At 50.2% G+C, this 57,671-nt stretch carries 44 protein-coding genes, 1 tRNA gene and 1 pseudogene; 11 read left to right on the plus strand and 35 right to left on the minus strand.

Features of this window, described 5'->3' with window-relative positions; translation table 11 throughout:
- Positions 1–77: 77 nt before the first annotated feature.
- The 9 genes and pseudogenes from EKM99_RS10480 to yycF all read right to left on the minus strand — a co-directional run.
- Positions 78–236, minus strand: a pseudogene (locus EKM99_RS10480) (prolyl-tRNA synthetase associated domain-containing protein); the annotation flags it as partial.
- A 51-nt stretch (positions 237–287) separates the two neighbouring features.
- A complete protein-coding gene (locus EKM99_RS10485; RefSeq protein ID WP_125583373.1) occupies positions 288–3,092 on the minus strand; it encodes a DNA methyltransferase in 2,805 nt (934 codons plus the stop codon).
- A 465-nt stretch (positions 3,093–3,557) separates the two neighbouring features.
- Positions 3,558–4,037 carry a 23S rRNA (pseudouridine(1915)-N(3))-methyltransferase RlmH gene (gene rlmH / locus EKM99_RS10490; RefSeq protein ID WP_125583374.1) on the minus strand — a complete coding sequence of 160 codons (480 nt, stop codon included), beginning with the start codon at positions 4,035–4,037 and terminating at the stop codon, positions 3,558–3,560.
- Between the two features lie 543 nt (positions 4,038–4,580).
- Positions 4,581–5,930, minus strand: a complete 1,350-nt coding sequence (locus EKM99_RS10495; RefSeq protein WP_164511588.1) for a S1C family serine protease — start codon at positions 5,928–5,930, stop codon at positions 4,581–4,583.
- 532 nt (positions 5,931–6,462) lie between these two features.
- On the minus strand, positions 6,463–7,290 hold the full coding sequence (locus EKM99_RS10500) for an MBL fold metallo-hydrolase (protein ID WP_125583376.1): 828 nt from the start codon (positions 7,288–7,290) through the stop codon (positions 6,463–6,465).
- Positions 7,291–7,978: 688 nt separating this feature from the next.
- Complete coding sequence (locus tag EKM99_RS10505; RefSeq protein ID WP_125583377.1) at positions 7,979–8,836, minus strand: two-component system regulatory protein YycI; 858 nt, start codon at positions 8,834–8,836, stop codon at positions 7,979–7,981.
- A 28-nt stretch (positions 8,837–8,864) separates the two neighbouring features.
- Positions 8,865–10,163 carry a YycH family regulatory protein gene (locus tag EKM99_RS10510; protein ID WP_125583378.1) on the minus strand — a complete coding sequence of 433 codons (1,299 nt, stop codon included), beginning with the start codon at positions 10,161–10,163 and terminating at the stop codon, positions 8,865–8,867.
- On the minus strand, positions 10,150–12,006 hold the full coding sequence (walK, locus tag EKM99_RS10515; protein ID WP_125583379.1) for a cell wall metabolism sensor histidine kinase WalK: 1,857 nt from the start codon (positions 12,004–12,006) through the stop codon (positions 10,150–10,152). Before walK ends, EKM99_RS10510 begins: the two co-directional genes overlap by 14 nt.
- Positions 12,007–12,050: 44 nt before the next feature.
- Positions 12,051–12,767, minus strand: coding sequence for a response regulator YycF (gene yycF / locus EKM99_RS10520; RefSeq protein WP_125583380.1), 717 nt, complete (start codon positions 12,765–12,767; stop codon positions 12,051–12,053).
- 854 nt (positions 12,768–13,621) lie between these two features.
- Between yycF and EKM99_RS10525 the strand changes: the two genes are divergently transcribed.
- The 4 genes from EKM99_RS10525 to EKM99_RS10540 all read left to right on the plus strand — a co-directional run bounded on the left by EKM99_RS10525 (position 13,622) and on the right by EKM99_RS10540 (position 16,160).
- Positions 13,622–13,694: transfer RNA gene (locus tag EKM99_RS10525), tRNA-Lys, on the plus strand.
- A gap of 169 nt (positions 13,695–13,863) precedes the next feature.
- Positions 13,864–14,535 carry a hypothetical protein gene (locus EKM99_RS10530; RefSeq protein ID WP_225419835.1) on the plus strand — a complete coding sequence of 224 codons (672 nt, stop codon included), beginning with the start codon at positions 13,864–13,866 and terminating at the stop codon, positions 14,533–14,535.
- Between the two features lie 194 nt (positions 14,536–14,729).
- Positions 14,730–15,041 carry a hypothetical protein gene (locus EKM99_RS10535; RefSeq protein ID WP_125583381.1) on the plus strand — a complete coding sequence of 104 codons (312 nt, stop codon included), beginning with the start codon at positions 14,730–14,732 and terminating at the stop codon, positions 15,039–15,041.
- A 117-nt stretch (positions 15,042–15,158) separates the two neighbouring features.
- Positions 15,159–16,160 (plus strand): matrixin family metalloprotease, encoded by a 1,002-nt coding sequence (locus EKM99_RS10540; RefSeq protein WP_125583382.1) that lies wholly within the window; start codon positions 15,159–15,161, stop codon positions 16,158–16,160.
- 81 nt (positions 16,161–16,241) lie between these two features.
- Here EKM99_RS10540 and EKM99_RS10545 read toward each other — a convergent pair whose 3' ends face one another.
- The 4 genes from EKM99_RS10545 to EKM99_RS10560 form a co-directional block, all read right to left on the minus strand.
- A complete protein-coding gene (locus EKM99_RS10545) occupies positions 16,242–16,481 on the minus strand; it encodes a hypothetical protein (RefSeq protein ID WP_125583383.1) in 240 nt (79 codons plus the stop codon).
- A 318-nt stretch (positions 16,482–16,799) separates the two neighbouring features.
- Positions 16,800–18,413 carry a peptide ABC transporter substrate-binding protein gene (locus tag EKM99_RS10550; RefSeq protein WP_125583384.1) on the minus strand — a complete coding sequence of 538 codons (1,614 nt, stop codon included), beginning with the start codon at positions 18,411–18,413 and terminating at the stop codon, positions 16,800–16,802.
- 447 nt (positions 18,414–18,860) lie between these two features.
- Complete coding sequence (locus EKM99_RS10555; RefSeq protein WP_125583385.1) at positions 18,861–19,130, minus strand: hypothetical protein; 270 nt, start codon at positions 19,128–19,130, stop codon at positions 18,861–18,863.
- A gap of 73 nt (positions 19,131–19,203) precedes the next feature.
- Complete coding sequence (locus tag EKM99_RS10560; protein WP_125583386.1) at positions 19,204–20,379, minus strand: MDR family MFS transporter; 1,176 nt, start codon at positions 20,377–20,379, stop codon at positions 19,204–19,206.
- 455 nt (positions 20,380–20,834) lie between these two features.
- Here EKM99_RS10560 and EKM99_RS10565 point away from each other — a divergent pair, with 455 nt between their 5' ends.
- Positions 20,835–21,368 (plus strand): flavodoxin family protein, encoded by a 534-nt coding sequence (locus EKM99_RS10565; protein ID WP_125583387.1) that lies wholly within the window; start codon positions 20,835–20,837, stop codon positions 21,366–21,368.
- A 176-nt stretch (positions 21,369–21,544) separates the two neighbouring features.
- Here EKM99_RS10565 and EKM99_RS10570 read toward each other — a convergent pair whose 3' ends face one another.
- The 5 genes from EKM99_RS10570 to EKM99_RS10590 all read right to left on the minus strand — a co-directional run bounded on the left by EKM99_RS10570 (position 21,545) and on the right by EKM99_RS10590 (position 27,963).
- The gene (locus tag EKM99_RS10570) at positions 21,545–22,672 is read right to left on the minus strand and encodes an NAD(P)-dependent alcohol dehydrogenase (RefSeq protein WP_125583388.1); all 1,128 of its coding nucleotides are present in this window, start codon (positions 22,670–22,672) and stop codon (positions 21,545–21,547) included.
- A gap of 626 nt (positions 22,673–23,298) precedes the next feature.
- Positions 23,299–24,690, minus strand: a complete 1,392-nt coding sequence (gene dnaB / locus EKM99_RS10575; RefSeq protein WP_125583389.1) for a replicative DNA helicase — start codon at positions 24,688–24,690, stop codon at positions 23,299–23,301.
- A 210-nt stretch (positions 24,691–24,900) separates the two neighbouring features.
- Positions 24,901–25,116 (minus strand): hypothetical protein, encoded by a 216-nt coding sequence (locus EKM99_RS10580; protein ID WP_125583390.1) that lies wholly within the window; start codon positions 25,114–25,116, stop codon positions 24,901–24,903.
- A gap of 303 nt (positions 25,117–25,419) precedes the next feature.
- Positions 25,420–25,878, minus strand: coding sequence for a 50S ribosomal protein L9 (gene rplI / locus EKM99_RS10585; RefSeq protein WP_125583391.1), 459 nt, complete (start codon positions 25,876–25,878; stop codon positions 25,420–25,422).
- Positions 25,879–25,947: 69 nt separating this feature from the next.
- Complete coding sequence (locus EKM99_RS10590; protein ID WP_125583392.1) at positions 25,948–27,963, minus strand: DHH family phosphoesterase; 2,016 nt, start codon at positions 27,961–27,963, stop codon at positions 25,948–25,950.
- Positions 27,964–28,292: 329 nt separating this feature from the next.
- Here EKM99_RS10590 and EKM99_RS10595 point away from each other — a divergent pair, with 329 nt between their 5' ends.
- Entirely contained in the window at positions 28,293–29,054 is a 762-nt protein-coding gene (locus EKM99_RS10595) for a MerR family transcriptional regulator (RefSeq protein WP_164511589.1), read from the plus strand.
- A 93-nt stretch (positions 29,055–29,147) separates the two neighbouring features.
- On the opposite strand, the gene tnpA is transcribed toward EKM99_RS10595, so the two are convergent.
- A complete protein-coding gene (tnpA, locus tag EKM99_RS10600; RefSeq protein WP_125583394.1) occupies positions 29,148–29,567 on the minus strand; it encodes an IS200/IS605 family transposase in 420 nt (139 codons plus the stop codon).
- 151 nt (positions 29,568–29,718) lie between these two features.
- Here tnpA and EKM99_RS10605 point away from each other — a divergent pair, with 151 nt between their 5' ends.
- A complete protein-coding gene (locus tag EKM99_RS10605; protein ID WP_125583395.1) occupies positions 29,719–31,611 on the plus strand; it encodes a DUF5776 domain-containing protein in 1,893 nt (630 codons plus the stop codon).
- Positions 31,612–31,791: 180 nt separating this feature from the next.
- Here EKM99_RS10605 and EKM99_RS10610 read toward each other — a convergent pair whose 3' ends face one another.
- The gene (locus EKM99_RS10610) at positions 31,792–32,256 is read right to left on the minus strand and encodes a VOC family protein (protein WP_125583396.1); all 465 of its coding nucleotides are present in this window, start codon (positions 32,254–32,256) and stop codon (positions 31,792–31,794) included.
- A gap of 647 nt (positions 32,257–32,903) precedes the next feature.
- Between EKM99_RS10610 and EKM99_RS10615 the strand changes: the two genes are divergently transcribed.
- The 4 genes from EKM99_RS10615 (at position 32,904) to EKM99_RS10630 (ending at position 39,395) form a co-directional block, all read left to right on the plus strand.
- Positions 32,904–34,505: a peptide ABC transporter substrate-binding protein gene (locus EKM99_RS10615; protein WP_125583397.1), complete on the plus strand. Its 1,602-nt coding sequence runs from the start codon at positions 32,904–32,906 to the stop codon at positions 34,503–34,505.
- Between the two features lie 183 nt (positions 34,506–34,688).
- Positions 34,689–35,873, plus strand: coding sequence for a metal-dependent hydrolase family protein (locus EKM99_RS10620; protein WP_125583398.1), 1,185 nt, complete (start codon positions 34,689–34,691; stop codon positions 35,871–35,873).
- Positions 35,874–36,462: 589 nt separating this feature from the next.
- On the plus strand, positions 36,463–38,070 hold the full coding sequence (locus EKM99_RS10625) for a peptide ABC transporter substrate-binding protein (RefSeq protein WP_125583399.1): 1,608 nt from the start codon (positions 36,463–36,465) through the stop codon (positions 38,068–38,070).
- A 137-nt stretch (positions 38,071–38,207) separates the two neighbouring features.
- Positions 38,208–39,395 (plus strand): metal-dependent hydrolase family protein, encoded by a 1,188-nt coding sequence (locus tag EKM99_RS10630; protein WP_125583400.1) that lies wholly within the window; start codon positions 38,208–38,210, stop codon positions 39,393–39,395.
- A gap of 155 nt (positions 39,396–39,550) precedes the next feature.
- On the opposite strand, the gene rpsR is transcribed toward EKM99_RS10630, so the two are convergent.
- The 15 genes from rpsR to dnaA all read right to left on the minus strand — a co-directional run bounded on the left by rpsR (position 39,551) and on the right by dnaA (position 57,173).
- Positions 39,551–39,790, minus strand: coding sequence for a 30S ribosomal protein S18 (rpsR, locus tag EKM99_RS10635; protein ID WP_048733694.1), 240 nt, complete (start codon positions 39,788–39,790; stop codon positions 39,551–39,553).
- Between the two features lie 28 nt (positions 39,791–39,818).
- Positions 39,819–40,388, minus strand: a complete 570-nt coding sequence (ssb, locus tag EKM99_RS10640) for a single-stranded DNA-binding protein (protein WP_125583401.1) — start codon at positions 40,386–40,388, stop codon at positions 39,819–39,821.
- A gap of 33 nt (positions 40,389–40,421) precedes the next feature.
- Complete coding sequence (gene rpsF / locus EKM99_RS10645; protein ID WP_125583402.1) at positions 40,422–40,718, minus strand: 30S ribosomal protein S6; 297 nt, start codon at positions 40,716–40,718, stop codon at positions 40,422–40,424.
- A 304-nt stretch (positions 40,719–41,022) separates the two neighbouring features.
- A complete protein-coding gene (locus tag EKM99_RS10650; RefSeq protein WP_125583403.1) occupies positions 41,023–42,312 on the minus strand; it encodes an FAD-binding oxidoreductase in 1,290 nt (429 codons plus the stop codon).
- On the minus strand, positions 42,290–43,090 hold the full coding sequence (locus EKM99_RS10655) for an FAD:protein FMN transferase (RefSeq protein ID WP_125583404.1): 801 nt from the start codon (positions 43,088–43,090) through the stop codon (positions 42,290–42,292). The genes EKM99_RS10650 and EKM99_RS10655 overlap by 23 nt, the downstream gene beginning before the upstream one ends.
- 12 nt (positions 43,091–43,102) lie before the next feature.
- Positions 43,103–43,576 carry an FMN-binding protein gene (locus EKM99_RS10660; RefSeq protein ID WP_125583405.1) on the minus strand — a complete coding sequence of 158 codons (474 nt, stop codon included), beginning with the start codon at positions 43,574–43,576 and terminating at the stop codon, positions 43,103–43,105.
- Between the two features lie 215 nt (positions 43,577–43,791).
- Positions 43,792–44,571 carry a helix-turn-helix domain-containing protein gene (locus EKM99_RS10665; RefSeq protein WP_125583406.1) on the minus strand — a complete coding sequence of 260 codons (780 nt, stop codon included), beginning with the start codon at positions 44,569–44,571 and terminating at the stop codon, positions 43,792–43,794.
- The gene (locus EKM99_RS10670) at positions 44,561–44,848 is read right to left on the minus strand and encodes a hypothetical protein (RefSeq protein WP_125583407.1); all 288 of its coding nucleotides are present in this window, start codon (positions 44,846–44,848) and stop codon (positions 44,561–44,563) included. Before EKM99_RS10670 ends, EKM99_RS10665 begins: the two co-directional genes overlap by 11 nt.
- A gap of 260 nt (positions 44,849–45,108) precedes the next feature.
- Complete coding sequence (locus EKM99_RS15920) at positions 45,109–47,538, minus strand: BspA family leucine-rich repeat surface protein (protein ID WP_191983315.1); 2,430 nt, start codon at positions 47,536–47,538, stop codon at positions 45,109–45,111.
- 189 nt (positions 47,539–47,727) lie between these two features.
- A complete protein-coding gene (gene gyrA, locus EKM99_RS10680; RefSeq protein WP_404819780.1) occupies positions 47,728–50,256 on the minus strand; it encodes a DNA gyrase subunit A in 2,529 nt (842 codons plus the stop codon).
- An 88-nt stretch (positions 50,257–50,344) separates the two neighbouring features.
- Positions 50,345–52,291: a DNA topoisomerase (ATP-hydrolyzing) subunit B gene (gene gyrB / locus EKM99_RS10685; RefSeq protein ID WP_125583410.1), complete on the minus strand. Its 1,947-nt coding sequence runs from the start codon at positions 52,289–52,291 to the stop codon at positions 50,345–50,347.
- 3 nt (positions 52,292–52,294) lie between these two features.
- A complete protein-coding gene (recF, locus tag EKM99_RS10690) occupies positions 52,295–53,446 on the minus strand; it encodes a DNA replication/repair protein RecF (protein WP_125583411.1) in 1,152 nt (383 codons plus the stop codon).
- Entirely contained in the window at positions 53,446–53,673 is a 228-nt protein-coding gene (gene yaaA / locus EKM99_RS10695) for a S4 domain-containing protein YaaA (RefSeq protein ID WP_125583412.1), read from the minus strand. The genes recF and yaaA overlap by 1 nt, the downstream gene beginning before the upstream one ends.
- Before the next feature lie 729 nt (positions 53,674–54,402).
- Positions 54,403–55,542: a DNA polymerase III subunit beta gene (gene dnaN, locus EKM99_RS10700; RefSeq protein ID WP_125583413.1), complete on the minus strand. Its 1,140-nt coding sequence runs from the start codon at positions 55,540–55,542 to the stop codon at positions 54,403–54,405.
- Between the two features lie 272 nt (positions 55,543–55,814).
- Positions 55,815–57,173 (minus strand): chromosomal replication initiator protein DnaA, encoded by a 1,359-nt coding sequence (gene dnaA, locus EKM99_RS10705; RefSeq protein ID WP_125583414.1) that lies wholly within the window; start codon positions 57,171–57,173, stop codon positions 55,815–55,817.
- Between the last annotated feature and the right edge of the window lie 498 nt (positions 57,174–57,671).

The following is a 57,671-nucleotide window of genomic DNA, read 5'->3' on the forward strand; positions in this document are numbered from 1 at the left end:
CTCAAAAAAAATTGCCTAATCTCAAAGGATTAGACAATTTTATAAATGGAATTACCAACAACAGTTGACATAGAACCCTTCTTGTTCGTTAGGAACATCGTCTTGGTGCGCACGCCTTCGATGCCTTCAATGTAGTGATCGGCTTCCGCTGTGGTTTCCGCAACTGGGTGGTGTACCAGTTGGTAGGGGATTGCCATATTATCCAGTGCTTGGGTGACCTGTTCTGTTGGATTCATTGTCCGGGCTCCTTCCATATCTTCTTAAAAGTATGCTCTGTTTTTAACCTTCTACCTTTCTAACCTTGTATGATACATCTCTATCAGCTTCAGAGTTCGTTCCTTCTCTGTCGGTTGCTTTAGTCCATACAAAGTATCGACAAATCTATCATTTTTCATATGTGCATCCCGCAAATCAGTTGCCATGATAAGCGAGCCATATAAATCTGCAAGTGACTCCGAGGAATGCCTCAAACGGGCAGAAACGATGCGTTCCGCACACTCTTCAAGACAACTCAAATCTTTTTTACTGAGGTTAGGAATACAAAAGGTATTATACACTAAAGTATTAGAGTAACGATAATCTCCCTTCATTCCCCCACCAACTGTATCCATCCATGCTGTGTGCATTTTAGACTCAAGTAATGCAAATAGTGATAATGTTGCATTACCTACCTGGAACACCTGATCACTGCCGATTGTTGGATATACACCAAATGTCATTGGAATATACTCACGGCCTCCAGAAGAGACACGCGGTACCAATAATACATCTGAATCCACAGCTTGATCTTGCACAAGTTCCGTTGGGCGATTAGCCCATTTCTTTGTGGAGGGTGACGGGCTGGCTAAACGAGTATCATGAACCGCCTGCAATCGTTTGCTGATAGGCAATAGCTTCAAAATATTCATAGGAGCATTTTTTAAATATAAAATATACCTCATTTCATTATGAAGGAGTTCACGTGACCCAATAAACGGACGGATGTACTCTGCAATCTGAGGATACTTGTTCACAAGATCTTTTCGTTCTTCCACAGACACGATAAGGTTTTTTCCATCTCGAGGCATTGTACCATATGCCATTTTAGGTAGATTTTCAATACTTTTATTAGTGGGATGTAATAAAACTCTAGGCATATCTAGTAAATATTCATTAATTTCATCAGCATATTTTGCAACTGGATCATCTGAAATATTAGCATAACTAAATATAGTTGCTGCCGACTTATTTAATGAGAACCCAATTATAACTGCAAATACTTTTGCCCCATTATTATCCCACTTGAAAGTTTGATGAACAAAATTATAATAAAATCCTCGCCTAAAAAGCTCCTGACCAACAATTACTGCCTGTTCACCCTGTGCAATCGAATTAGTCGAAACAAGAGCTGTCCTCACATTAGGATTTTTTGACATTATATCAGCAGACTTTAGATACCATCCTGCAACATAATCAACCTTCCCCATCTTCTTTACATTAGCGTCCACTGCCTTCAACTCTTCTTTTTGATATGAAGTCATCACAGTTTGACCAATAAAGGGAGGATTACCAAAAATGTAATTTATATCATCTACCTTCAAGTTCGATAAATTAGGCGATTCTGTAAAAACCCTAGTCCAGCTTACCTTTAATGCATCAGCCTGAATAATATTCGCCCCCGCATGCAATGGAATTCGTCGGATAAGCTCGCCAAACAAATTACTAGCTTCAATATTCATTAAATGATCCATCAACCACATTCCTACCCGAGCAATGGATACTGCATATGGTAAGATTTCAATTCCATAAAATTGGCTCACCTCTACACGAATACTCTTTGAAGCAAAATCAAACGGCAGCTGAACTCCACCTCCATTCATTCTAGCAACCTTAGCATTATCTTCTATAAAGGTATCAATTATGTCATGTTCTAGTCGTCGAAGTTCTCTATAAGCGATAATCAAAAAGTTCCCAGAACCACAAGCTGGATCCATAAATTTAAGATGTGTAATCTTCTCATGGAGATCATTCAGAGCCTTGGTTCGAGCACCACCAGCATTGGACTTATGACGAGCATCATCAAATTCCTTGTGCAAGTCATCCATAAACAGGGAATCAACTACCTTTAGTATATTCTTTTCCGAAGTAAAATGTGCTCCAAGTTGATGACGTTTTTGGGGGTCAAGAGCTCCCTCAAACATAGAACCAAAAATCACTGGACTAATGCCAGACCAATCTAGCATTGATGCCTCAATTAAAGATTTACGAATTTCAGCATTGAATTCTAATCCCAGATTTATCGTGTATTTCGCAATGTCGAGAGCGAATAACCCGCCATTAATATAGCCAAACCGACGATCCTTACCAATCCAATCTTTAGGGCTGGTATTCAGTTGTCTAAACAGAAGAGAAAGTTTACTTAAAAGATCAGTCCCATCTTCAGAAGTTTCCTCTAAAAACTTTTGAAACACCCCGTTATATTCAAATATATGTGTATCATCAGCAAATAAACAAAAAACTATCCGCGTCATTAGTAAACTAGCAGCATTGGGTTGAACACCAGCCTCTAAAACACTACGATATATTTTTGAAATAGACTCTGCAGCCCTCTTATCCACTTTAGCCTGCCGTTCCTGTTCTAACTGCTCGTATCCTGAAAGAAAATTAAAGATATCAATATCTTTAACAAAATCAGTAATTGTCGTATTCCAAATTTCACCTGTTGATGGTTTTTTTAAATAAAAGTTCTCAAAATTACAGGCAAGAATGTATTCAGGTGAACTTCCATCTTCTATTTCATTTAAAGTATAGGCATACTTTAACGCTTGTTCATACCCCGCTTTAGGATTATCTACAATTTCTACATTCTGTGATTCCATTTCTATTATTAACGTATGCTGAAGAAGAGAATCAATACGCTTATTATGGCCCTCCATTTTAACCTTATACTCAAATCCAGAACGATATACAGACTTAGAAATACCAAAAACGTCATAAAAGTCTGCCATAAATTCCCGGGCATGTTGCTGCTCACCCAATGATCCTTTTTTCACTTGATGGGCCCACTCTTCTACAAAATTCAGGGCTCGTTGTACGATCAATTTATCTGCCATTCTAATCCTCCTAAAATAGCGTACAAATACACTAAGTATTTCTATCTGCCTAATTTTTTCAATTTATTATACTGCTATTAAGTAAAACTCAACAAATATGTCCTGTCAATACCAGCCACATCAAGCCGGCTGACCCAAGCTTATGATACTCCGCCTGATTTGCTACCTTCTTTCAATTTACACACAGCTACATACACATATTCACAGCTCGTAATTTTATTACAGAAAGATCGACACATTTTATTCCTGGGTTGCGTCCGAATTGCATCTGATCACATAAGAATCAAGCATTTTAAACACCTACCACACCCCTCGCTACCGAATACCTTTATATGTTGCACTAACAGATACACCAAAGGTCTCAACTTTTGGGTTCAATCAACTTCAGTCCACTAAAAATCTTACTACGTAATCGATAGCCATTCGCGTTTTTTTGCTTCCTTGTCCTTTATCCCAAATTCGCTATCACTTATGATACGGCGACCCCTCATTAATCATAAACGCCCGGTAAACCTGCTCCGTCAACACCAGCCGCATCAACTGATGGGGCAACGTGAAGCGCCCAAACGAAATCTGGGTGTCCGCCCGCTTCAAAACCGCCGGCGTGAGTCCCAGTGAACCTCCAATGACGAATGTGATGTCTGAGTGGCCGTAGGTGGTCAAGTCCTTCAGTTCCTTGGCAAACTCCTCAGACGAGCGTTCCTTGCCTAAGATGGCCAATGCGTAGACGTATTCGCGGTCCTTGATTTTACTCAAGATGCGTTCGCCTTCCGCTTCCATCACCTGGTCCATTTCCGCCTGTGACAGATTCTCTGGTGCCTTTTCATCGGGCACCTCGACGATTGAAAATTTACAGAAGCGCGACAACCGCTTCGCGTATTCCGCAATGCCTTGCTTGAAGTATTTTTCCTTCAGTTTGCCCACAACGACAAATTTGATGTTCATAATTACGCTCCTATACACAGGTTGTCCACAAAGTTATCCACAGGTGCACAAGCTGTTTTCCTAGATATTGGGGTGGCCATGACCCAGACCCCCTATATTTATTTTTTGCTAAAATGTCAATATAAAAATAGTTATCCACCGGTTTTACCCAAAACGTCCGTTCGGGCTATCCGCTTACAAACCTTACTGTTTCAGGGATTGTCGACCATAAAAGAACTAAAAAGTTTTTCTATCCACAGCTTTCAACTCAACCTGTGGATAACTTTTGCACCGGTTCCATCCCCCGTCTAGCCTTGTTCATAACTTTTCCACTGTTCCATTATGCCATTTATCCCCCAAGTTATCCACAGTTATCCACAAGCGAAATTTCGCCCCTGAATTACTTCCTGGCGTTGCCCCGATTTCGTTCGGTCCCAACACCACCGGTCGCGTTTTCATTTACCTTAAGCCGACCTTAAACTTCGGTTTTTCATTAATTTGGTTATCATCGCAAAAAAACGGCCGCTGGAAAATTCCAACGGTCGCTTTCATTTCAACTTCTATTTAACTTTCTGAGCTTGCTGAGGTGGATGACGAACTGCTACTCAACTGGGAAGACGTTTCGGTCAATTTAACCTTAGTGGTCTTCTTCTTACCGTTGTGGTAGTAAGTCATCGACACGGTATCATTCAGCTTATATTTGTACAGAATGTCCCGCAGCGTGGATTGATCGGAAATGTCGTGACCACCCATCGAGGTGATGACGTCGTACTTGGTCAAACCGGCCTTCTTCGCTGGCGAACCGGCGCTGGCACTCATGACCACGACCCCACTCTGCACACTCGTTGGCAGCTTCAGAATCGACTTTTGTTGCGAGCTGGAAACGTTGGCAAGGTCCACGTAGGTAATCCCTAACGCTGGTCGCACAACTTTCCCCTTCTTAACCAATTGATTAATGATGTTGACAACTTCGTTCGACGGAATGGCAAATCCCATCCCCTCAACGCTCGTCCCTTCAGCATCACTGGCAATCTTGGAAGAGGTAATCCCGACGACTTGACCGCCGACATTAATCAGCGCCCCACCGGAGTTCCCGGGGTTAATCGCGGCATCCGTTTGAATAACCGTGGCGTTCCCGGTCTGGGTCCCAGAAGAATTTGTCGTTTCAATCGTCCGTTTTTTGGCGGAAATGATTCCTTCCGTCAGCGACGTCGCGTACTGGCTACCCAGCGGCGACCCAATTGCCAAGGCGGTTTCACCGACCTTGATCTTATCGGAATCCCCAAATGAAGCGACGGTCTTCAAATCAGCGCCGTTCACCTTCAGGACAGCTAAGTCGGTCACGGAATCTTTCCCAACTAATTTAGCCTGCAGCTGCTTACCCGAGCTGGTCACCACGCGCAAGGCGGATGAGCCGGACACCACGTGATTGTTGGTCACAATGTAGGCCGAGTTGCCGCTCTTCTTGTAGACGACCCCCGACCCTTCGGAAGCCTCTTGTAACGCCGAGTTGGATTTCGAACTCGAACTGGAAGACTCGCCGAATAACTGGCCAAGTGTACTGCTACTGCTGCTTTCCTTTTGCAAATTAATCACGGAGACCATCGCCCCCTTGACCTTGTTGAAGGCCTTGGTGGACTGGCTGGAAACGTTGACCGTCACGTTGGACGTCGATGCGTTGCCGCTCTTATTGCTCCCAGCAGGCACCGCCGTATCGTTAACCCCACTGTTATTCATGTAAGTAATGCCACCATAAGCGGCACCCCCACCTAACAGCCCGGCTACCAGGGCCGTTATGGCAACCTTGGTCAAGGTCAGGCCGCCCCGTTGCCGCTTTTGCGGTTCCGGAGTGGGCGTTGGAGTTGCTTGGTTTTGATCAGTATTATCATTATTTTGATTATTGTTGTTATCCATCACATTGCGCTAACGCGCGAACCCTCCTCATTTATTGGTCAGCAGTCTTAGCCGCTGGCCATCGTTTTTAATAGTTATAGTTTAACGATTGAGTATGAATTTTTTTTGATGATTCGGTGCCGAAGTCCTAAAGTTTACCAAAACTTACGCTGAACGGGTCAACCGGATGGTTACAGCGCCTTGCCGGGCAGTCAAAATGGACCGGAACGCTGTGGGCGGACGCCGGAAGCCAAAGGACGGTCTTCCGCCTTACTTTGAACCGCTACGGACCGCGTTTCAAAGATACCAATCCTCTAAATGGCCCAAAATCAGCCATTAAGAGGATTCCCACGGCTAAGTCCATTTTTGACTGCCCTATCGGCTAACACACGTTCAACCAATTCAGCATAATTTCGTCAACTGACTTAGCCTATTCCAGAACGGATCATCCAAATTGTGTACGAACAGCCGATACGCTAACCACTCACAGCGCACCAACTGACAATCAGCCACAAGCTTGTATCGACATCACCCACAGCACCAAATTCACCCGCTACAAAGCCACGAGCGGCGTTGCTTCTTCTGGATTGGTATCGATCAGCTGGAAGTCGTTGCCGACCCCGAAATCACGATTTTCCATCATTGAGGCCACGGTGAGGTGACACAGCGACTGCATGTTGTTGTGCAGACTCCGGTGACCAAGGTAAATCTTCTTGGTCCGGTTGCCCAGCACGTCCATCAAGGCGTCGGCGCCCTCTTCATTTGACAGATGGCCCTTATCGCCCAGGATCCGCTGTTTCAGTGGCCACGAGTACTCGCCCATCCGCAGCATTTCCACATCATGGTTACACTCCAACAGGTAGGCATCGGCGTCCGCAATCACGCCTTCCACGTGCTCGGAAACGTAGCCGGTATCCGTCAAAATAACAAACGTCTTCCCGTGATAGTGAATCGCATAAAATTGGGGTTCAGCGGCATCGTGTGACACGGAAAAACTCTCCACGTCAATGTCACCAAATGTTTGAACCGTATCCGGCGCAAACAGGTGCTTTTGGGCCAAATCGACCTTACCAATTTTGCTATCCATCGCGTCCCAAGTGCCCTTGTTCGCATACACGTTTAGCTGCTCGTACCGCCGCGCCAGAATGCCGACTGCCTGCCGGTGGTCCGAGTGCTCGTGCGTGACCAACAAGGCGTTGACGTCCGTCATGTCGCGGTTGATGTCGCCCATTAATTTTTCAATTTTCTTGCCGCTCAACCCGGCATCAATCATGATGCGTTCGTTGGGGCTCTCCACGTAGGCCACGTTACCCGTGCTGCCACTAGATAAAATGCTGATGCGCAGGTCATCTGCTACTGCTGTATCCGTTCGCAAATTCAATTCGACCTCTCCTTAAATTTCAATACCGTAATCATACCGCATTTCAGCCCCCTTGTAACTAATATTAATTGGGTTATAACGGATTGCCATCGCCTTACCGGGCGGAAAAAATAGGCTGGAACGCTGGGGGAAGGACGGCCGAAGCCTAAGGATCGGTCTTCAGCCTTGCTTTGAACCGCTCAACCCGCGTTTCAAAGTCACCATTCTCTAAGAAAATCACTTAGAGAATCCCCCGGCTGAGCCTATTTTTTCCGCCCTCACGGCTGACATGCCGTTAATCCAATTAATGGTCCGGCTCTATTCATTTCCTATACTATACAAATGATTGTCTCTCCCAATTCATGGATAAATGATACCAAAAAACGGTCTCTAGACTTATTTTGAGCCGCCAAGTTCGCGTCTCAAAAGTATCAATTGCCTAAGCGGCTATCGCCACTAAGGCAATTCCCACGGCTTGGTTCATTTGCACCCGCCCTCCGGCTTACGTTTACGAATCCCGCAAATAATTTCTTCCTGCCACGGACTTAGTTCACCAATCTATCACAAGAGTAATAATTTCCAGTAGAGTACAAGCTCAGCAAAGGAATTTCACCTTGCTTTGAACCACCCAACGTCCACCCCACAAAAAAAGACGGCTCGCGGCCGCCTTCCTCACTATCTTCACTCACAGGTATTCCGTGATATTGCGTTAATTACTAGTCGTCGACGTCCCGCTGACCGTCTTCACGTTGCTGTCGTTGGTCAGGATGGCCCCGGTGAACGCGTTGACGTGCTTCAGCTGGAGGACGCCCGCGTTGTTGCCACTATTGGCCTTAACCGCGATGACCCAGGTTGGAATATACACGCTGCTATTCTTCAACGTGAAGTAGCGCGTGTAAGCCAACTTGGTCCAGATAATTTTGGTGTTGTTGGCGATCTGGTTATATTGGTACAGCCAAATCAACGCCTTACGCTCCGAAATGGTCTCGGTTTTTTCCCGCAACGTCGCGACGCTTGCCAGGTACCCCTGGGTATAGCCGGTGACCTGGCCGTCATTGGTCAGGCTGAACCGAATTTCGCCATACCGGGAGTAAATCTGGCCGTCCGTGACGTGTTGGGTATACACGACGGTATTGCGGCTCGACAATTGACTGTTATAAAAGTAGTTGGTCCCATTTAAAATCAGGGCACCGTTATTAACGACGGTATCCAGCGTCTTATCCGGATGCTTGGTATCGACGCCAGTGATGGCCGTTTTAAACGTGGACGCAATCGTCCCATCCGTTTGGTAGCGCACGGTCTGATCACTCAGGCTCGTCAAGCTACTCTTGATGCTAGCGTCGTTGGTCGTGGAAATGTAGTAGCCTTCGCCGCTCTTCTTGGACGGCGCGCTAAAGGTAATCTCGTCCGCCCGCATTTCCTTGATAATCGTGGTGTCACTGTCCGCAGAACGACTCGATGTGGTGTCGGTCTCACCGGACGTGTCCCGTTGAAAGGCGGCGAACAAGAAGATATCAATGACAATGAACGCGACTAAGAATAACCACTCGATGCGGCGAAAGTCCATGCCGAACCGCCCTCCTTTTTTGACCGGCTTACTGCTGCTTCAACATCTGGTTGTAGGTTTTCCAGCTACCGTTGTAGTACACGTACCAGGTAGGCGTCAGGTTGACGACCTTATCCGATGAGGACGAGGCCAGCCACTGATACCCCAGCTGCAGGGTGCCGATTTTCTTCTTACTATACCCGGCAGCCGTCAACTGGTCAATGACGCTCTGCGTGCTAGGTAGCGATTCGGCTTTTTTATCCGTGGGTACGGGGACCTGGAGGCTGTACAGCGAGAAATTATACCGCCGCACACCCTGGGCCAACATTTGAATCCGCGCCGCACCATAGTTACTCTGATTGAAAATGGGGAACCCTTCCACGAAACTACGGTAAGTCACGGTCGACTTGCCTTTACTGTAGCCGTAATAGCGCAGGTTTTCCATCGGGATCCCAATGGACTTGACCGCGGTATAACTGGCACTGAGCGCTTGGCTGAAGGTAAATGACGATTGCAAGGCGCTGTAGTCCTCATACAACGCGGTTCCCCGCTTATTATAAACGGTTAACTGCCGCGAAGCCCCATCACTGTAAATCGTGTTGTCCTTGTTCTTCTTGGCCGAAACGTTGGTCGATTCCCCCTTGTTCAGCAAGCGGGTGGTGAAATAATCCGTCGACTGTTGGTTGACCAAGTAACTGTAGGATTGCACGGTCACACTACTATTGACGTAAGGGATGGCCGATTGGTTCAGCCACTTCATCTGGACGTTGATCCGGAACAGGTTTTCCTTAAGGATTTTCTGCAAGGCCGCCAAGTCACTCTTCCGCACACTGATTCGGTAGACTTCTTGATTCTGATCGTCCAACAAATACAGGTGTTTGGCGTCGTTCAACGGGATCATAATCCGGGAAAATTCCGCGGAGTGCCGCGCCAATTGACTGCCAAAGACGGTATTAAACATTTTAATATTCACGGGTGCCGAATACGAGAGCAGCAAACTACTCTTCGTCGTTAAATATTTCATGTACTCGGCACGGGACCCCGGTTGAATCCGCCGAATGCCACCCAGTTCCCATTTAGACAGGGCCTCACGGATTTCCGTGGTCAGGTTAACTTTTCGGTTGTTCAGGAGTTCCTGCTTGCCGGCAGCGTTGCTGTAAACGACTTCCGTGGGCAGGTACACATCCTTTTGCGGACGGGTGTTCAGCTCGGTCGTCGGGGTATTGGAACTCCGCTGACGACTGCGCTCATACTGCGCGGGATTCGTCCAAATCATGGCCGATAACGTCACACTGACTGCCACGGCTATGGTCAATCCCAGTGGTAGAAGTGCTTTAGTTATCTTCATCCCAGAGATCCTCCTCATCGTACGGCTTGTAAGGCAGGGAAATGTAGAACGTGGACCCGCGGCCTTCACGACTGTCGACCCAGATTCGGCCGCCCAGCATTTGCACGACTTCCTTGGAAATCGCTAAGCCCAGACCGGTACCACCTTGCGCCCGAGAACGGGCCTTATCTACCCGGTAGAAGCGGTCAAAGATGCGGGGAATATCGGCCCGCAGAATCCCCAACCCTTGGTCAGACACGCTCAAAATGACGTTATTGTGCGTTTCCAGCAGGCGGGCGGTGACGACCCCACCATCTGGTGAATACTTGATGGCGTTGTTCATCAGGTTGTCGAGCACCTGCGTGAACCGGTCCGTGTCGATTTCGACCCAGAGATCCCGCTTGGTGAAGTCCCGCTTGATGGTATACGTCTTCTCCGGCTTGTCGTCTTGCTTCAACATCATGTCAAACCGGTCTAAAACGTAATTGAACAACTCGTTTAGATTGACCATTTCCAGGTCGACCTTCTGCGTCCCGGAATCCATCCGTGACAACGTTAACAGGTCATTGATCATCCGAATCATCCGGTCAGTTTCTTCCTGGGTGACCTTCAAGAAACGTGGAGCCACCTCAGGATCCTTCCAAGCCCCTTCGGAGAGGGACTCGATGTAGGCGCGCACGCTGGTTAACGGCGTCCGCAACTCATGGGACACGTTGGAAACGAACTCTTTCCGGTCTTGATCGATCTTTTGTTGCTCGGTGACATCATGGAGCACACAGACCAACCCGGAAATAAAGCCAGACTCCCGTTGAATCAAGGAGAAGTAGGCTTGGAGGATTAAGTCATGTTCTTTCGTTGAAAAATCCAACACTAACTCATCGGGATCTTCCAGCAATTCGCGCAACGTATAGTCGTCACGAATGTCCAGTAAGTCCAAAATGGATTTACCCACGGCGTCATCGGGGTCGTGGTCAAGGAAACTGCTGGCAGTCTCGTTAATAATCGTGACGTTCCCGCGCCGATCGGTGGCAATAACGCCGTCGGTCATGTGGGCCATGACGGAATCCAGCCGGCGTCGTTCGGACTCGGTCGACTCTTGGGCCTCTTCCACCCGCACGGACAGGTTATTGACGGCACTGGCAAGTTGTCCCAGCTCATCATTCCCGTACACGTGCACGTGGCCAGAGTAGTCTCCCCGGGCGATCCGCAACGTCTGCTTCTTCATTTCATCGATTGGTCGGGTTATAGCCCGGGAAATAATTATCGCCATGACCAGTCCTAAAATAATCGCCACAAACGTTGCCGATACATAGATCAGCGTGATTTGATTGATATTTTGATAGACCGAGTCCAGGCTCGACCGCATGTAAATAACCCCGACTAATTCGCTGTTATTTCCCTGAGTACGAATCAGCCGTGTAATGGTGGTGTAGTAGCGACTATTATTCTGAGAATTATAAGTCGTCCGCACCACATCGCGGTTATTATAGATGGCGTTCTTAATGTTGTTATCAGTGGTTTTTTGCCCAACGATCCCTTGGTTATCAACTTCATTGGTCCCCCGAATGGTCCCCTTGTTGTCGATGACCCGAATCTGAGCGTTATTGGTATTGTTGATTTCTGACAGGGTTGACTTGATCTGCTTATCACTTTTGGTGGTATTAGTCGTGGTCAGCTCATCGGACAGTCGATTGACAATGTACGTTTGAACCACCTGTTGGGCCTTGAATGTATTTAAATTCTGGCGTTCCAACTGGCGAACGAACACAGCGCCAACAATCTCCAGCGTTAAAAGTAGGAGTAGCGCGAAGACCAGCGCGATCTTAAAATGAATCGACTGGAAAAATTTTATTTTACTATTCACGAAGTCACATACTCCTCAATGCGAGATTTAGCGTTTCCGCTAGCTTAGGCCTGGTCGGAATCTGGGTTGCGCAGGTAGTAGCCAACCCCCCGCCGCGTCACCAGCCAAGTTGGGTGGCTAGGGGCGTCCTCGATTTTTTCACGCAGGCGCCGAACCGTCACGTCAACCGTCCGGACATCACCGAAGTAGTCGTAGCCCCAGACCGTTTGCAGTAAATGTTCGCGGGTCATGACTTGGCCAATGTGTTGGGCTAAGTAATGGAGGAGTTCAAACTCACGGTGCGTTAAATCAATGTTGGCGCCGCGCTTAGAAACGGAATAGGCTTCGGGATGGATGGTTAAATCACCAATCTCGATGTCTTGGTTTTCTGGCTCTTCCGGTTGAGCGTGTGCCGCGGTATTCTGCCGCCGCAGGTTCGCTTTGACCCGGGCAACCAGTTCCCGGTTAGAGAATGGCTTGGTGACGTAATCATCGGCGCCGACTTCGAGGCCGACGACCTTATCCAATTCAGAATCCTTAGCCGTGACCATGATGATTGGCATATCATACTTCTTGCGAATCTCACGGGCAACTTCCAGCCCATCAACCTTAGGCAACATCAAATCAAGAATAACCAGGTCCGGATGTCCCTCTTCAACCTGTTGAATAGCCGCTTCGCCATCGTAGGCAACATCGACTTCGTATCCTTCTTTTTCCAAATTAAACTTCATAATATCAGTAATTGGTTTTTCATCATCGACAACGAGAATTTTCTTAGGCATAGTAAAAAGTTCCTCCTTAAGGAAGTGCGCGCGATCCGGTAATTACAGGATTACCGGCAGACCGGCCGTTGGGTGTCACATTACCACCGACAACGGGGCCACTACAGGTTCTTTTCAGTTTCTTTCATCGTTTAAAGTCAAGGAATAGTGAGTCATCTTTTGTTGATGACTCGATGTTTTTAAGAGTGCGTTGCGTGACCCGAGAAAGATCCGGTATCAGTGAAAACAACGCTAACTGAATTATAACACATCATGAAGTTTCTTTCAGTCCTAGTCTATCAAGGATTTAAGGTAGTTTTAACCCGTTATTTCCCGGGAAATAAAATGATTTGACGGACAAAATACATTATTATGTCTATTAAGCCATGAAAATTCGGTGAAAATGGCGGCCCACACCGACCAAATAGGAGGTGGCGGCTCTTTTTCCAAAGCATTTTTCAATCGGTACTCTTACAATTGGCTAACTCTTAATCGTTTGTTAAGGTCTTCGGCTTTGTCTCTGGGTTCAATCGTCGTGGCTTATTTCCCAAAAGTGACGCTGAATTCTCTGAAAGAACGGTAATTTTAAGCCAGTTTAAAATAATTTGGGTTTTGACCAGCATGTAAAACGGCTTACCTCCCACCAATTACCTTGAAAAGCTGGTTCAGATTGCCAAAAAAACAAAAAAATTTTCTAACTGCTGAAATCCGTGTCAATCCGCATGAAACCGGGGATAGTTTTTCCTTCAGTATGGTAGAATACCCAGTATTTTTGAATAAAAATAAACTTTTTTTTGAAAAAGGGTTGCGCCCCCCTCGCCTGCATGATATGATAGTTCTCGTTGATATGGAAGACATACGACAAGCAATCACATGGGCAGTTAGCTCAGCTGGCAGAGCAACGGACTCTTAATCCGTGGGTCCAGGGTTCGATCCCCTGACTGCCCATCACTTACTAATCAGCTTTCACGAAGTTCGCTTCGTGGTTGCTGATTTTTTTGTATCAATAGGTAATAAATATCCGGTACATTTAATATCTATGCATAACGCCCCGCTCGTTCGCGCCCCGCTATTTATAGGAGAGAACGTCACGGAAATCTAGTCGAGGTGATGCGTTTTGCAACAGGAACAGAAGAAGAATCACATGTCTTACCGGGTCGTCGCCCTAGTCATTGGGTTAATTTTAAACGCTTTTGGAAACGCTTTAAGTGTGGCAGCTAATGCCGGGAGCGGGATTTGGACCGCAGCGGCCGTCAATATTGCTTACTGGATTCACGGCAATGTCGGGGTCATCCTGTTGATTGTCGGCATTTGCAGCGCCCTATTAAACCAAATCCTCATTCGCCAAGTAGATATTCCCCGTTTTATTGGCGAGGTCGTCTTCATCACCTGTTTCAGTTACTTTATTGATTTATTTGTGGCGATGTTTACCAAATGGGGAATTCCTAATCTCGGGTTAGGCTGGCGCATGTTACTCAGCGTGTTGGGGGTCACCATCTTTGCTTGCTCAATTTCCATTTACCAGCGAGCCAACCTAATCATGCATCCCAACGACGACACGTCTAACATCCTCCGCTTCATGTACCTAGGCGGTCGGGCAACTGCCTCACAATTCGTGGACTTCATCCCCCCAATCATCATGATTGCCGTCTGCTATGCGTTCACCCGGCAGATTTACTCCGTGAACGTCGGTACGCTCTACTCGATTCTCTTCAATGGCGTGATCATTGCGGCGTCTGACAAGCACATCATGCCGCATCTCTACCATAATTTCCGCGTCTCCCATTAAAATATAAATACTTAACCAGCGCCATGACGACACACCAACGTCATGACGCTTTTTTGGTCCCCAACCTTGACCACTGGCAACCGCCGAAACCCTTTACACCCAACGCTTTCACGGTTATAAATTAATTTGTAAGGGATTTCACTAGCTTTCGCTCGCACTTTCCCGTATTCTAACAGAACAAGGGGGAGTTAAAAATGAATGATGTCTTGTTGACCCGCGACGCACTACTGTTAGAAGCCTTGAATCTGGTTTGCCAAAAGGCGCGACTCAAGCCGAGTGCACTCCTGCTCCTAAATTTTCCGTTCACCGATTCCGAACTACAGACACTGGACCACTTCCTCAATCGCTGTATCTTTGATCATCAAGCCCTTTCCGCCCACGATGTCGCCCAAAAGCTACACGAAATTCGCCCGATCATGGCGGCAGTCGATTACCATTTTTTGGCGGCCGATTTAATCAAGGCCTGGCAGCGCGAAGACCGCTATCACGGCTTGGTCTTCGAATAGTCTGGACAACGACTAACCGCAGGCTTAAGCTTAAGTGATACGCGGGTTGGACTATTCAGTCACACAGTATTTGGATCACCGGTTCATCCCCAGCTTATTTGGAGAGGATTGGTTTCCATGCAAAAATCCGTCATGTTCGTCACCACCTGTCTCGCCCTGCTTATGGGCGTTTCGGCGCGTGCTGCCACCAAGAACCCCACGCCGGCCAACAAGTACCGCTACGCCGCTAAGAAGGCCGCCTATTACAACAAATCGACCAGCGCCTACTACCGGTCAATTTGGACCAGTGCCCGCAATGCCTGGAATAAATCCAAGTCTTTCAAATGGTCGCCCACGAAGAATCGGAAGTCGCGGACGTTTACCACCTCCGTTTCCAGGACGACGGGCATCTGGACCAACGCCACCGGCATGGCATACAACGGGATGTCGTTTGATCAAAATGGTCGTCAGACTGGTGCCGCCATGTATCTGAATCGCGCCATTCTGAAAAAGTACAAATACAATAAGAAGCAACGCACCAACGTGGCGATTCACGAAATGGGCCACGCCCTCGGTCTCGGCCATAACAGTGCCGGTTCCGTCAGCGTCATGAACCCGGCTAACCGTGATTACGCGCTACGCAACGTGGACATCAAAGGCGCGCAGAAAATCTACCGGACCACGACCAACACCAAGAGCACGCTGGCAGCAGCTGCCCAACCAACCCTGACCGTTGACCACCTGAAGGACTATTCCAATGGAATCTACGGCGTGGAAGCGCTGCGAAAAGACGCCGGAACCATCGTTGAAGGTACCATTACCAAGAGTGTCGGCCATCACAAGGCACCCAAGAATTACTACACCACGCAAACGTTACGGGTGATCGAACACTTTAAGGGGCTGTCCGGCAAAACCGTGACCTTCACGCAGGGTGGAACGACCGCAATGGCCGTCACCGACAGCAAAGTCCTGCATCACGGTGAAGACGTGGTGGTCATGCTAGCCAAGAACGCCCAGGGAAATGATTACATCATCAATGACGGTCAGGGCATGTTCATCGACACGCATACTAGTAACGGACACGAACTGTTCGAGCACGTTTCTGATCACAAAATTTATACAGAAGATATGTTGCATTAGAAAGCAAAGCAGCCGCTCCGGAATTTTCTCCGCAACGACTGCTTTTTTACACCAATTTCACCCGGCAATCAGGCCAGGTACTCACTCCCGGTGGAAGTACCGCCGGCCGGCCTCAATCAGATCAATAATGGCAAATAACGCAATGAATCCCCCGACTGATTCCAAGAAAAAACGCCCGTAGTCGACCCAAAACAGCTCACCCAACGTGAACAGGTCAACGACGCCCTTAACCAGAAAAACGGGTACCAGTAAAAAAATAAAAATCTCAAACAAATCGACCGTTTGACCCACTTGATCCATGAATAGCTTGTGAAAATGCATCCCCGTTCCTCCTCCGCTTGCGTGATCACCACTTCCCCAACTTTAACGCCACTGGCGTCTCCCCAAAGTTAAGTAGCAAAATAGTTCTCATCAGTCATCATACGATAGTTCAAATAGTGAACGCCACCTTTTTCCAAAAGAAAAACAGTTACCCACATTTCTGCGGCATAACTGCTCTCTTTAGAGGTCAAAATTTGAGGTTGGCGGTGAGTCCTGTCTCACGGGGCAGGCACTCACTGAATGTCAATTTCAGCTCAGTAACTATCTGGGGTACTGGCGTGGCGGCACGTCATCGCCGTAACCGCCTAATCCATGTTGCTATTTCCAATAAGCATACTTATATTGGGCATCGCTCATCATGCTGTATTTCAAGCCGCCGACGGACTTGGAAACCAGGTGCGCCTTGGCTTGTTGGTACAGTGGCACTAGGCCGGCTTGCTTGGTGACGTAGGTGTCCGCTTGCTTCAACAGGTTCCACCGTTGTTGCGTGGTGTACTTGGCGGTATTGTCGACCTGGGTCATCAGCTTGGTGAAGTGCGCGTTGTTCCACTTGGTAAAGTTGACCGAGCTGGTCCCGTCAGCCATTTGTAAGAAGTCAGCTGGGTCCCGCCAATCCGTGGTCCACCCGTCCAGGTCAATGTCGAAGTTTCCGGCCGCACCCTTGGCAATTTGTTGGGCCAGTGGCATTGATTTGATCGTGATGCTCAGACCTGGCATGTACTTCTGGGCCTGTTGTTGCAGGTATTGGGCTACGTGCTTTTGTTCATCCGTATCGGCCGTTAAGAGTTCCAAACTGGCCTTCTTGATACCGAGTTCTTTCTTGGCTTGATTCCAAAGTTGGGTCGCCTTCTTGGGGTTGTAGCTCAGAAGATTGCCGACGTCTTGGGAGAAGTCCTTGCCGGTAGTGGGGTCATTCCCGTCACCGTAAGGAATCAAACTCTTGGCAGCGGAAGACCCATCCTGCAACACGCTCTTGGTCAGCGCGGTCCGGTTCACCACGTAGGAGAAGGCTTGACGTACCTTGGTGTTATGAGTCACCGTCTTCTTGTCGTTAAATTCCAGGAACCGCATCGAACTGTTCAGCGTCGTCTTCAACTCAGGATTATTAGCATTTTGCTTGATGTACTGACCGGATAACGTGGTCTCTTGGACCTTGCCGGATTTGAACAAACTAGCTGAGGTCCCGGGATCCTTGACGACTTGTACGTTAACCTTACTGATTTTCACGTTCTTGGCGTTCCAGTAGTTGGTGTTCTTGACGTAGGACCAGCTGTCAGCCGCGCCGCTCCACCCGGTTAATTTGTAGGGACCTTCGGACATAGTCTTGGCTGCGCTAGTGCCGTACTGACTGCCGCCAACCTTGTTAAAGAGGCTGGTCTTGACTGGATAGGCCGCCGTGGCTAAGATATCTGGCAACCAGGGTTGGGGCTTAGACAGCGTCAACTGGAGCGTGCTCTTGTTCAGCGCCTTCACACCTAACGCCGAAGCATCCTTCTTACTGGCTTGAATTGCCGCATAATTCTTTAAATATTTGAGTTTGTTGGCTACCTGCGACTTCGACTTAGGATTGACCTGCCAATCAAAGGAAGTCACAAAGTCTTGGGCTGTCACCGCATCCCCGTTAGCCCACTTAGCGTTCTTTTTGATCTTAAACGTATAAACGGTGCCATTTTTCGTGGGCTTAACCACTTTCTCGGCCACCCCAGCAATGACCTTGCCGTTCTCGTTCAACGTATACAGGCCTTCTTCGGTTTGTGAAATCAAACTCGAACTGTTACTGTCCCCGGAAATCGCCGGATTGGCGGTGGCGGGATTTCCCACCATCGTGACGTTTAATTCTTTGTTGGCGCTCGTCTTGGCCTCTGAAGACCCACAACCGGCCAGCGCTGTCACTGCTAATAACCCAATACCTAATCCCATTAATTTTTTCATATATAGACCCCTCAATTTTCTGTCCCAACGAAAAAATCGCCCGTCCTCGTCAGCCATTTCTGGCTAACAAGGGCGAACGATTCGCGGTACCACCTTGTTTTATCTCTCATGGTGCTTTTCACACCCGTGCGTTAATGGGCACGACCCAGGCGCGGCTACTAATTTCACCCCGCCAACTTCCAGATGCGCTTCACCCTAACCGTTTCATCCGGCTTCCATCGCCCCGGACTCGCTAAACAAACGGTGAAGGGCTACTCTTCTGGGCAACGTCTTCTTGATTGGTATATAATCTATCATCATTCATTTTTAATGTCAATCGTTTTATAAACATTCACTTTAATGTATATTTTCTGCCGTTTCACGAAAAAAAGAGCTAACCCGCGTCGCCGTAGGTTAACTCTGCTGTATATTCTTGAATAAAAACCGTTAAAAATTGCTTAAAACTTTTTATTTATTCGCGTTTTGTTGTCGTTGCCCTTGCGACACGGTCGTCGTTTGCCGGCTGACCGTCTTCCCCGCTTGACTAGTCGTCGTCTGCGTCTTCACCGCAACGTGCCCCTTACCCGTTGTGTCGAGCTGCACGGCAGTCTGGCCAGACGCTGGCTGGACTACTGAATCCGTCACAGTGGATTGATTCTGCGGCACCTGACTGAATAGCAAACCTCCAGCAACTAGGCCCAGCAGAATCCCACCGATTCCCCTGAATTTTTTTTTCATGTGCTTTCCCCTGATTTCCCTTTAGTGCGTAATACTTCCTCTTCCTTGATTATACACCAAAAAGTCAAATTCCCTACTTATAAATTTCCACATTGTGTTGGTTGCTGGAAATCACGACCGCATTCAGGCCTAAAATCAGGAGAATGGCACCGGCTGCGATAATAAATAACAACGTATAGGACGCATGATCAATGACCAGGCCACCAAACAGCGGTCCGAACGCCCGCCCGACACTGGTCCAAGCGTTGGCCATCCCCTGGTACTTGCCCTTCACCACGTGGGGTGTCAGACTGCTGACAATTGCCGGAATGGCGGGGAACGCCGTGGCTTCACCCATCGTCAGGATCACCATGGCAATCACAAAGTGCAGGTAATCCTTGGCAAAAATCAAGGTGACAAACGACAACGCCACAAAGAAAATCCCGACGTACACCTGCAAGTAGAGATTGCTGAAGAAGTTGGCGAGCCAATTTAACAGCGTCTGGAACACCACAATCAGGCCAGCATTAATCGTCCACAACAGGCTGTAATCCCGCATCGGAATGCCCATCCCGGTCATGTACACGGACAGGTTGGAGGCCCACTGCTCGTACATGATCCAAATGACAATCAGCGACACGAAAAACGTGGCCATGATTCGCCGGTTGGGCAGCGCAATGTGGACGTTTTGCATCTGCTTGCTCACCACTTGACGTTGCATCACGGCCGGCGCGTGGTAACAGCTGACCGCCACGACGAAGAAGCAGACAAATAGGCTAAACGCAATCACGAATAGCAGCGTCACACTGGTACTGTAGACGAAGCCCACCATTGCGGTCCCCAGGACAACACCTAAATTTTGCGCAAAGTAGAGCATGTTAAAAACATAACGACCGTCGCGGCTGTGAATCGTGGTCCCCAGGGAGTTGACCATCGTCAGGGTCCAGCCAGAGGCCAGGCCCAGGAAGATTAGCGCAATTGGAAACGCTGGCCAGCCGTGGCTGAAAATCAAGGTACCCAAGGTGAGCAACGAGACGCTAACCCCGCCAATAATTAAAAAATACGGGTTCAACCGGTCAAATAGTCGGCCGCCAATCACACTCCCGACCACATTTGCCGAAGAATACATCAGCAGAATAATCCCGACCTCAGTCAGTGAGGCCCCCAGCCGGTTGTGCATGTAAATCGTGGTCAGCGGCCAGATGAAGCTCATGCCGATACTGCTGAACAACGCGCCCAGCAACAACCAGCGCAAACGAATCTCTTGCATAAGACGCCTTCTCTCAAAGATTAAAATTCAATTAGATTAATTCTAGCATACGTCCCGCCGAAATTGAAGCTTGGTTAAACGGATCGTTGCCAGGGCCTCTGGGCTGGTGAAAATGAGACCGGACCGCGGTGGGCGCCCGCCCGGAGCTAAAGACCGGTCTCCGAGCTTACTTTGAGCCTCACACCCCGAGTCTCAAAAATAGCAATTGCCTAACCGGCCTTCGCCGCTAAGGCAATTCCCACGGCTTGGCTCATTTTCACCAGCCCTGCGGCCAACATTAGTTTAACCTACAATATCAGGCTTCTATTTCTACGCGCCACGTCTAACCACATGGTGCTAGACACCTCATGGTCCCTGATTTACAATTCTGATTCATTCGATTTCAGCTAATCAGCACGCGCTCATTGTATTTCCCCGCCATCTCCCGTACACTACAAGCAAAGGAGGCATCACTGATGACCGTTTTATTTATCAATGGCAGTCCCCGTCAACACGGGAACACCGCCGCGCTCGGGGAACGCTTCTTGCATGACATTCCCCATGACACGTTAAATCTAGGCGACTATCATCTCAATTTCGTCCAGGATTTTCGCGATACCGATCACCCGCAAATGGACGCGACCGACGATTATGAACAACTCATGAAGACCTTCGCCGCGGCCGATGAGATTATTTTGGGCACCCCCGTCTACTGGTATGCCATGACCGGTCAGCTCAAAGTGTTCATGGATCGCTGGTTTGACAGCTATACCAACGATTTTGACTTCAGTCACAAGCGCGTGTATCTCTTGGTGGTTGGCGCTGATCAGCCCCAGACCAAGGCGCTGGGCATCACCCAAGCCGTTCAACATTCGTGTGAGTGGTTGCAAATGCACTTTGAGGGCACGGCCACAGTAACCGCCGACGGTCCGGATGATGTCCGCAACATGGCTGATTTTCCGAGCAGTTTTTGGCAGTTAGGCAGTCGCCTGCGGACGCGGGTCATCTAACCTTGTAGATTGATATCCATAAACGTTGTGATATACCGCTGGATATACGCCAACAGATGCCACAACCAATCAAATCCAAACAATGTTTCATGTGAAACATTCTAAAACTTAATCAAGTACAAAAAGTCCGGCATACCACCATTTCTGTTGGGTATGCCGGACTTTATTTATCTCATTTAGACGGTGTAATCTTCATCCATGATTAGGACGGGCTTGATCACTTCGCCACTGGTTGACGCCTTATCCGCCTCGTTGATATCGGCGAATTTGAACATTTTTTCTAGTTTATCAAATGGGTAGAGGCCCTTTTGCCACAAAGAAATCAGACGTTTCAATTCAATCTGCGGCACGGCATTCCCCATGACAACCCCAGTAATAGTCTTTTGTGGGCTAACTAAATCGATGAATGGGACAATTTCTAATTTTGTTTGCGCAACGGCCAACGGCGCGAAGACCCCGTTGATACCAGTTGCATCCAATGCTTGCCGCATTACACTGTTAATCCCAGTGGTATCAACCGCATAATCAACACCCTTACCATTTGTCAACTTATGAATCGCTTCAACGGGGTCAGTTTCAGCCGAATTGACCGTGTCCGTCGCACCAATTTCAATGGCCGTCTCCAACCGATTCGACTTGATATCCACAGAAATAATCTGGGTACAGCCGGCAACCTTCGCCGCCATTAGCGCACCGTCACCCACCGCACCCGTTCCAAAAATAGCAATGGATGAGCCCGGTTCTGGCTTTAACGTGTTGAAAATGGTTCCAGACCCTGTCACGAAACCACATCCCAGCGGACCAACCTTCCGCAAGTCGACGTCTTTGCCCACGACTGTCACGTTGTGGTCTTGTACTAACGTTGTTGTACTAAATGACGATTGATTGAAGAAATTGCTGACCTCTTGACCGTCGTTTTTAGTAAAACTGGCCTGTCCATTCGGCCGCTTTCCACCCATATTCAGTTGTCCCCAATTAACACAGGAAGCCGGTTGCCCAGCCAAACAGTTGTCACAAGTGCCATCATAATCGTAAGACAAAACGACGTGGTCGCCAACCTTTACACCATCAACGGCGTTACCAACTTTCTCAACAATCCCAGCACCTTCGTGACCCAGTACAACTGGCAGCGGCAAATCACCAGCATCGCCTACCCGCACAGCCTCATCACTGTGACAGATACCACTCGCCACGATATGTACCAATACCTCTTTGGGTCCTGGATTATCATCAACCAAGATTTGTTTCATTTCAAAGGGCGCATTCCGCTTCTCAACCACTGCAGCTTGAACTTTCTTCGTCATTTGTAGCCACTCCTTTTGTAGATGAATTGGTAACGCTTTCATCTTACCGGCCGCTGACCTATTACGTCAAGTGAACTAACAAACAATTATAAGTTACTTCTCACTACCTCCCAGCAAGGCCTCCATGAGCCACCCCCCAAAACAATTTCTAGGCACAAAAAAACCACCGCTCGGGGAAAGCGATGGTCATCGGAGTAGGGGTAACGTCACTATTATAAGAATGACGTTAACTATTTTTTCATTATTCCAGGGGAGGAGGAGTACATGAAAAAAGATTGTTAATCTTTGGTAGAAGCAACCTTATTGGTTAACTTCTATGCTTCATATAATAATGGGAAAATATGATGAAATTGTGAACTTTCTGGCACACTCTTATGAATTTTGCGGATATTTATTACTAATGGGGTGACAACCTTAGGGGCACAAGGAGTTTGGCCCATAACTATTTTTATTAAGTTCAGGCAACAATCTTTAAAATAACGCTTCCGCACCCCACTTTATGCAGAACAGTCGCGTTTATTCATAAATTTATGCATGAGTCCTAAATTCATCCGGTTAAGTCACCACAATCGTCCCCACAAAAAATAAGGCCGCCCGCTGCAAAGCCGCTAGCAACCCTATCCTGTCTACTGATCCGGCGTGTACGCCACGGACGAAAATTTGTTGAACGACTTCACGAACAACAATTTCACCGTTCCCCGCGGACCCGACCGGTTCTTTTCAATAATGACTTCGACTTCCCCGACATCCTGATCGCCGTCATCCCGGGGATCACTGTCGTTACCGCCACCGTCTTCGTCGCCATCCCGTTCGTAGTAATCATCCCGGTACAGAAACGACACGATATCGGCATCTTGTTCGATTGACCCAGATTCCCGAATATCGGATAGCACGGGCCGCTTGTCTTGCCGCTGCTCCACACCCCGTGAGAGCTGGGATAGCGCGATGACTGGCACGTGCAATTCCTTGGCCAATTTCTTCAATTGCCGCGAAATATCGGAAACTTCTTGTTGCCGACTTTCGTGATTGCTGCCTTCAATCAACTGGAGGTAATCAATCACGATTAAGCCGAGGTTGCCCCGTTCTTTGGCCAACCGCCGACACTTCGCCCGGATTTCCGTAATCTTATTCCCGGCGGTATCGTCAATGTAAATACTGGCCTTGGCTAGACTCCCCATGGCCACAATCAAATTCTGCCATTCCTCTTCGGACAGTTGTCCCGTTCGCAAATGATTGGCGTCGATGGAGCCCTCCGCACAAAGCATCCGGTTAACCAACGATTCGGCGCTCATTTCCAAACTGAAAATGGCAACTGTCTTGTCGGTCTTAGTCCCCACGTTTTGGGCGATGTTCAACGCAAAGGCGGTCTTCCCGACGGCTGGCCGGGCGGCTAAAATCATCAATTCATCATCATGCAACCCGGTCGTCATCTTATCCAGCTCGGCGTAGCCCGTCGACAGCCCGGTAATGACGTCCCCTTGTTCGGACAATTTGTTAATCTCTTCAAAGGAACTGTTCAGCACATCACGAATTGGCTTGAACCCGGATTGATTCCGCGTCTCAGCGACACTCATGATGTCCTTTTCGGCGTTATCTAACAGGTCGGAAACGTCTTCGTCCTGCTGGTACCCCTGGGTCGCAATGTTCGTGGCCGTCTGAATCAGGCGCCGTAAAATGGCTTTTTCCTGAACAATTTTCGCGTAGTAAGTTGCGTTGGCTGCGGTGGGCACCGAACTCGCCAGCTCAGCGATGTAGGTGATGCCGCCCACATCGTCCAATTCATTTTTGGACGTCAGCCGGTCGGTAATCGTGACCACATCAATCGCTTCATCGCGGTCGTTCAAGTCCATCATGGCTTGGAAAATAATCTGGTGTTCCCGGCGGTAAAAGTCCTCTGGGGCCAGGTATTCCAGCGCATCCACCAACGCGTCGGTACTCAAAAAGATCGCCCCGAGGACGGCCTTTTCGGCTTCGAGGTTCTGTGGTGGTGTGTGATCTGTGAGAACGTTATTATCCATGCTTAGTTTTTCCCTCTTTAGCAAACCTTCCGACGTAAACTAGAGTTCCATTTTACCATGGAATGGGGGTCGCTGGTTAATCTAAGCGTGCCTTTTTTCCACGCGCAAATGTAAGCCCTGTCTACCGCGGTTGACCGACCTTTGTGAGGAAAATAAAAATCCGTCATTCCAAGGTTATCAAGGTGACGGATTTAGTAATGTGTTGCATTTTCAATTCATTTGATGTGACCCATCAGAATAATTCGAGCCGCCGGAATTGGCTCCTGATCGCCAATCAACAATCGCCGCTGCCGGAAAAATCAGGCCCACAATCCCCAGCACCAAGTTCAAGAACCACATAAAGCCAAAGTTTCCGTCCGTAATCAGGCCTGTGAAATTCAAAATAAATAACCAACTAACCCAAAATTTCGATGACTGCCATAACATGTTGATCATCTCCTTGAGATTAGTGTACACCTGATATATATATAATCAATAACGTTTTATATATAAACATATCGTTATTGGCGTACTTAGCTTCGTGGTTAAAATCGATGTCTCCACAATACTCTTGTTAACTTTCAGATAAATTGATTTACCCTATCAATCGTCAAATTTTGTCGAAATAGGGGTTGTCCTGTGGCAGTCGCTCCCAGCCTTCACTGGAGCGCGTCAATCCAACTCAATTTTACCCATAAAAAAAGGCCACCCAATCAGGTGACCTTTCCGAATGCGCAATTAGCTAACGCGTTATTTCTGTTTCGCAACCACGTGAACCCGAATCTTTGCGGTCACGTCAGTGTGGAGCTTAACGGGCACGTTGGTGAAGCCCAGCGTCCGAATTGGTTCTGGGAGCTCAACTTTGCGCTTATCAAGCTTCAAATCGAATTGCTTTTGTAAGGCTTGAACGATTTGCTTGCTTGGAATTGAGCCGAATAACCGGTCATCCTCGCCGGCCTTCGCCACAATTTCAACCACCGTTTTGTCGGCCTCCAACTGCTTTTGCAAGTCCTTGGCCTCAGCTAATTCATCAGCTTCACGGCGTTGTTCCGCTTTGCGTTCGGCACTCAACTGACTCATGGCGGATTGGTTGGCTTCCTTAGCCAGCCCCCGTTTGATCAGGAAGTTTTGGGCGTAACCGTCAGGAACATTCTTGATTTCCCCGCGCTTACCCTTACCGCGAACGTCTTTCACAAAAATAACTTTCACGTCGTTCACTCCTCACTTATTACATATCTAATAATTATCCTACGCCACCTCAGCCTGAGAAGCAATTAACTAAGTCGTTGCGGGCTCAGACTCGTCGGCGTGATTCAGAATATCTAACAATTGTTGCTTGACCTCGGCCACCGTCTTGTCGGCAATCTGGGTCGCCGCGTTCGACAGGTGTCCGCCACCGCCCATAGCTTCCATGGTCAGCTGCACGTTGATTTCACCCAACGACCGGGCAGAAATCCCCACCCGACCATCGGCGCGCCGCGTAATCACGAACGAAGCGTCGACGCCGGACATGTTCAGGAGGTCATCAGCCGCCTGAGCCGCGGTAACGGGATCGTAGGTTTGATCCTCTTCTCCCGTGATCAGCGCCATGTCTTCGTTAACGAACTCGACCATTTCGATCAAATGGTTGCGTTGCAGGTAACTATCAACGTTTTCCTTCATGTACTGTTGCATTTCAATGGCATCGGCCCCGGCTGACCGCAAATAACTGGCGGCGTCAAACGTCCGGGTCCCGGTCCGCAGTGAAAAGTGCTTGGTATCCACGAAGATCCCGGTCAACATTGCCGTGGCTTCCAGCTTGTTAATCGGCTCGCCCTCTTGGGATTGATACTCGAACATTTCGGTAATCAATTCACAAGTGGAGCTTGCGTACGGTTCAATGTAGACCAGCAGTGGATTCTCAGGGAACTCTTCGCCCCGCCGGTGATGGTCAATGATCATGACCCGGTTTTCCAGGCGTTGATAGAGCTCAGCGGAAATGGAAATCGACGGTTTGGAGTGGTCCACCATCAAGAGCATGCTCTGATCGGTGGCCTTAGCCAGTGCTTCTTCCGGCGAAATAATGGCGGCGTCCACGTCCGGATAGGCCTTGAGGTTATCCAGCAGGCGTTGCACGTCGGAATGCACGGTTTCTTTGTCGAGGACGATCCAACAGGTCTTGTTGTTCATCTTGGCAATCCGCCGAATCCCGAGACAGGCCCCCAGCGAATCCATATCCGGTTGGGTGTGGCCTTGAACGAAGATTTGGTCGGATTCGTTCATCAGCTCTTGTAGGGCTTGTGAAATCATCCGTGCCCGCACCCGCGTCCGTTTTTCCATCGGGTTGGTCTTACCGCCGTAGTACCGGGCCTCTTGATCGGCGGCCTTAACCACGACTTGATCCCCACCCCGCCCGAGTGCCAGGTCCAGGTTACTCTGCGCTTGGTCGGCCAGCTTGTTCAGGTTTGCATCGCCGTAAGCAATTCCCATACTCAGGGTCAGCGGGAAGTTTTGCTTGGACGTGCTCTCGCGAATGGTATCGAGAATTTTAAATTTATCCGCCTCGATGGCCGCTAGCGACTTGGCGTAAGCCAGCACGAAGTAGTGGTCATCGTCCAGTTGCTTGAGGTACATGTCAAACTGCTGCACCCAGGCCGACAACTCGTTGGTCACGTAGTTTCGCAGGTTGGAAATATCTTGATCGGTCATTGATTGCGTCACTTCATCATAGTTGTCCAAGAACACCTGACCGATGGCAATTTTCTCGTCATCGTACTGTTCCTGAATCAGCTGAAAATGGGTGATGTCGTACAGGTAGACGGCGTGAAAATCCGGTTGGACGTACAGCGTAAAGCGGTAGTCACGCCAACTCACGGTCGTCATGGTTTGCGGTGGCGTGGTGGCCACCAATTTTGCCAGGTCGGCATCGATCTCAGTCAACGGTCGGTTCAAGACGTCCGTGTCGCCGAAATACTGTTGCAGGTAGGGGTTGACCCACTCAATCTGGTCGGTATCGCCCAGGATCATGACGCCAGGCGGCATTCGAATCAACGCCTCCTGCTCACCCTGCTGAATCCGAAATGACAGGTCGGAAATGTACTGCGTGGTGTCCGCGCCAATTTCCGCCATGGTGTTGAACAGGTACAGCGTCGCAACCCCCACCAACACCAGAATCACGATCCCGAAGATCCAGTTCAACAGAAATGATAGCACAATGCCAAGAATGGCCAGTAACGCCGTCAACACCGCTATTCCCCGCAACCGCCGATTCTGGAGAAATTCGGGCACGTTGTCTCGTGAAAATATTTTATTCATACTGACTCCTCATCTGTTTCATCTGGAAAAGTTATGGTTAGCCCAGTAATTTTTACCGGGTCAGAAAGATACAAATAATACCTTTATTTTAGCACACTTCGGGATGAGCACAAAGTAACGTTCTTGGATGAAACCGCGGCATGGCGGGCCTGCATTCGGATTCTTAGGGCCTGATGAAAAATTGGCAAGTGGTCTACCCGCCACTCACTTACGGGACGCACGACTACGCGTTCAGGTCGGTTGGCCACGACATCGAAAAACTTTCGCTTGACCTTGACGTAACGACAACCACTATAGTAGATTTTAAGCAAGAACAGGAGGTGGTTGCCATGACTTACAGTGTCCAAACGCTCGCGCAACTCGCTGGCGTCAGTCCCCGAACACTCCGGTACTACGACCAAATTGGCCTACTGCCGGCGCAACGTAATCCAACCAACGGCTACCGGGAATATCCCGCAACTGCCGTGGATCAGCTCCAATTGATTCGCTATTTTCAGGTGTTTGGCTTTAGCTTGACCGCCATTCAGGACTTACTGGCCCGGCCCAGTAACGAGCAGACCGCGGCCTTGGCTGCCCAACGCCAGACCTTGGCAACCGAGCGGGACCACCTCACGGCCTTGCTGAATACGCTGGACCGCACCCTTGCGGCCAGAAACGGAGGTCCCCAGATGGCCGATACAGAAAAATTTGCTGCCTTTAAGCGCGAACAGCTGGCGCAAAACGACCAACAGTTTGGTTCTGAGGCTCGCAAACGCTATGGTACCGCAACGTACACCGCCAGCCAACAGAAGTTTGCTGGTCTGAGCGAGACCGACTACCAGCACATGCAGGCCACGGAGCAGGCGCTATTTACCGCACTGAAAACCGTGACAACGACCGGCGACCTGGACAGTGACGACGCCCGCCGCGTATACAAGTTGCACCGCCAGTGGCTATGTTTCACGTGGAACAATTACACCGCCGTCGCCCACCGCGGCCTGGCCAAAATGTACGCGGCTGACGAGCGTTTTGCCAGCTACTACAACCAGCACGTCGGCCTGCCCAATGCCACAGAAACGTTGGTGGCCGTGATTTTACGCTATGCGCAGTAGGAAAACTGCCCATCCCTCGCTAACAATGGCAAGGGGCTTGGGCGGTTTTTTTACGCTGATTTACCCGCTTGGGTGGCATTGAGTCGCCGGACCTCAGGCGTGCTTAGTTTGCTTTGCCAAGTAAGCTTCCGCAGCCGCAGAACTCCCATCCCCCAGCGTCCGGATAAAGTAACTATTGGCCCACAGATGCCCCGTCTCGGCTTGCTGCGCTTTGATCTCAGGATGCGCCTCAAAGAACAGTCGCGCTGACCCGCCCTTGAAAGCTTTGACCACGTTGGTGGGGGCGTATTTCGGCTTAAAACTAAGCACCAGGTCAACGTCTGCCGGATACACGGCCACTTGGACAATGGTCACTTCATTGAGACCGGCGATGCGCTGTAAAATGGCTGTCATGTCTGCCACCAGTTGTGGCGTCGTAAATATGGCTTGCCGTTTCTTAGTCGTCCAGATCAATTGAAAATGGCACTTGTAGTCGTATCCGCGCTCGTGGATGACCTCGTTTTCGTCACTCATATGTACCTCCTATAAATATATTTATAAGACAATTCGCTATGCTTTAAGTATACTCATATGCTATGCTGTAAGCAACTTAGAACGCCGCCAAAATTGATGACTTATTGGAAGCCGTAATCTGTTCAGATTGGCACGCAAGGGGGGACTTGTCGTGGGGGAGCATTTGGAAAATCAGCAACGCCTCTGGCTGTTTATCATCAGCCTCACCATCTTTTGGGGTGTGCTGACCCCCATCCCCAGCTCCGCACAGACCACTGGCGCCCAGTCACCCGCGCAGACCGTTCACACGACTCACAGTGACCAAGATCCCGTTGTCTTTGCGGACCCCAATTTAGCAGCGCTGGTTGCCAAGGGGCTTGACCGTGCTGGCCAGCCGGTCACGTACGGCGCCATCCGCCACTACCACGGCCGCCAGCTCGCCGTTAACGATTCTGACGGACGCGTCGTTGCCACCTCCCTGGAGGGGCTACAAAGTCTCCGGGAGTTGCCAGCCGGGATTGGTGCGGATATTCAATTCGACCTCGCGCCGCACGTCTCCTGGACACCATTACGAGGGGTACCCGTATCGGGGAGTCTGACCCTCGCTCAGGATGACATGCATGATGTTAATTTCACGGTCGTCAACCAGATCCGCGTGCTAGAAGACCCTAGAGTCGTTTCTTACCGCGAATCCGGTTTAAATGGGCAGAACCGTTATCGCAATGCGACTGGCCTGACCAACGCGGATATCCATCTGCTTGAACCCGTGCTTAGCCAGTTTGGCCGGCTTAAACACCGGGCTGACGATGGCACGATGAGCTTCGCCTTCAGCAATCAGTGCCTGACCGACTTCTCCTACTTTAGAAAGTTTGGCAAGGTCAATGTTGTGGGCTACGGCGAGTTTGTCGACTTCAAACATGCATTCACCTACATCGATCCCACCACCTTCACGTCGGATACCGTCGTTCGCCTACCAGCACGCGTCAAGGGGCTCGACGGCGAGCCGGTACAGACTAGTACTGCCGGCTACTTTGGTCAGAAACTTACACTGGACGGTACCGATATGCTGGTGAGCGGCGTTTTCTCCGGGACCCCGTGGCTCATTTTGACCCATCAGCAGGGATCTTCCAATTTTTCCTTCATGGACCCCACCGTCTATTCCGATGGGAGTCTGCTTACCTCCGATGGCATGCAATATTACCGGCTAAAATGGCAGAAGGCCCCGGTGGCAGCCGCTCCAGCACCGCAACCTAGCCCGCCAACACGTCCCGACAGCAAGCCCGGCAAACCAGCGACGGTGCCACCGCAATCCCCAACACCTAATCGACCACAACCGTTACTACCACCGAAACCGACCACCCACCCGCAGCCAATGGCTCACCCCCGGGTCGTCTACGCAACAGAAACACTCTACCGCTACCAGCAGGCCACCTTTACCCACCAGGCGCGTCAAGCAAAATACGCCCAGCAACCACGCGCGAATCGCCCCCTGTTTGTGATTCTCAGCGAAGCACGGTCACACGCCGGTCGTCGCCGTTACTTCGTCCGTGATATTAACCACGGTAGCGCAACGGACGGGCAAACGGGGTACGTGACGGCCGACCCCCAGTACGTAACTTCGGCCTACTACCAATCGACACCACATCACGTCACCGTCATCAATCCAGCGGGTATCGTGGCCCATCCGCAACCGAACTTGTCCGCTGGCAACCCCGTCACCCACTATCCGCAAGGCACCGTCTTGTCGGTGGTGGCTTTCCAGCGACGCCACCTCACGACCCGGTTGCAACTTTCAAATGGCACCTACATAACCGCCAACCGCCGACTAGTTCGTGCAGGCGTCCATCCCCTACCCAAGGGCCTCCAGACGAAGACGCGGGTCACCCGTTACGGTACGGCCAGCCTGACGAAGCGCCTGCAAACTTACGCCCCGGGCACCCGCTTGAAGGTGCTCGGTTGGACCAGCGCTCATCCCGATGACCTAAGCACAGCCAGCCCACGTCGTTACCGAATCCCGGGTGGCTACGTGACGGCGAACACGCAAAAGGTGCGGTTGATCTGGTGAAAATTGCTATGTTTCACGTGGAACAATTACTTTGTGGCAGTCCCTATGCTCACTGACGAAGATGTCGTCCAGCGTCGATTGAACACTCGGCATTCAAAAAGACTGGCTCCACCTTCTGGTTGGTGCCAGTCTTTTTACGCTTCAACCTTTAAATTAATCTTCGTCTCAATTAAATCGATATTACTTCGTCGGATCCTTAATCTCGCTCCACTTCATCACGTGCAGCATCCAGGAAATCCCGTACTTGTCGGTGAAATGCCCCATCTTGCCGCCCCAAAACTGTTCAGCGAATGGCATGTCGATGGTGACTTCGCCGCTGGCCTGCAAGTGTTGGTAAAAGTCCTCAGCCGCCTGAACGCTAGCCGAGTCATCCCCATCAATGTCCAAAATCATGTCGACCTGGTTCGATGACTGCACGGGGCCGCGGAAACTATCCGCCACTTGGAAACTCATGCCCAGCACGGTAAAACCACCATGAATGGTCATGCTGTCCAAATCAGCATCGGCTGGTAACTGGAACTGCTCGATTTGACCGGCCTGTGGGCTCAACCGGTAAACGTCGGTCGCTCCGAAAACATCTTGATAGTAAGCCAAGGCATCTTTGGCATTTTTAAACGAAAAACTGGGAATTAAACGGGATTGCATGGGTCAACATCTCCTCAATTTAGATGGCTTAAGTGTACCAATCTTGCGGGCAAATATGTAGTGATTAGGCTTAACGAATCTGTTATTTTAACGATTGATTATTGCCCGGTGTTGCCCGAAAAGAACGCTTCGCCACCTACCCATCCTGAAAAATCGGGATTTTCAGTCACAATTTTACGCGCAGTTATTTCTATAGCATTCGCTGAAAATCATGTCGGTCCTGCACCACCCCCATTTCAAATTTCTCGTTGACATTCCCCAAATTCCTGCTAAACTAGCAATCATTAACAATTGATTAGAAAATTAAAAGTGATGACGAAGACCAGTACCGTCGTTGGTCATTGTTAGCGAGCCCGGTTAAGTGCAAGCGGGTCAAAGCTAACGACGCGAACTCCCTTCTGAACTGTCAGCTGAACTCATAGTAAGCCCGACCGGTGGCAACCGTTATCCCTGCAGTGAATCGCGACCTGGCTGGCTCATCGGACCTAGCTGATGACAACCCGCCTCTAGGAGTGTCGCCGTTCACGTTCGAGTAAAAATTAAGGTGGTACCGTGCGACAGCGCCCTTACGGAGAAGTTATTTCCGTAGGGGCGCTTTTTGTGTCCGCGGCCATTTCTAATCAATTGAAACTAGGAGGTTGTTTCACATGAAACATTTTGCAACGATCATTCCCGTCGCCATGCTGATGGCCATTACCCTGAGCGCCTGTGGCAGTGCCGCGGGTCAGACCAAAGATAAAACCTTGAACGTCACCTTGGCTGATGAACCGGCCACCGTTGACCCCAACAAGGATACCGATACCAATAGCGCCAGCGTCATTTTCCAAACGATGGAAGGACTCTACACCTACAGCAAGAACCACAAGGTCATTGCCGGGGTGGCGACCAAAGTTGTCACCCCCACCAACCACGGCAAGACGTACACATTTACCCTGAAGAAAAACGCTAAATGGGCCAATGGCCAACGGCTGACCGCCCAGGACTTCGTCACCTCTCTGCAACGGATGGCTGACCCCAAGACCAAGGCTCAGTATGCCAGTATTTTGTCGGCATTTAAAAACTACAACGCGATTCAACATAGCAAGCTTTCCCCGTCCAAGCTGGGTATCACCGCGCTCAGCCAGACCAAGCTCCGCATTCAGCTGACCAAGGCCGTGCCGTACTTTAACGACCTGCTTGCCAGCAAGTACTACCCGCTGAACACCGCGGCCGTGAAAAAATATGGCAGTAAGTATGGGACCAGTGCCGCCACTGCGGTTGCCAACGGGCCATATAAATTGGTCGGCTGGACTGGCAGTAATTCCACTTGGCATTACGTGAAGAACCCTGATTACTGGAATGCCAAGGCCGTTAAAATCAAGAAGATCAAAGTTGCCGTGACCAAGGACGAATCAACTGCGGCCAACCTGTTCAGGGCCGGTAAGGTTCAAGAAACCACCGTCAGTGGCGAGTACGTTCGGGCTAACGGCAACGAAAAACAGCTCCACACCCACCTGCTGGGACGGATGAATCTCTTGTATTTTAACCACAAGAAAAAAGTTACCGACTCAGAAAACTTGCGCCAAGCCGTTTCCTACGTCATCAACCGTAATCAACTGACCAGTCAGGTACTTCAAGACGGTTCCAAGGCCGCTCTCAGTGCCATTCCTCGGGGTGACCAAACAAATCCCAAAACCGGCGGCGACATGGCGACCGAGACGGGAAATCTGCTACAACACAACGTGGCTAAGGCCAAGGCCTACTGGCAGAAATATTTGAAGGAAACCGGTAAACCCAGCGCCACCATCAGTATTTTGACCGATGACAGCGATGACGATAAGAAGATTGGGACTTACCTGCAGTCCGTCATGGAGAAAAACTTTAAAGGGTTGACCGTCAAGACGACCGCCCTGCCCCACGCCCAACACGTGGCCCGCGACTTCTCCGGTGACTTTGAAATTAACCTGATTGGCTGGTCGACCAATTGGCTAGACGCTTCCGACTACCTGGATTTGGCAGCCAAGGACAACTCCGTCAACTTCACCCATTGGAACGACACCACCTATAACCAAATCCTGACTAGCGCCAAAAATAAGACCGGTCAAGCGCGCTACGACGGCCTGGTCGAGGCTAACAAATACCTGATGAGCGTTAAGGGTTACGTTCCGCTCTACCAGCCGTCAGAAGCCAAGTTGATCAGCAACCAGGTCGGCGGGCTGACGTACTCCCTGATTAACGATGCCCAGTATCAGTATGCTTATTGGAAATAGACCGTGGAGAGAGGCAGCTGGACTCTGAGTGTTACCGGAGCTAAGGAGTCTGCCACTCGTAGCGCGTTTTAGAAGCTGCATATTTCCAAACACCCAGTGGCACAATCAATCAGGCGACCACCGTTCTCTCACTGTATCAAATCAGCTAACGCATCCGTACCCAATTTAAGGAGGAATTTGCTTATGACCAAAACATTCTACAACTGCACGCTATTCGATGGCGCCACCGACCATAGCACCCCTGACGCTTGGTTCACCGTAGACACGACGACCGGTAGACTAACTGCACGAGGAACCGGTCAACCGGGACCTGCCGACGAACAGGTCGATTTTCACGGCCAATACGTCATGCCGGGCTTTATCAACGTTCACACCCATATCACCAGCAATCCCGATTCCTTCAGTGGCAGTTTCGGCGCGTCTGAAACGGAATCCGCCGTCTTTGGCTATGAGAACCTGCAGAAATTATTAAAATCCGGGGTGACCTACATCCGCCAATGTGGATCGACCTATGACGTGGATATCAAGCTCAAGCGCCTACAACGAGACGGCAAGTTGCCCCGTACGCCCCACATCATGGCGTCTGGACGGGCATTCTCTATGACGGGCGGTCACGGGGATGGTCGCAACGCCGCCTACTTGGTCGATTCACCAGACGAGATGCGTAAAGCAGTTCGTCAAGCCTTCAAGGCTGGTGCTGAATGTATCAAGGTTATGGCAACTGGCGGTGTGATGACCCCCAATGATTTTATGGAGGACCCCCAGTTATCCGTTCCTGAAATGACCGTTGCCGTGGAAGAAGCGCACCATAAACGTCGCCTCGTTGCTGCCCATGCGGAAGGGAATCCAGGCATCCAAAACGCCCTCGATGCTGGTGTGGACTCCATCGAGCACGGTTTCTACGTCAACGAAAAAGAAGCCTATCAAATGATTGAACAGGGTACCTACCTGACCCCAACACTGATTGCGGAGTGGGTACTTCCCGAAAAAGGCCGTGGTATCTTACCCGATTGGGAGGTCAAGAAGGCCGCTGATGCCATCGATGACACCTATCATAATCTGAAACGTGCGTTTGAAATCGGCGTGAAATTCACCTGTGGTACCGATGCAGGAACGCCATTCAACGGTTTCGACCGCACGCCCGATGAATTTGGCCTACTAACCAAGGTGGGGATGACCCCCGCACAAGCCTACCAGTGTTCCAGCATCAATTCAGCAATGCTACTAGGTGTATCCGCGGATTACGGCACACTCGAGGTTGGCAAGTACGCAGACTTCCAGGTCTTAACGGGTGATCCCCTAGCCGACACGGCAGCTGTTACCCAAGCAGATAAGGCCGTCTACCTAAGCGGTCGGCAACAATTCTAGTTAACTTAAGCAGCACGTTCGCGTCAATTTAGTGACGGCGAATGTGCTGCTTTTACGTGATAGTCGACCAGAAAATGTCATTAGCAACTCGGCATTTGAAAACGGAACCTGGCCTTATGGTTGACGCCCTCACAAAAGATAAATTCAAATTTTATCGTTGACAATCCATCTTTTGGTGGTAAACTAGCAATCATTAACGATTGATTAGAAAATGAAAATGTGATGATGAAGTCCAGTAGCAGTGACTCAGCTTGTCAGCGAACCCGGTAAAGTGAGAGCGGGTCAAGCAAGTCACTGTGAACATCCCTTCGGAGCAGTTAGCTGAAAACCAAGTAAGTGCATACCGGGAGCATCCGTTATCAATGCAGTGAATCGCGGGAGTAGTCGCGGCTTTCATCGATCCTAGCCTTGGGGTCGTGACTTCTAGGAAGCTCGCCGTTCATAAATTAGACGATGCGTTTTCGCGTCGCAAAAATAAGGTGGTACCGTGCGCAAGCACCCTTACAGAGAGTCATTTTCTGTAGGGGTGCTTTTTCGTGTCTACCGTCCGCTAATTCACTAATCAATTGTATTCTAGGAGGTATTTCACATGAAACATTTTGTTTGGGCAACACCACTATCGTTACTCGTTCTACTTTCCCTGTGTGGCTGCGGGAGCGCGGCTGGCAATACGACCAATAAGAACCGGACGCTTAACGTGACCCTCGATAGTGAGCCAGCCACCGCCGACCCTAATAAGGATACCGACACCAACAGTGCCAGCGTTATCTATCAAACCATGGAAGGTCTCTACACCTACAGCAAGCGCAATAAAATCGTCGCGGGGGTCGCCACAAAAGTTGTGAAGCCGACCAATGGCGGTAAGACCTATACGTTTACCCTCAAGAAAAACGCTCGGTGGGCCAATGGTCAGCGGGTGACGGCTCAGGACTTTGTCACCTCCCTACAGCGGATGGCCAATCCCAAGACCAAGGCGCAATATGCAAGCGTTCTGTCAGCGTTTAAAAATTACGCCGCTATTCAAAAAGGCACCCAGCCAGCTTCAAAGCTAGGCGTGACCGCGCTGAGTAAGACTAGGCTCCAATTTCAATTGACCAAGGCCGTGCCCTACTTCAACGACCTGGTCGCTAGTAAATATTATCCACTAAACACGGCAGCCGTGAAAAAACACGGGCAAAAATACGGGACTAGCGCTGCTAAAACGGTGGCTAATGGTCCATACAAGTTGGTCGGTTGGACCGGGAGTAACGCCACCTGGCATTACGTGAAGAATACCCACTACTGGAACGCCCAAAATGTTCAGATCAAACGGGTCAAGGTCGCCGTAACCAAGGACGTGAACACCGCCACCAACCTGTTCAAGAGCGATAAGGTCCAAGAAACCACCGTGACTGGTGAATACGTCCGAGCCAATAGTAACAGCCAGGACCTGCACACCCATGTGACTGGGCGAATGAACTATCTGTACATCAATAGTCAAAAGGCCAGCACCAAATCAATCAATCTACGTCAAGCACTATCCTATGTCATCAACCGTAAACAGTTGACCAGCCAAGTATTGCAAGATGGTTCCAAACCTGCATTAAGCGCCGTTCCTCAAGGTGACCAATCCAATCCGCAGACTGGCGAAGACATGGCCAAGCAAGTCGGTAACCTGTTAACGCATAACGTCGCCAAGGCCAAACGCTACTGGGCCAAATACCTGAACGAAACTGGCAAGACCAAGGTCGCCTTGAACCTTTTGACCGATGACACCGATGATGATAAAAAGGTTGGTGCCTACCTTCAATCCGTAATGGAAAAGAATCTCAAAGGCCTAACCATCACGACAACCGCCATCCCGCATGCCCAACACGTTGCCCGCGATTTTGCCGGTACCTTCGAACTGAACCTCACCGGCTGGTCGACCAACTGGTTGGATGCCTCCGACTACCTCAATTTGGCGGCCAAAGGGAATTCCGTCAACTTCACGAACTGGACCAGCACCACCTACAACCAGTTGCTGGCCAACGCTGACAGTAAGACCGGCCTAGCACGTTACAACGCCCTGATGAAAGCTGATAAATACCTGATGAGCGTCAAGGGCTACGTCCCGCTTTACCAGCCGTCGGAAGCCAAGTTGATCAGTAATAAGGTCGGCGGACTCCATTATTCTCTGTTGAACGAGGCACAATATCAGTATGCTTATTGGAAATAGACCAATTACTGGTAGTCAATAGCGGTCACTGTCCGGCGAGACCATCCCGTCAATCTTCAATCTGATTATGTTCACTCTTGCAATTGCTAAACCATCAATTAAAAATCTTCACTAACTAACTCTAGGAGGAAACTATTATGACGAAAACAACTTTCTTCAACTTCACTTTATTCGACGGCGCTGGCGATCAGAATAAACCCGACGCCTGGTTCACTGTGGATGGCACTTCCGGTAAACTCGTCGACCGTGGCCAAGGAACACCGGCGCCTGCCGATCATCAGGTCAATCTTGAGAATCAGTTTGTGATGCCCGGCTTCTTCAACGTTCACACCCACGTCACGCTGAGTCCCGACTCCTTCAGCGGCCAGTTCGGCCAATCCGAATCTGAGGTTGCCGTCTTTGCCTACCAGAATTTGCAAACACTCCTGAAATCCGGTGTCACTTACATCCGACAGTGTGGCACGACCTATGACGCCGACATCAAGCTCAAGCGCCTGCAACAACAGGGACTCCTGCCCCACACCCCGCACATGCTAGCCTCTGGACGCGCCTTCTCCATGACTGGCGGTCACGGGGATGCCCCGCACGCCGCCTACCTGGTCGATTCCCCCGATGAAATGCGCAAGAGCGTCCGCCAGGCCTTTAAAGCCGGCGCCGAAACGGTCAAAGTGATGGCAACCGGAGGCGTCATGACGCCCAACGATTTCATGGAGGACCCCCAACTTTCCGTGGCCGAAATGCGAGCAGCCGTTGAAGAAGCCCATCACAAACGGCGGTTGGTCGCAGCCCACGCGGAAGGGAATCCTGGCATTCAAAATGCGCTGGATGCTGGTGTTGACTCCATCGAACACGGCTTCTACGTGACCGCGGACGAGGCCCAGCAGATGGTGAAACAGGGCACCTACCTAACACCCACGCTGATTGCCGAGTGGACGATTCCGGCATTTGGCAAGGACGTACTCCCGGACTGGGAAGTGAAAAAATGTGCGGATGCTTTAGACGATACCTACGTGAATTTGAAACGTGCTTTCGAGCTCGGCGTCAAATTCACCTGCGGAACCGACGCCGGTACCCCCTTCAACGGCTTTAACCTAACGCCAGACGAATTCGGTCTGTTGACACGGGTGGGCATGACGCCAGCCCAGGCCTACCAGTGCTCCAGTTTGAATTCGGCAGCTCTCTTAGGTGTCGACCAGGAATACGGGACGCTAGAGGTGGGCAAGTTCGCTGACTTCCAGGTCTTAAAAGCAGATCCACTAGCGGACACGGCCAACGTCAAACAAGCCGATAAGCAAGTCTACATGGGTGGTCAGCGCGAATTTTAGAAAATTGAAGAGCCATGCGCCAGCGGAGGATCCGGGTCCTCGTGTTGGTGCATGACTTTTTTAATAAAAGGGCCAACCACATCTCTGCCGTTGATCTCCAGTGATTAAAAAAAAGACCAACCACATTTCTGTAGTTGGTCTCATTTCGGTTTTAATTAACCTTCTTCACTGACGAAAGGCATTAAGCCCATAATCCGTGAACGCTTGATAGCGATGGTTAACTTACGTTGGTTTTTAGCACTGGTGCCAGTAACCCGGCGAGGTAAAATCTTGCCTCGTTCTGAGATAAACCGACGTAATAAGTCAGTGTCTTTGTAATCAATGTATTCGATGTGGTTGGCTGCAATAAAATCAACCTTCCGACGGCGACGGCCGCCACGACGTTGTCCTGCCATGAGATATTCCCTCCTCGATATTTAGTGTTTAGAACGGTAAATCATCATCGGAAATGTCAATTGAATCACCGGAATTGGCAAACGGATCGGCTGAGTTATTGTTCCCAGTGTTCCCCTGATTGTTATTCACCGGATTCGGTATCGTAGGTTGAGTTGGATTCGACGTTGGCGCCGAATTCCCACTCGTGTACGGGTTGGCATTTTGATTCTGATTTTGCTGAGGAGCATTATTCGCGGAACCACCATTGTAGTTACCACCTTCGTTGTTGGCGTTGCGAGAACGCGGTTCAAGGAACGAAAAGTCCTCGACAACAACTTCGGTCACGTAAACACGTTGGCCTTGTTGATTTTCGTAATTCCGGGTCTGGATGCGTCCTTCAATTCCAACAAGGGAACCCTTGTGGAAGAAGTTAGCAAAGTTTTCCGCGGACTTGCGCCAGATGACGCAACTTACGAAATCAGCTTCCCGTTCACCCGTTTTGTTGGTGAACCGCCGATCAACAGCCAGCGTAAAGGTGGCAACAGCAGCACCGCCTTGGGTATAACGTAAGTCAACATCCCGTGTCAGTCGGCCAGTAAGCACTACTCGGTTGATCATTGCTGAATAACTCCTCTCAAGTTAAAGTTTAAATTAGTCTTCGCGTTTGACGATCATATGACGTAAGATACTGTCATTGATCTTGGCTAAACGGTCGAATTCGTTTAAAGCTGCATCATCAGTTGCGTTTAACGTGATAACATGGTAGATACCTTCGTTAAAGCCACCGATTTCGTAGGCGAATCGACGCTTTGACCAGTCTTTCGAGTTGATCAATTCTGCACCATTTTCGGTCAGTAAGTTGTCGAAGCGTTCAACCAAAGCGGTCTTAGCGGCATCGTCAAGGTCTGGACGAATGATGTAGGTGATTTCGTATTTAGTAGATTCCATGAATGTTACACCTCCTTATGGACTTCAGGCCCCCGCTGCAATGCGGAAGCAAGGAGAGACACTAGCGTAAGCCAGATACTCACAAGCTAGTAGTATAGCATAAAAAACAATCTTAAGCAAATCGGGGCCGACCGATGGGTTGCTGCTTACGTTACATAGGTTAACTCCGTAAAAAAGCCGCGTTTGTTTTTTTATTTTGAAAAAAATTCGAAAAACTTTTTCGAAGTTCCACAAACGCCATCAAACCGGGAACGTTTCTCGAAAAATCAACTGTCACTCAGCCCTGAGTCAGCCCCAGAAACCTTTACCAGTTAAATTCCTCCGTGTAAATTTGCCCCGGCCACACGCCTTGGTGCCGAAGTTCTCGTCGCCAGTAGCGCATCATCTTAGCCGGGCCCGCAATCAGGATCACGCTCGTGCGCGACCAATCAGCCGGTAATGTTGGCCAAACCGCCGTAGCCTTTAGGCGGCCGACCTGCTGCGTCATCGTAAAGGTTGGCCGTTGCTGATACGCCCTCAACAATTCGGGATACAGCAAATCACTTTCCCGGTGCGCCGTGTAGAAAAAGTGAATCGTACGCTCCGGATGATCCGCCACGACGCTTAAGAGGGGCGTCACGCCAATGCCACCCGCTAAAATGATGATGGGGGCATCCGCCGGTTGATCGGCTAAGAATGCCGCATACCGGCCATAGCCGCCGTCGATCTTAACCGCCGTCTTCAACGGCACTTGGGAGAGCTTTTGGGTGAAATCACCATCCCCCCGAATCGCCAAACGCAACTGTTGCTGGTCGTCTGGCACGTTGACCAACGAGAACGGATGCATCTCGTGTAGCCCAGCAATACTGGGGACCGCCATAAAGACGTAATCACCCGCCCGCAGATTCATTGGCCGGCGCTGAGGTAACTGGACCACTAGCTCCTGAACGTTGTCAGCCACCGTCTGATTGACAATTAGGGTGCCCGTTCGCCAGGTTTGTGGTGCGCCAAATTTCGCCCACAAATAGGTCACTAACACAAACGCCGTGGCCCCATCGAACCACCACATGAATGGCGTGATGGCTGTGATGTAGCTGATTAATTGCACGTGAATAAAGACCAAGCCGACTGCAACCAAATTCAAGCGGTGCAGCCAGACCGAAATCTCGTGGCGAAAGACCCGCTCTAGCCACTTCTTCGCGCGGGCAATGGGCGGAATTCGGCTGGTCAGCCACCCTGCCATGAAGAGGCAGGAGTAGAGCATCAGCCCTAAAAAGAGATCAAATGCCCAGTCACCGGTCGTTTTAATCCAGCCGGTCGACTGCGTGCCACTCTTGTGTAGGTAAGCCAACCCGATGGCCGCAATACTTAAAATGCCGTGCAGGAGATACATGCTGGGCAAGCCCACCAGGCGATCGAGCCACTTTGGCCGGGTTCCCAGATAAATGGCCAACAGGAACCACACGTAAGCGATGACGCCCCAATCAATCGCTAGGAGTTCGCTTCGATACAATGCCGGTAAGCCCTGCGTCACCGTTTGCAGGAATGGCAGGGGGAGCACAAAGATGGCAATCAGCCAGAATAATCCCAGACTATAGCGATGCTTCTTGAGCATGAGCCCACCGCCCTTCCGCAAAACCAACCAACTCCTGGTCAGTAACCAATAGGCCGCTTAGTTGTTGCGCCGCAATCAGGGGCTTGAACGCCGTTTCGCCGGCAGCCATCCCCGCCGTTGCCCAGACATCGGCATCGACGAGGTGGTCGGCCACAACCGTGACCTGTTGGAGTGGCATCACCGCGGCTGGTTTGATGTGGGTGCCCCGTTTCGCATAGCCGGAAGTCGCCACTGCAGCATTTTTTAATTGGTAACTGGCAATGACTTCCTGAAGATTCTGGGGATTTTCAATGCCTACGCCCCAGCTGAAATCCTGATAAGGTTGTACGCCCAACTGCATATCCCCGCCACCGTTGAGGGCCACCCCAATTATCGCGGGCTCTGCCAGAAGTGGGGCCAAGTGTCGGTTATAGGCCCGCTCAATGGCCCACCCTTTCACCAATCCCGTGGGATCATAGGTGCCCGCAAAGAGGGGGTCAAAGAATCCCTGGGTCGCCTTTTCAGCCGCGGCACAGCGGCCGTAAACCTCACTGAAATCGGCGTTCTCCGTCAACAGGCGCCAATCGCCAGCTTGAAACCGGCGAACCAGCGAATCCGCACGAAACGGGGAAAAGGTCGCATCCACCGTCTGTAATTCATGGTAAATTTCTTCCGTCACCAGATTCAACTGAATTTCAACGGCCGGTGACACTTCGCGAACCGCAAACGTGATTGTAAACGGGATATTTATCAAGTTAATGACTGTATTGGGAAAATGATACGTCGTTTTTTTACTCATAAGCTCGCCCTCCTAAGCCTCTGCTTGGTTCAAAGCGTTCTGGAGCGAGCCAGTGAAACCTTTATATGTTTCCGTCGCACCGGAAACCTGTTGAATCTTGGTACTCTGCGCTTTCAGCGCTTCTTTCTTGTACGTCGGTAAGACTTGTTGATTAATGCCGATTGATTTTTGATTCGTATTCGGTGACTGCAGGACCGTAATTTTGGCCAAATCACCACCACTCACGGTTACCTTGACCTGAACGTCGCCCCACTGCGTACTGGTGGCTTTACCAGTGTAGGTGCCATTCTTAAATTTACCCTGACTGCTCACGCTACTGCTGGCGGTCGTACTGGAACTGGATTTAGACTGCGCCTGCTGGCTGGTCTGACTAGTCGTTTGTGCTTGGCTGGTTTCGTGGGGCTTCCAAAAGACTAAGTAACCGTCGATAGCCATCGCCACGGCCACCACAAAGGACAAGCTGGTACCAATAATTTTTTTAAGCATTGACCTCACGCCCGCTTTCTTAATGATTATCGTCATTATAGAAAGATGGGTTCGTCAAAATCATGAGATTTTCTTAGAGGAAAATAATTATTCTATCAGTTAACTAGCTAGTCTAGTGTTTATACGGGTTCTAGCCCTTCAGCGATTGGCGGGTTTAGGCTAATTTTAAGGTTCGGTATCGACTGATTTGGCTATTCGTTGGGTCACCTAATCAACTACTCAGTCGCCGTTACGCCAGTACTTTGGCTCATTTGACGAGCTAATGCTAGCAACAGGTAGCTGTCTGGCAACAAGTAGGTGACTTGGTGGGCCACCGCCCAAGCAAGCCCCTCTTGTAGCACCTGCACGGCTGCGGCAGGTCGGCCCAACTGGAGTAAGCTTTGCGCGTACTGATAATACACGAACGGCAGGTTAATGGGTTCATCCACCACCCGTTCGGCGCGGATAATGGTCACGGCGCGTTCAAATCCCCGGACGTTAGGTTCGCGGCTAAGCTGAACGTCCACGGCATTTTCCGCCGCCATTAATAACAGATCCAATGAATGATACGTCTGCGGCTGCTGGGGCGTCATGAACATCAAGCCGGCACGCAAATGGAGCTGCGCGGCGTCGACATCCCCGATTGCTGCCAACGATTGGCCATAATAAAACAACACGGCTTGCCGGTCACTGTCGGTCGTCAATTGATGCAGGGCCTCCCCAGCGGCAATATTTGCCACTAGTTCGCCGTAGTTCTGTGTTTGCCACCAATTCTGCAGCTTTTGGTTAAATATTGGCAGACGGTGAATCGGATAGGCCTGTGGCAATGGCTGATTGCGCGGAATACCTAATTGATGGTAGAGCTGGGTCAATTGCGCCACACTAGGAGCCTGTTGCCCCTGTTCGATGGCGGCGAGCACATTTAACGGACAGAGCCGCGTAGCCAAGGCCGTGAGAGCCAGTCCCTGCTGGTGTCGCCGCGTTTGTAAGTAAGTACCAACGGCTTCAGGCTTCATGGTCAGCCTCCAACCAAGCGCTTAGCTCGGGACTTTCTAGTAGGAAGACGTGTAGTTGAATATGGTCCAGATCGCCATTTGCATAGAGCACAGGTACCGTCTCAAACTTGGTGCGTCGGTGGCCTAACTTAGCCACTAATAGGCACAAATCGATCATGTTGGCCGGCTGTAACCGGACCCAGCACCAACTCGCGTTCTCCTGCACGACCTGTTTCACGGCCTGTGCGCCCATCACGGCACAACAAAATTGTTCAAGCCGACTTTCTACTCGCGTCATTACCCCATCCTCCTCGTCCATTGCCCCGAAACGTTATCGTTAATGCAAAGATACCAGAGCTGACAGATAAAGTAAATACGTTGAACCATATACAATTATTTAAATATTTAATATTGAAATACTGATATAACACGTTTCTAGCAACCGAAAAAATTAAGAATATTATATAGATTTTTGCAGACTATTACTGCTAACCATGAGTTGTTTTTTCAAAAAATGAGACGCCGTCCAGTGACAGCGTCCCACGATGAACACTTACGTTACTCCTGATGTCGCCACCAATGCAGTCCCAACAGGATGATTAAACCGCTCCCCACAAATTCTAACAGATTCTGCCGGGACTCACTGGTTGCGGGTAGTATTGTCTCTTTCTTCGTGACGCCTATTTGACCATGAGTCACCACTGATTTCCGCGGACTAGCTTGCTGTTGTGCCGATTTCACCGGACGTTTCGCTGCGCTGGCCACCGGCTTATCGTCCGCATCCCCTTGACTTGGCTCTTGTCTGTTTCCTGTTTGAACCGGCAAACTTGGCTGCGGTTCGGGCGTCATCGTTGCGGCTTGACCCCCTGGTTGTGGCTCAGGTTGCGGTGTCGAAATGACAGGTGTTGGTGTTGGTGTTGGTGTTGGTGTTGGTGTTGGTGTTGGTGTTGGTGTTGGTGTTGGTGTTGGTGTTGGTGTTGGGTTCGGCGTCACCTTTTGAAAATACAAGCGAACCGCCTGGGGAGCAGTCCGATACAGGCCACCCGTCCCCGTTATATTGCCGTGACGATACACATAGCCAGTCAGAAAACTCGTTTCAGCTGGCGTAATCAGCTGATCCAGCGTAAATGGCGTGTTAATTTTTCCACTAAACGACCGGGTCCCCAGCATGTGCTTATCGTTATCAGCATCAAGGTAAGTCACATTGACGACCCCTTCAGCCGGTCGCTTTTGGTAATATAACGTGATCAGTTGTCCAGCCGTGTCAAAAGTTCCAGCTGGCGGCCGCGAACTCGACTGGTACTGATAGCCAGCAATCACGGGGGGTGTGACCACAAAAGCTGCCCCGTATTTGCCCGTTAACGACTTGCCGCCCAAATAGGTCTCCGTCTCTGCCTCACGATACTCTACCCGGATTGCCCCAGAGCGGGGAACCCGCACGTAGGTCCCAGCCATTTCGGAGGTAAACTGCGTCTCCAACTGCTTAACCGGTAAACTCGGGCCAGCTGGATTAGCGGCCGTTCCTGACCCAATCGCTTGCCACTGGTCGGTATCATGCCAATTTATCCGGATGGTGTCATCATACTCTGACTTAAAATTGCTCAAGCCAACCGTGAACCCATTTTGATCACGTAAGTAATTTTGCTTACCAAATTTTAGGACCTTTAGATTCGGCATATTCGCTAACATCAGCTCTACGCGGCCCTCATCCCAGTACGGCCCCATGGGATTGTCACGGTAGTCCAAATGGCGCATGTCAAAACCAGACAAATCCAGGCTCGTCGCTGCTGCGCCCATAAATAATTTCTGCATACTGCCCGCATGACTCGTCTGCCACCCACTCACATTCACCGTCGTAGCCGTAGAATTGGTCAACATTTGTTCAAAATTCACCACGTTCCGTACGTCCCACTTATGTAGATCCAGCGTTGTTGCCCCCGTCTGGGCGAGCATTTGGTTCATGTCCGTGACCTGGCTCACATCCCAGTCCCCAATCGCCAATTCCCGAGCCGGTACCCACTGAAACATCATGGCCATGTTGGTAACCCGCCCCGTTTGCCAGCCCCGCACGTTCAATCTGGTTAACTGATTGCAACGCCAAAAGACCTTGTCCATGTTCCGCACTTGCCGCACATCCCAACGGTGCAAATCCAGCGATTCGATTGACGTCCCCATAAACATGCCATCCAGTGACGTGACCTGGCTGGTGTCCCACTGCGCCAACCCGTGTAGCTCGGTCAGCTGATGGTCCTCGGCAAACATGCCGCTCATATCCTGCACGTTTGTCGTTTGCCACTGGCCTAAATCTAAGTCCGTGAGATTGCTCATGCCATTGAACATAAACTCCATGTGTTCCACGTGACGCACGTCCCACTTGCTGACATCCAATGTCGATAGGCCGCTACCTAAAAATAATCCGTCCACCCAAACCAACGCGTGCGTTTGCCAATCCGCCACGTGTAACTCCTGTAAGGCTCCATCACGTTCAAACATCTCCGTCATCGACTCAACCTGGCGGACATCCCAGCCCCGTAAGTCCAATGCTTTGAGTTCGGAATCGTACTGGAACATGAAAGACATATCGACCACCTGACTGGTATCAATGTTCTGGGCGCCGGTGAATCGCTGTAAATGTGCCAGCGAGCTAAATAGCCTAAGCGCATCTTCCGGTAGCACCACCCGCCCCGTAATCTGAATCTCCCGAATCTGATCCGCATACTTATACCAATTCCCGCCTTCCACCAATTTACCCGCACCGATCCTGAGGACACCAGAGCGCAATGACCACGGACATGTCCCCACCTTCCCAGTAATTTCATCAGACTCTTCTTTTACCGCATTAGAAGTTTCACCGTTTAACATTTTCGTATCTGCTTGCGTTGGCAATTGCCAGGTCATCACACCCAGGGCTGCGAACCCAAGAATAAGACTTCCCTTCACCATATTGGCCATCTGCCGCTGCGTCTGTTGCATCCCCTGAATTTTCAAAATATCCTCCTCTACGTCGAATTCTGTCGAAAGTTCCGGTCTAGAGCGAGTATACCTGCTTACACGATGAAAAGCCACTACAATCATTCACAATTTAAATCATATTCAGCGATGACTGTTTGCATGGCAGTGAGCAAAAGAAAAAGGGTTCCCGCCACTTGGCAGGAACCCTTCAAAATCAGATTAAATTTAAGCTTCTGGCGCATCAGAATCCGGCGTCTCAGTGTCACCATCGTTGGCTACTGGGGTCGTCGTTGCGGCATCACTGGCAGGTTCGTCAGCGTTTGCAGCAGGCGTCTCCGCAGTTGCGGCGGTAGCGTCATCTGGCGTGTCGTCTTCCTTGTCGACCTTCGCCATGGTGGCCACGGCGGCGTCGTCGGCCAACCGAATCAGGTGAACCCCTAAGGTTGCCCGACCGGTTTCAGAAACATCGGCCCCACTAAAGCGGATCATCACACCCTTGTTGGTCACCAACATCAGGTCTTCTTCACCGTCTAACGTAGTCAAACCAGCTAACGGCCCGTTCTTCGCGGTCACGTTCACGGTCTTGATTCCTTTACCGCCCCGGCCCTTGATTGGGTACTCGCTGGCAGCCGTTTGCTTCCCATAACCCTTTTCGGAAATGACAAACACGTGGCTATCCGGCTTCAGGACGCTGGCACCAATCACGTAATCGCTGTCGCGCAGGCGAATTCCCCGCACACCGGAGGCTGAACGACCCATAGAACGGACGTCCGCAGCCGCAAAGCTGACCGCATAGCCCAGATGGGTCCCGATGATCATGTTGGCTTCGGCGTTGATAATGTCGACGTCAATCAGTTCATCGTCTTCCCTCAGGTTAATGGCCTTCAGACCATTACTCCGGATATTGGCAAATTCATCAACCGGCGTCCGCTTAACGGTTCCTTGCACGGTGGTAAAGAACAAGTCGCGTTGGCCGTTGTTACCGGGGTTCGCCACGTTGATTACAGCTTGAACGTGCTCGTCGGTATTGATGCCGAGCAGGTTGATGACTGGGATCCCCTTGGCTGTCCGTCCGTATTCAGGGATTTCGTACCCCTTCATCCGGTAGACTTTTCCGGTATTGGTAAAGAACAGCAGCATGTCATGGGTCGAAGTGGCCACGAGGTGTTCGATGAAATCATCATCGTGCACGCCCATGCCTTGAACCCCTTTACCACCACGGTTCTGCGCCTTAAATTCAGACGTTGGCAAGCGCTTGATGTAGCCGTTATGGGTCAAAGAAACCACGACGTCTTCTTCAGCGATCAAGTCTTCGTCTTCCAAGCTGAGCACTTCACCGACCATTAATTCAGTCCGACGAGCGTCCCCAAACTTGTTTTGAATGTCTAACAATTCTTGATAGATGATGGCCTGTTGCCGTTCCTTGGATGCCAAGATTTCCTTGTAATCCTTGATGTTCGCCATCACATCGTTGTATTCCTTTTCGACCTTTTCGCGTTCCAAACCGGTCAGACGTACCAACCGCATGTCCAAAATGGCTTGTGATTGCTTGTCTGACAGGCTGTAACGCGTCATCAATTCATTCTTCGCGATTTCTGCGGTCTGTGACTGCCGAATAATCGTGATAATGGCATCGATGTGGTCCAGCGCAATCCGCAACCCTTCCAGGATGTGGGCCCGGGCTTCAGCCTTTTTCAGTTCAAACTCGGTCCGCCGGCGGATAACTTCCATTTGGAATTCCAAGTAGTATTCCAAAATGGCTTTGAGGCCCAACACCTTAGGCGCACCGTTAACGATGGCCAACATGTTGATTCCAAAGGACGTCTGCATCAAGGTCATTTTGTACAGGTTATTCAAAATGACTTCGGCGCTGGCATCCCGCCGAACGTCGATCACGATTCGCATCCCTGTCCGGTCGGTTTCATCGTTGACATCCGTGATGCCTTCGATCCGCTTGTCCCGAGCAAGTTCAGCGATTCGTTCGATTAGCTTGGCCTTGTTGACCATGTACGGAATTTCCGTGGCTACAATGCGTTGCTTGCCGTTCTTTTCTTCTTCGATGTCGACTTTGGCCCGTAAGGTAATGGTACCCTTCCCGGTCTCGTAAGCCCGGCGAATGGCCGCTTTCCCCATGACGATCCCGCCGGTTGGGAAATCGGGACCTGGTAAGGCCTCCATCAAATCGGCCAGGGTGGCATCTGGGTTGTCCATCAAAATGTGCAGGGCACTAATGACTTCCGTCAAGTTGTGCGGTGGAATGTTGGTGGCCATCCCCACGGCAATCCCGGAAGCCCCGTTAACTAGCAGGTTCGGGAACCGTGATGGCAGGACAACGGGTTCTCTTTCGGACCCATCGTAGTTATCTTGGAAATCGATCGTATCCTTGTTGATGTCACGCAGCATTTCCATCGCGATTTTACTCAACCGCGCTTCGGTATACCGCATGGCAGCGGCCCCGTCACCATCGACGGACCCAAAGTTCCCGTGACCGTCGACTAACATGTAACGGTACGAGAAGTCTTGCGCCATCCGCACCATGGATTCGTATACGGCGGAATCTCCATGTGGATGGTATTTCCCGAGGACATCCCCGACCATCCGGGCAGATTTCCGGAATGGTTTGTCGGGCGTGATCCCCAATTCTTGCATATCATATAAAATCCGACGGTGAACTGGCTTCAAGCCATCCCGCACGTCTGGTAACGCCCGTTGAACAATCACACTCATTGCGTAATCCAGGAAGGATGTTCGCATGGTTTGTGACAGGTCAACGTCGGTAATCCGACCTAAATATTCGTGATCATCAGCCAAATTTTTACCCTCCGTTCTTCCCTAACACACGCTAAACATCCAACTCAGCAAAGGTGGCATTGTCCTCAATGAATTCACGCCGGGGAGCGACTTTATCGCCCATCAACATGCTAAAGACTTGGTCCGCGTTGATGGCATCGTCCGCATCAACCCGCAAGAGACGCCGGTTTTCAGGGTTCATCGTGGTATCCCAAAGTTGTTCGGCATCCATTTCCCCTAACCCTTTGTACCGTTGAATTTGGGGCTTCGGTGCTGGTGGTAATTGTCCCAATAATTCCTTCAATTCGCTGTCGGTGTCCAGGTAACGTTGCATCTTCCCTTGACGCACCCGGTAGAGCGGTGGGCAAGCAATGTAAACGTAACCGGCATCTAGCAACGGCCGCATGTAGCGGTAAACCAGTGTCAACAGGAGCGTCCGGATATGGGCGCCATCGACATCGGCATCGGTCATAATAATTAATTTATGATAGTTTGCTTTGGACACGTCAAAATCATTGCCAAAGCCAGTACCCATGGCGGTAAACAGCGAACGAATTTCTTCGTTGGCCAGAATCCGGTCCATGGAGGCCTTTTCCACGTTCAAAATCTTCCCCCGAATTGGCAGGATAGCTTGAGTCAACCGTGAACGGCCCTGCTTGGCAGAACCACCGGCGGAATCCCCTTCGACGATGAACAGTTCGGAAATAGCAGGATCCTTGGACGTGTTATCAGCCAATTTCCCAGGTAAGTTGGAGATTTCCAACCCACTCTTTTTCCGCGTGACTTCCCGTGCGCGTTTTGCAGCGACCCGGGCCTTGGAGGCTAACGTCCCCTTGTCCACGACCTTGCGCGCCACGTCCGGATGTTCCATCAAGAAGCGCATAAAGTGGTCCGCAAACGTATGATCCACGGCCGTCCGGGCATCGGAGTTCCCTAATTTAGTCTTCGTTTGCCCTTCAAATTGAGGATCCGGATGCTTGACGGAAACCACGGCGGTCAAGCCTTCACGGACGTCATCCCCGGTCAGGTTGGGTTCGTTATCCTTCATCAGCTTGTTCTGGCGCGCGTAATCGTTCACGACCCGCGTCAGCGCCCGCTTGAACCCTTCTTCATGGGTCCCACCTTCGTAGGTATGAATGTTGTTGGTAAAGGTCAACAGGTTGTTGTGATAATCATCAGTGTATTGTAAAGCCACTTCAACCGTGATCCCGTTTTCTTGGCCTTCCACGTAAATGGGGGGCTCAAACAGGGTCTCTTTGTTTTCGTTCAAGTAGTCAACGTAATGGCGAATCCCACCTTCGTAGAGGAAGTCGTCTTCGGTTGGCTTTTCTGGGCGTTCGTCACGAATCGTGATCCGCAAGCCCTTGTTTAAGAAAGCTAATTCACGAATCCGGGTGGTCAACGTCTTGATATCAAACGTCGTCGTTTCCCGGAAAATGTCTGGATCTGGCAGGAAGTGCACGATGGTGCCGTGTTGTTCTTCCGGCAGACCCTCTTCGATCACGCGCATCGGGCTGACCACGTGACCACGGTTAAAGGTAATGCCGTACTTCTTGCCACCCCGAATAACTTGGGCGTCCAATTCAGTCGACAGGGCGTTCACAACGGAAGCCCCAACCCCATGCAGACCACCGGAAACCTTGTACCCGCCACCGCCGAATTTGCCACCGGCATGCAGGATCGTGAAGACCGTTTCCAGTGCGGGTTTCCCCGTCTTCTTCTGAGTATCGATGGGAATTCCCCGGCCATTATCGGTCACGGTCACACTATTATCCTTGTTGACCGTCACGTGAATTTCGTCGGCAAAGCCTGCTAGGGCTTCATCAATCCCGTTATCCACAATTTCCCAGACCAAGTGGTGCAGGCCTTGGGCGCTGGTCGAGCCAATGTACATGCCGGGACGCTTACGAACCGCTTCCAAGCCCTCTAAGACTTGAATTTGGCTGGCATCGTATTCTTTCGCCTGTTCTGCTTTGGTTTCATGTTCGTAATCAGCCACTGCCTAATCCTCCTTTGTTGCTGCGTCGTTGTCTGGCGCCGCGTCAGCCACCACGGTGCCATCAGCCACGTGAAAAATGGTCGGGTCCTTAATCAGTTGGCGGGTGATCCCGCTCAAACTGGTGGTGGTAATAAACGTTTGGACTTTATCCTGAATTGCCGTCAGCAGGTGAGTCTGCCGGGCATCGTCTAGTTCTGAAAGCACGTCGTCTAACAGGAGCACGGGGTATTCGCCCGTCTCTTCTTTCATCAAATCAATCTCAGCTAACTTCACGCTCAACGCCGTGGTCCGTTGCTGGCCCTGCGACCCAAACGTTTGCACATTCTTGTCGTTGACCTGAAAATGCAAGTCGTCGCGGTGGGGGCCCACCAACGTTGTCCCCTGGTAGAGCTCCTTGTCGCGCTGTTTCTCGTAGAGCGCCGTCAATGCGGCACAGATGGTCTTGGCGTCCGTTAACTGGTCGTCAGGCACCTGTGTGGCGTAATGAAACGTCAAGACTTCCCGCTGTTGTGAAATCTCAGCGTGAATCGCCTGCGCCCAGTGTTCCAACTTCCGCAACATCGTCAACCGTTGGGCAATAATTTCTGCCCCGTAGGCCGCCAACTGATCAGACAATACCGACAAAAAAAGGAGGTCCTTTTTTTGCTTGTGCTGGAGATCCTTTAAGTAGCGGTTTCGTTGTTTTAAGAGCGTCCGGTACTGACTCAGGTTGTAGAGGTAACGCGGGTTCATTTGCCCGAACTCCATGTCCATGAAGCGTCGGCGCACGGCTGGCGCACCCTTGACGATGGCTAAATCTTCCGGTGCAAATAGAATCACGTTCAATTGGCCCACGTACTGAGAAAGCCGGGCCTGTTCCAGGTGATTGACCTTTGCCCGTTTTCCTTGACGTGAAAAAGTCAGCTCCAACGGGACCGTCCCGGCGGCTTTAACCACCCGGCCACTGACTTTCGCCGATTTGGCTTGCCAGTTGACCAGATCATGGTCGTTTGCCGTCCGGTGACTGCGCGTTAGCGCCAACACATAAATGGCCTCTAATAAATTGGTCTTGCCTTGTGCATTTTCACCCAACAAGACGTTGATACCCTTACCTAGCCGCAGATCAGCGGTTGGGTAGTTGCGAAAATGCTGCAACTGCAACTCTTGCAAATACATTATTCACCCTGCTTTGAGCGTATAACAAATGATCCTGTCTCAGGAACGTCGACGGTATCGTTAGGATACAGCTTGCGGCCGCGCCGGTTATCTGGTTCGTCGTTGACGTTTACGGTGTTTTCCCGCAAGTACCATTTGGCTTGTCCGCCCGTACTGATAACGGATTCTTCCTTGAGCATTTGGCCCAAAGTGATGTAGGGCGTGTCAATGAAAACTTCTTTTTTCACAATTTCACCCCTTAATTTTCTTCTCTTATATTATACCGCTTTTTAAACAAAAGGTACAGGTTAACTACCTTATTTTTGGCGTCTGAGCCGATTTATGCCATTCTTGATATTTTTTCCAAAATACCGGTAACTTTGCTCAGAATCAAAAATAGCCCCGTTATGGCGGAAATCCCTAATTTTTGACCTCAAATTCAATAAAAAATGTTATGTTTCGTAATTTTGCCGTCAGGTGCGCGCGCAATGACCCCAAAACGGCCGAAAACTAGGGCCTTTTCACTAAGCCGGTTGGCTGAGGTTAGGATCCGAAAAATCTGGCAAGTTGCGACCAGTCCATTGCCACCTCACTTGCGTCTAGCCAAACCCACGCTCATCGCTGGCAACCAACCGCGACCACAGCAACTGCCTTCGCCGCTCGTCGTCAGCCAGACACCTAGTGCTCGCGAGTCGGCTATGACCAGTCTGTCTCAAAACAAAATCGACTGGCACTAACTAGCAACCGGCTCCTCCCAAAAAAATCCGACAACCGCCAACGACCCCCATCACGGACAAACACCCGTGCACACCAAACCGCAGACAACAGTCAGTGGTGTTCGTTTCAAACGCCAACGCCACAACTTGCGAACCATCGCCCCCATCCCCTATTTGCTCAACTCCAAACAACGAAAAAACGCCGTCCCCGCAACCGGAAACGACGCTTGTGAATTCTCTTGTGAAACGGCTTGTGAAATTTTAGAACGTCCGTACTGGCGTAATCAACTGGATAAAGTTGCTGGTATCTTCAGTTGGCACCAGGGTGAACGGCCGCAACGCTGACGTGAACGCGACGCGAATCGTGCTTTGGCCAAACGAATGCAGCGCATCCTTCATGTAATCAGGGTTGAACGAAATCTCGAGGTCATCCCCGTCCAGCGCCTTGGGCACCAGCTCTTCTTCAACGTTTCCGACATCGGGTGAGTTACTGAAAATGGTCACCTGGTTGTCGGCCGGCGTCAACGTGAGCTTAACCACGTTGTTCCGGGATTCGTGAGACAACAGTGAGGCCCGTTCGACGGCAGCCAATAATTCTGGTGCTTCGAATTCAACGGTCGTGGACGCATCTTTTGGAATCAACCGCGACGTATCGGGGTAGTTACCTTCCAACAGACGGGAGTAGAACGAGGTGTCGCCCAGCAAGAACAACACTTGGTTCTCAGAAAATTGCATCTTCACGTCCGCGTCGTCGTCACCGATCATCCGGGATAATTCGGTCAAACTCTTCCCAGGGATGATCACGTCAAACGTGGCATCGCTTGGCGTTGGCAAAGCAATTTGCCGTTGGCTCAAGCGGTGACTGTCCGTGGCGACCGCCAAGAACTGGTTGTCGGCCAAGACGAAATGAACCCCCGTCAAGATTGGTCGGCTTTCCTGATTAGACACGGCGATAACCGTTTGCCCAATCAATTCTCTAAAGACCGCGCCGGACAGCACAACGGAGTCAGCGGCATCAATTTCTGGTAAATGGGGATAGTTGTTGGCGTCTTGCCCGTTGATGTTGAAGGCCGCCGCACCAGAGGTGATCTCCGTTTGGAAACCATCTTTGACTGTGACCGTCATTTCCTTTTCAGGCAACCGTTTAACGATTTCGCTAAAGAAGCGAGCCGTCAATACGATAGCACCGGGTTCGTCAATGTTCAAGCCAATGTCTGGATCGTCAGCCCGGATCAAGGTTTCAATTGAGATATCGGCATTGGAACCAGTCAAAAGTAACCCAGCGTCACTAGCCACGATTTTTAATCCCGATAAGATGGGAATCGTCGTCTTCGATGAGATGGCACGGGAGACGTTGTTCAGTTCCTTGATGAACGCGGCCCGGTTGATGGTGAATTTCATAAACTGACACTCCTTTTCGTGGTGCGTGTTGTTTAACTTAATTAAAAGAAAAAAATAGTAGCCGTAGTAGAGCGGTGTATTCTGTGGATAACTTTACGTAACAGCCTGTGTTACTAGTCTTTCCACCTGTGGATAACTTGTGGATAACTTTGACGCTTTTGAAATCTTATCCACACGCACCGTTAGCTCACTGGCTTAATCATACCGCAGTTGGTCGCAAAAAGACCGTCGCGAGTCTGCTAAATGTTCGGTTGACCCGGGACGATCTGACGCTAGCGCCGTAATTCGTCTTTTAAACTTTCGATGTCCTTTTGCAACTCGGTATCAGTTTTCAAGGATTCGGTAATCTTGTCGTAGGCGTGAATCACGGTCGTGTGATCCTTGCCGCCAAATTCATTGCCAATCCGGGGTAGTGAAGCCTCAGTCAATTCGCGTGACAGGTACATGGCGATTTGCCGCGGCATGACGATGGCTTTCTTACGTTTCTTCCCCTTTAAGTCCTTGAGTGAGACGTTGAAGTAGTTCGCGACGCGGTCTTGAATCACAGGAATCGTGATGGCATCACTAGCATTGGCCAAGTTCAAGCTCTTCAAGGCTTCCGCGGCCAAATCAGTGGTGATTGGCTGGTGCATCAGCTGAGAGTAGGCTTGAACCCGGGCCAAGGCGCCCTCCAGTTCCCGGACGTTGGAATCAATCTGACCCGCGATGTAGCTGAGCGTATCGTCGGGGATGTCGATCTGGTCGGCGTCGGCCTTATTCCGTAAAATGGCGATCCGTGTCTCCAAGTCTGGTGGTGTGATATCAACGGAAAGACCCCAAGCAAACCGCGAAACGAGGCGGTCTTGGAGCTTGGGAATTTCGTTAGGTAGCCGGTCGGACGTCAGCACGATTTGCTTGCCGTCGTCGTAAAGGGCGTTGAATGTATGGAAGAACTCTTCTTGTGTTCCTTCCTTATTAGCGAAGAACTGAATATCATCAACCAGTAGCAGATCAACGTTACGGTACTCCTGACGGAACTGCTCCTGCGTCCGTGTTTGAATCGCATTAATAAAGTCGTTCGTGAAGGCCTCGCTAGTCACGTATTTGACCTTGGTGTCCGGGCGATCTTCCAGCATTTTATTGCCAATCGCGTGCATCAAGTGGGTCTTGCCTAAACCAACGCCACCGTAGAAGAACAGCGGATTGTACATCACGCCGGGTTCTTCGGAGACCACCAGGGCCGCAGCGTGGGCCATCTGGTTGCCTTTTCCGATAACGAAAGTGTCAAATGTGTAGCGGGAATTCAGCGCCGTTTCCTTCATAAAGGTAGGCGTCGGCTCTGTCGAGACAGCTTCCCCAGGGGTCGCGGTCTTGGCCTTGAGCGTGGCTTGTTGCTGGCGCTCGCCCTCCAAAATGAGGATGGGCTGAATATCTTCGTGAACGGCTTGGTATGCGTATTCTACCAATTGCTGGTCCAGGTGTTGATGGGTCCAGTAATCACGATGCAGGGGTGATGGGAGTTCCAACGTTAATTTGTTGCCGTTTAAGGCAATCGGCTTGGCGGTTTCGATCCAGGTCGAGTAGGCTGTCTTGGAATTGTTTTTCTCAAACAAGGCCTTGATGTCAGTCCACAAAGTTAACATATCTGGCACTGATGTTTCCCCCTAATTTTCAATTAAAATCTCATCTAGCGTTTGGACGGATTCCACCCAAACGAAAACGTAAGTCCAGTGTAGCATGAAGAAAAAAAGTTTTCCACAGGGTATTCCGAGGTGTGCATAATTGTTTCACAGGAAGTGGATTGAGTTATCCACAGGGTCGGAAAAATCTGTGGATAAATTTAAGCGACTAAAGTTATGCACAGGTTCAAGCTAACTAAGAATAGCACAACGGTAAGTGTTTCACAAGTTATCCACAGAAATCACAATTCCTGTTTTTTTAGAATTCACAGTCTGTGGAACGGTGGATAACTCGGTTGGCAAGTCCGGAATAACTTTTCCTTAAAACTAGAGTTATCCACAGGCAAAGTGCATGAAACAAATTTTACTGGGCACAACTTTTTTAATGAAATTCAAAGTTGCTGTTTCATTTCTCTCTTTTTTATGCTAATATGTTCAGGAAATGCATTTAGTATTTGTCTGGCAACACCA

The sequence above is a fragment of the Levilactobacillus cerevisiae genome (assembly GCF_003946245.1).
In the GTDB taxonomy this organism is placed as follows: Bacteria; Bacillota; Bacilli; order Lactobacillales; family Lactobacillaceae; genus Levilactobacillus; species Levilactobacillus cerevisiae.

Coding starts and splice junctions, on each gene's coding strand:
- EKM99_RS10570 (WP_125583388.1), bottom strand. CDS start 22,672: ATGACGAAGAAAGTTCAAGCTGCAGTGGTTGAGAAGCGGAATGCGCCC.
- EKM99_RS10655 (WP_125583404.1), bottom strand. CDS start 43,090: ATGAGTAAAAAAACGACGTATCATTTTCCCAATACAGTCATTAACTTG.
- ssb (WP_125583401.1), bottom strand. CDS start 40,388: ATGATCAACCGAGTAGTGCTTACTGGCCGACTGACACGGGATGTTGAC.
- EKM99_RS10495 (WP_164511588.1), bottom strand. CDS start 5,930: ATGGATAACAACAATAATCAAAATAATGATAATACTGATCAAAACCAA.
- yycF (WP_125583380.1), bottom strand. CDS start 12,767: ATGCCTAAGAAAATTCTCGTTGTCGATGATGAAAAACCAATTACTGAT.
- rpsF (WP_125583402.1), bottom strand. CDS start 40,718: ATGGAATCTACTAAATACGAAATCACCTACATCATTCGTCCAGACCTT.
- EKM99_RS10610 (WP_125583396.1), bottom strand. CDS start 32,256: ATGCAATCCCGTTTAATTCCCAGTTTTTCGTTTAAAAATGCCAAAGAT.
- EKM99_RS10590 (WP_125583392.1), bottom strand. CDS start 27,963: ATGAATAAAATATTTTCACGAGACAACGTGCCCGAATTTCTCCAGAAT.
- EKM99_RS10545 (WP_125583383.1), bottom strand. CDS start 16,481: ATGCATTTTCACAAGCTATTCATGGATCAAGTGGGTCAAACGGTCGAT.
- rlmH (WP_125583374.1), bottom strand. CDS start 4,037: ATGAACATCAAATTTGTCGTTGTGGGCAAACTGAAGGAAAAATACTTC.
- EKM99_RS10505 (WP_125583377.1), bottom strand. CDS start 8,836: ATGGACTTTCGCCGCATCGAGTGGTTATTCTTAGTCGCGTTCATTGTC.
- dnaB (WP_125583389.1), bottom strand. CDS start 24,690: ATGGATAATAACGTTCTCACAGATCACACACCACCACAGAACCTCGAA.
- EKM99_RS10615 (WP_125583397.1), top strand. CDS start 32,904: ATGAAACATTTTGCAACGATCATTCCCGTCGCCATGCTGATGGCCATT.
- gyrA (WP_404819780.1), bottom strand. CDS start 50,256: ATGCGAACATCCTTCCTGGATTACGCAATGAGTGTGATTGTTCAACGG.
- tnpA (WP_125583394.1), bottom strand. CDS start 29,567: ATGAGTGACGAAAACGAGGTCATCCACGAGCGCGGATACGACTACAAG.
- rpsR (WP_048733694.1), bottom strand. CDS start 39,790: ATGGCAGGACAACGTCGTGGCGGCCGTCGCCGTCGGAAGGTTGATTTT.
- EKM99_RS10540 (WP_125583382.1), top strand. CDS start 15,159: ATGCAAAAATCCGTCATGTTCGTCACCACCTGTCTCGCCCTGCTTATG.
- EKM99_RS10630 (WP_125583400.1), top strand. CDS start 38,208: ATGACGAAAACAACTTTCTTCAACTTCACTTTATTCGACGGCGCTGGC.
- EKM99_RS10565 (WP_125583387.1), top strand. CDS start 20,835: ATGACCGTTTTATTTATCAATGGCAGTCCCCGTCAACACGGGAACACC.
- EKM99_RS10620 (WP_125583398.1), top strand. CDS start 34,689: ATGACCAAAACATTCTACAACTGCACGCTATTCGATGGCGCCACCGAC.
- EKM99_RS10580 (WP_125583390.1), bottom strand. CDS start 25,116: ATGTTATGGCAGTCATCGAAATTTTGGGTTAGTTGGTTATTTATTTTG.
- EKM99_RS10650 (WP_125583403.1), bottom strand. CDS start 42,312: ATGCTCAAGAAGCATCGCTATAGTCTGGGATTATTCTGGCTGATTGCC.
- EKM99_RS10660 (WP_125583405.1), bottom strand. CDS start 43,576: ATGCTTAAAAAAATTATTGGTACCAGCTTGTCCTTTGTGGTGGCCGTG.
- EKM99_RS10550 (WP_125583384.1), bottom strand. CDS start 18,413: ATGAAAAAATTAATGGGATTAGGTATTGGGTTATTAGCAGTGACAGCG.
- EKM99_RS10670 (WP_125583407.1), bottom strand. CDS start 44,848: ATGACGCGAGTAGAAAGTCGGCTTGAACAATTTTGTTGTGCCGTGATG.
- EKM99_RS10555 (WP_125583385.1), bottom strand. CDS start 19,130: ATGAAAAAAAAATTCAGGGGAATCGGTGGGATTCTGCTGGGCCTAGTT.
- EKM99_RS10665 (WP_125583406.1), bottom strand. CDS start 44,571: ATGAAGCCTGAAGCCGTTGGTACTTACTTACAAACGCGGCGACACCAG.
- EKM99_RS10595 (WP_164511589.1), top strand. CDS start 28,293: ATGACTTACAGTGTCCAAACGCTCGCGCAACTCGCTGGCGTCAGTCCC.
- EKM99_RS10535 (WP_125583381.1), top strand. CDS start 14,730: ATGAATGATGTCTTGTTGACCCGCGACGCACTACTGTTAGAAGCCTTG.
- recF (WP_125583411.1), bottom strand. CDS start 53,446: ATGTATTTGCAAGAGTTGCAGTTGCAGCATTTTCGCAACTACCCAACC.
- EKM99_RS10560 (WP_125583386.1), bottom strand. CDS start 20,379: ATGCAAGAGATTCGTTTGCGCTGGTTGTTGCTGGGCGCGTTGTTCAGC.
- dnaN (WP_125583413.1), bottom strand. CDS start 55,542: ATGAAATTCACCATCAACCGGGCCGCGTTCATCAAGGAACTGAACAAC.
- EKM99_RS10510 (WP_125583378.1), bottom strand. CDS start 10,163: ATGAAGATAACTAAAGCACTTCTACCACTGGGATTGACCATAGCCGTG.
- EKM99_RS10485 (WP_125583373.1), bottom strand. CDS start 3,092: ATGGCAGATAAATTGATCGTACAACGAGCCCTGAATTTTGTAGAAGAG.
- EKM99_RS10625 (WP_125583399.1), top strand. CDS start 36,463: ATGAAACATTTTGTTTGGGCAACACCACTATCGTTACTCGTTCTACTT.